This is a genomic window from Silvibacterium bohemicum (assembly GCF_001006305.1).
Taxonomy (GTDB): domain Bacteria; phylum Acidobacteriota; class Terriglobia; order Terriglobales; family Acidobacteriaceae; genus Silvibacterium; species Silvibacterium bohemicum.
The window spans coordinates 558,210-615,880 of the sequence record NZ_LBHJ01000012.1 but is presented as its reverse complement, the minus strand read 5'-3'; the positions used below and the strand labels follow the sequence as shown (position 1 = coordinate 615,880).

Genomic DNA, 57,671 nt, shown 5'->3' with positions numbered 1-57,671 from the left:
TTGCTTATTAATGCACTATCGAAGGCTGGTAATGCACGATGGTGCTGCCAATCCTGACCGCGATAGTATTCGGCCTTTAAAATCAGCCGCTTGAGAGTGCCGATTGTCACGTACAGCGTTGCCGCTTCTCGAGAGCGGGGCGCATCTGCTTTATTCGTAATTATTTGGCATCCCTTTGAGCCGATCAAAATCTAAAACTCGTAGTATTCGAGAAGGCACTCCGCAACGATGAATCTCCCTAAAGCTCTAACGTTTGGAACGGCTACCCTGTTGTTGCTGGCGGGATGGTGCCGCAGTGCTCTAGCCCAGGCCAACCCGGATAATTCGGCGCAGAACTCGTACGCCGGCAGCGTGCAGGCAGTAGCCGCCACCCCCGAAGTCAAACAGCTTTCTCTGGACGACGCCATTCGGCTGGGCATCGAGAACAATCTGGCGCTCACCCTCGCCAAGCAGAACCAGAAGATTGCCGAGGCCCAGAAGCTGCAGCTGGCAAATGCTCTTCTGCCCAATCTGTCCCTGCATGCGGATCACGGCGTTCACCAGATCGACCTGTCCAGTTACGGCTTCAGCCCGGGGATTCTGCCCTCTTTCGGAATAACGCCAGCGCAAGTGGCAGCCTTCCCCACAATTGTTACGGTGAACTCGACCGACGCCCAGGTGAATATGTCGCAAGCGATCTTCACCTGGTCGGGTATCGATGTGTGGAAGGCAGCCAAGGCAAATGAAAAAGCCGCCTATTACAACACCCAATCGTCCCGCGGGCTGGTGGTTCTGAACGTGGGAACAGCCTACCTGAAAGCGCTGGCGGCATCTTCGCAGGTGGATTATGCCCAGGCTCTGCTGAAAACGGACGAGACGCTGCTATATCAGGCGCACGAGGAGCATGTGGCGGGTACAGCGGCCAACCTCGATGAGTTGCGCGCGCGAGTCCAGTATCAGACACAGCAGCAGACACTCATCTCGGCTGAAAACAGCTTCGAGAAGTCCAAGATCGCGCTCCTTCGGCAGATCGGGATCGCACCCGAGCAAAAGATTCAGCTAACCGATGCGACTCCTTACGCCGATCTTGCCTCCCTGACTATCGAAGACGCGCGCAAGGAAGCTTACGGAAGCCGCCAGGACTTCCAGAGCCTGAAGCAGCAGATCCGGTCGGCGCAGCTGGAGCGGCAGGCGGTGAAGCACGAGCGCTTTCCCAGCATCAACTTCGACGGAAACTATGGTGTAACCGGCGTGACCGGCCAGATCTATCACGGCCTCTTCACTGCTGAAGGAACGATCAGCATTCCGATCTTCGATGAAGCGAAGTTTCGCGGAGACAAAGATGTCGCGGTCGCGCAGGTAGACGAGATACGCTCGCAGCTCAACGACCTGACCAACAAAATCGACCAGCAGCTGCGCGACAGTCTGCTCGACTTGCAGACCGCGGCGGAGCTGGTGCGCGTGGCGCGGAGCAATGTGGACCTAGCAACGACCGCGCTGGGACAGACGACCGACCGCTTCCAGGCTGGCGTAGACGACAACCTGCCCGTAGTACAAGCGCAATCCACACTGGCGCAGGCTCAGACGCAGTACGTCAATACTGTCTTCCAATTCAATCAGGCTAAGTTGGGATTGGCGCGCAACCTGGGAATTATCGACACGCAGTACAAGAACTACATCCCCGGCAATTCTCCGGCTCCGCAGCCTCAGGGCGGCAAGTAGGCCACGCTTCCGGGCCCCATCAGGCCCGGTCTTAAAGACCAGGCCTGGAAGTCTCAACCTACAGGGTCTTCTTCACTGCGCGTGTTGCCGGACGGGTGCGCGGCTTTGCAGACTTCGATTGCGATGAGCCGTTGGTGGTCTCGATCACTCCGCGCGTCCAGAACTGGCCTTGCGCGTCGACTTCGATGCCGTGCACTTCGCGCTCGAATCCAGGAAAGCGCTTGCCGAACTCTTCGAGCGCCAGCAGCAGCTTAATGGTCGGGCTCTCCGCATCACCCAGCCGCTCGCCGGGCATACGAATCGGAATGCCCGGAGGATAAGGCACCAGCATTACTGCCGGAATTCTGCCCGCCATCTCCGTGATCTTCACCTTTTCGGTACCGTTGCGAATCAGCTTCTGGTATGTCTGCGCGGGCGTCAGCACTGGATTCGGCTCGGTGTCGCATGCGGCGTGCAGCAGACCGGGCAGGTTCAAGTCCTTCATGCTGGCATGCATCTCGTCGCTCAACTGTTTCAGCGTCAGGCTGCCGTAGCGGTCGGGATACTTTGCGGCCAGAGCCGGCAGGGCTTCGGTCAACATCGCTTCCTGATCGTAAAGGCGCTTGAACTCGAACAATGTTTCGAGCAGGCTGCCCCACTTGCCTTTACTGGTGCCGACAGAGAACAAGGTAAGGATGGTGTAGTCGCCGGTGCGCGCGATCTCGACGCGGCGAGCATCGAGAAAGGCGGTGAGGATCGATGCCGGGATGCCCCAATCCTCCGTCTGGCCGCCAGGCTTCATGCCGGGCATCAGGATGGTGACTTTGGTCGGATCCAGCAGCACGTAGTCGTCGGTGACATCTTCGGCTGCGAAGCCGTGCCATTCTTCTCCCGGCTTCAGCGTCCAGCATTGCGCGGACTGCGACAGAAGGGTATCGGGTGCGTCTTCAAAGCGGAAAGTTTCGCCGCTAGCGGCATCCTGCACGTTATCGGGCTGGAACATGCCGAAGAACCACCAGTCGCCTTCTTCCGACTTGAGTCGGTGAGCCACCGAAGCCATTGTCTTGCGGAAGGTGATGGCGTCCTGAATGGTCTCGGTCATCAGCGTCGAACCGGCAGGCTCGTCCATCATCGCCGTCGCCACGTCGATCGACGCGATCATGGGATAGAACGGCGAGGTGGTGCCGTGCATCATGAACGACTCGTTGAACTGGTCGAATTCCAGAGGAGCGCGCTGGCTCAGCTTCACATGGATCATCGACGCCATGGAGAAGGCGGCCAGCATCTTATGCGTGGACTGCGTAGCGAAGATGAGCGGGCGGTTCGGCATCTCCTCGGGTACGTCCATGGCGAAGCGGCCGCGATAGAGGGGATGGAACTTGGCGTAGGCGTACCAGGCTTCGTCGAAGTGCACGCGGGGCACAGTTTTGGCTAGTTCTTCTACGACTGAATCCACGTTGTAGCAGAAGCCGTCGTAGGTGGAATTGGTCACGACCGCATAGCTGGGCTCTTTCGACACGGCTCGGGCTGCGAACGGACTCTTCTCGATCAGCGCCTTGATGTGCTCGGGTTTGAAGCGGTCGAGCGGCACCAGGCCGATCATGCCGTAGCCGTTACGCGTGGGCTTGAAGTACACGGGCCGCGCGCCGGTGACGGTGAGCGAGTGACAGATGGACTTGTGACAGTTTAGATCGGCCACCACCATCTCGTCCTGCCCGATGACACCGTGTCCGACAATCTGGTTCGATGTCGACGAGCCGCCGAGGACGTAGAAGGTCCAATCGGCGCCAAAGATGCGAGCGGCGTTCCGCTCCGACTCAGCTGGCGGTCCAACGTGATCGAGCCATGAGCCCAGCTCGGCGGTGGAGATGCCAAGATCCGAACGCATCAGGTTTTCGCCGAAGTAGTTGTGGAAGGCCATGCCTACCGGATGCTTCAGGAATGCGACGCCGCCCATGTGTCCCGGCGCGTCCCAGGAGTAGGCGCCCTGGTCGGTGTACTTTACCAGCTCGCGGAAGTATGGCGGCAGTAGCTGCTCGTGATAGCGCTCGACGGCGAAATCGACGCGGTTGGCAATGAAGGCCGGCGTATCGCCGAAGAGGTGGATGTATTCATGCACCTGCTTGACCACTTCAAGAGGTAGCTCGCTTACCAGCGTGCGGTCGGCAATGAGGAAGATGGGCAGCTTTTTATTGCGGCGCCTGACGGCGCGGATGATGCGCAACGCGGCGCGCTCGTCGAACTGATTGTTTTCAGCCAGATCCCAATCGAGCAGAACTGCGCTCTGCGACGGATCGGATTTCACCAAAGACAGTCCGTCTTCCGGCGTGACCGTACGCACGACGCGGTAGCCTTCTTCCTGAATGGCGACGACGAGCCGCTCCATCGCACGATCGGCGACAGAGTCCGTTCCACCTACTTCGCTGGCGATAAGCAAGACCCAGCGGCCCTGATGCATTCCCAACCTCACTTCTCCCGTGGATCTATTCTTTGCTGGTTTTGAGCAAAATCCCTTCAAAATACTACAGGCAATTGGTGAATATCCCGTAAGTCCGGAGGGTCTATTTTTCTCCGGTCCGCGTTTGACCTCGCGCACTCCGGGGCGTTGAGTGCGGCGACGATTCCACCCTCTGCGTCCGATTGTTTACACTCAATGTCGAGGATGTCCTTCGCTACAAACGTTCCCGGGAATGGATCTGTCAGGAATAGGTCCGCCACTTCGCATACGCTCGGGCGGTACCGCCTTCCCGCAGTTGCGGTTACCGGCCTGATCTTCGGGGTCATCGGCTGCCATCGAGCTGCTCCGGCCGGATCACTGGCGATGGTCAATGGCGCGGCAATCAGCGCGGCGCAGGTAGATGAATACGACCGGCTGCATCCGCAGGCTTTTTCCGGAGAGACGGGAGAACAGCGCCGCCTGGACGTGCTCGGACAGGTGATCAACGACGAGATTCTGGAGCAGCGGGCGAGACGATTCAACCTCGAAGCCACCGATGAAGATGCCTCGGAAAAGCTGACCGAGATGAAAGCCTCCTACACGCAGGAGGAGTTCGACCAGCAGCTGCGGGCCGCGAATCTCACGCTCGCCGACATGCGAGCACAGGTGCGGCGGGAGCTGACGATCGACCGGCTGCTGAACAAGGACGTCTTTTCGCGGATCAACATCACCGACGCCGATCTTTCCACCTACTACACAAGCCATCAGGAGGAGTTCAACCTCTCCGAGACGCGCTATCATCTGGCACGCATCGTAGTGAGCGCGCTACCAGGCTCCTCGCCGAGCATGGCAACGGCAGGCCAGCAGGCAAGCCGGGAAAACGCACTGCGGACCATTCAGATGGTTCACCTTCGCCTGCAAGAGGGTGAGGACTTCAGCTCATTGGCGAACAGCCTGGCGAAGATCAAGACGGCCGCGATCGATGGCGACGCCGATGTCGATTTCACGCAGTCTCAGCTTGATTCCGACCCTCTGCTGCGGGATAGTGTCTCCAAGTTGCTGGCCGGGCAATCGACCGATGTCCTGCAGAGTCCGGATGGAAACCAGTTTGCAATCTATAAGTTGCTGTTCCGCGAACCTGCAGGCATCTATAGCTTCGGCGACCCACGGGTGCAGCAGTTCATCCGCGAAAAGCTGCGCGCGCAACGGGCAGAACTGCTGAAGACAGCCTATGTGGATATGCTGCGCTATCAATCGAACATCGAAAACTACTACGCCGAAGGCTTGCTGCGCTAACCGTACAATAGGAGAGCAGTACTAGCTCCCCGACTTCAGTTTTTTCCAACGTAGTCAAACTCGACGGCTCTCCCGCCGGCCGATTGAACGATCCGACCTTCACTATTGCGAACGGTATAGAAGCGACGAATGCCCGACCAGCCCCCGAGTAAGGCCGCAGCTGCATTTCTCTCTCGCGATTTTCGCCGCTACCAGGCGGCCAGAGTCATGGTCATTATTGGATCGGAAGCGCAGGCGCTGGCCGTGGCCTGGCAGGTTTACCAGATCACGCACAAGGCCATCGATCTTGGCTACACCGGCTTGGCACTGTTTCTGCCCGGACTGCTTTTCATCCTGCCTTCAGGGCACGTTGCTGATCGCTTCGACCGGCGGCTAGTGATTCTGATTTGTTATGGCCTGCAGGTCTTCTGCACGCTGGCGTTGTTTTTCTTCGCCTGGCACGGGCTACGCAGCGTGGTCCCTATCTACGCGGTGCTTTTTCTTATAGGCACGGGCCGATCTTTCAGCGGACCAGCCAGCTCTGCGCTCATTCCGCACCTGGTGCCCAAAGAGCACTTCGTCAACGCGGTGACATGGGGCGCAACCTTCTTCCAGATTGCCAATGTCAGCGGGCCTGCAATCGGCGGTCTGCTCTTCACTCTGCCGTTACTGCACGGCTTCGCCCATCGCTTTGCGGGAGCGCCGCTGGTTTATATCTTCACGCTGCTTTGCCTGCTGTGGTTCATCGCGCTGATGAGTTCGCTCTCTGTGCGTCCCGGACGCATGGAACATCGCGCCGCATCGATGGAGGTGATTCTCGCCGGCTTTCACTACGTAGCGCGGACGCCCATCCTGCTCGGCTCCATCTCGCTGGATCTTTTTGCCGTGCTGCTGGGTGGAGCAGTGTCGCTGATGCCGATTTTTGCGCAAGACATTTTGCATGCGGGGCCGCGTGGTCTGGGGCTGCTACGCGGGGCTCCGGCCATCGGAGCGCTGGTAGTTTCGGTTTCGTTGACATGGTGGCCGATACGACGCCGGGCCGGCGCGCTGATGCTGTGCTGCGTCGGCATCTTCGGCGCATTTACCGTTCTCTTCGGCGTTTCAAAGAGCCTGCCGCTCTCTCTGTTCGCGCTGTTCATGGTGGGCGCGTCAGACATGGTCAGCGTGGTGATTCGCTCTTCCCTGCTGCAACTGGGCACGCCGCCGGAGATGCGCGGCCGGGTGAGCGCGGTGAATTCGCTGTTCCTGGGCGCATCCAACGAACTGGGCGAGTTCGAGAGCGGCCTCACCGCACAATGGTGGGGAGCGGTGCGCGCGGTAGTTATCGGCGGTATCGGATCGATGGCAGTCACCGGATTATGGAGCGTGCTCTTTCCTTCGCTGCGCCAGGCAAACGAGCTTACGGCTGAGGCCCTGCTGAATGTCGAGATTGGACAGTCGGCACAGGAAGTGGGACACCGCTGAGACGCATCAGAATATGAAGCGCCGAATAAGCGATTCGCGAACGAACAGCGCGCGGAACGAACCTCAGCGCGGATGAAGAAAGGATTTCTGCGATGAAGAACCTGAAGATAATCGGACTGGTCACCCTGCTTTTGCTGGTGGTCTTTGGACTTCGCATCTACTTCATCTGGCGGGAGCGCAATGCGCCTGTGGCGCAGAAGCCGCAGCGTGTGGAGCGTCAGTTGACCGCGGACGATGTAGTGCTGCCGCGCAAGCTTTATATCGACGATCTCAAGTCGGCGAAGGCGCTGATCGGCAAGACGGTATGGGTGCAGTCCGGATTTACGCTCGACTACTATCCTTACGTTGCCCATCACGTGGAGTTCGCGCATCCGGCCGGCGTACTGCCCAGCGTCGAACCTCTTCAAATCGAAGACATCCTCACGGAGAAGGCTCCGGCCAATCTGGCTACGCGCGTTCCTCTCGGCGACAAGCAGGTATTCGCGATCTTTAAGAAGCGCGATGACAACAAGGAATTCGCGACTGCCATCGGCTCTATCCAGGGCGATGACTCGAAGTACTACTGCGACGACATCTTCTACTACGATGATCCGCACCAGATGTATAAGCACTGGGCGGCAGATGTGTGGCAGAGCATCGATCAGCATCAGGCCAAGGCGGGCATGAGCGAATTGCAGGCGGCGATGTCGCTGGGCATGATTCAGCAGTCCGACTCTTCGGACATTGGCAATCGCACCGTTCATTACGACGCCGGAGGCAAGAAGTGGGCGGTGGCCTTCGAGAAAGATAAGGCAACGAACGTCACAGCAGAGTAAGCTCTACTCCTACCTGTTGGATTACGAAGGACCAGTCATTGCGCTGCGGCTGCCGAAAGATACGCACGGTGGGATACCACGGGCTGTCGCTGCACTGAAGCTGCCATCGCCAATCGGGCGCGAAAGGCAAGAGCAGCCAAGTAGGAACACCCAAGGCTGCGGCAAGATGCGCGGTGGAGTTATCGATGGTGATAACTAGATCCATGGCCGCAACCTGTGCGGCAAAAAAATCCATGTCAGCAAGTTGATCGACGGTTCGGTCGATGTGAAGAGGTGCGCCGGCGGCTTGCTGCTCAAGCGAATCGTGGTCCCCATATTGCAGACTTATCCAGCGGAGATCGGGCAGCTCCAGCAGCGGAGCCAGCGAGGATAGGCCGATAGAACGCTTTTGGCCTGTCTGTTTATTTCTGGTGTGCCATGCCAAGCCAACTAGCGGACGGCCATCAGCGTAGCTAGTGTGAAATCGCTGGCGCTCCGCGGGATCCGCGACTAAGTAGGGCGACTTAGTCGCTGCAAAGGCAGAGTGAGTGGTGCGCAAAATTCCCGGCAGGCTGCCGCTGGGCAGATGAGCAGCAATGTCGAGATCGGTATCAGTCACAGGATCGTAGCCGGATATCACTTTGACCTCGGGAAATGACCGCGCAAAGAGCGGCTTGAGGCGCGGGTCGCAGTCGAGAACGATGTGATTGCCGGTGCGGACAACATCGGGAACAAGTCCCGCAAACATGATCTCGTCACCTATGCCCTGCTCACCCCATAACAGGAGACGGCCAGATGGAAGCCGCTCGCCCTTCCAGAGCGGCAGCGGATAGGATCGCATCGGAGTTTCATAGTCGGCGGTTCGCCAACGCTTTTCGAAGTTACGCCAGCCGGCTGCCAAATTTCCTTGCAGTAAAAGTGCCATCGACTCGGCGACGCTGGCTTCGGCCAGGCCGGGGTTCAGAGACAGCGCACGGCGATAACACGCCAGGCTTCTCTCTACATCACCCTGGGCTTGCAATACATTGCCGAGATTGACATAGACCTCGGCCAAGTCAGGATTAAGCGCCAGTGCGCGCCGGTAACTCTCAGATGCTTCCCCCAACTTGTCCTGCGCCTGCAGGACATTGCCGAGATTGGAGTGGTAAGAGACGGCTGCGGGGTGAATCGCGATCGCCTTGCGGATGAGGTCGACGGCTTCGTCGTGTTGTCCCGATTGATAGCCGGCCATGCCCAAAAGATGCAACGCGTCGGCATGATGCGGATCGATAGCGAGAACCTGCCGATACATTTGACCGGCTTCAGCCAGCAAGCCCGCCTGATGATGCTGAAGTGCCTGGGACACCATTGCCTGAACAACTGCGGACGAAGGAATAAATGGGTCCGGCATCTGTTTATTTTATGGCAGCCGGAGAACTGGAGCCAATGCGATCGCGACGCGATACTCGTCAAAAATGCTACTCAACGAATTACGCGCTTATTGGATGAGGGTTTAACGACAAACCTTGAGCGCCCAACTAAGCTTTTCCCCAATGAGGTGATTTCCATGAAACGATTTTTAGCAAGCGCTTTTATCTTGGCGGCAAGCTTTTGTACCGCGGGCCTGCAGGCGCAAACCCGTGAATTGCGCGTCGCAGTCCCATTCAATTTTGTCGTCGGCAGCAAACAACTTCCCCCCGGCAACTATCGGCTCACTCCCGAACCAGACGACGTCATTGTTATTCAAGATCGTGACCGGCCGCTCGGGGTTTTGGTCAAGCTCGGCATCGGTAATGGCCACCAATTCGATGGGCCATCGCGGCTGGTCTTCCACAAGTACGGTGAATACTATTTTTTAAGCGAAATTCGTTCCCCCTCGATCGCCATGAACGGACAAATACCCCGTTCGAAGCTGGAGAAGCAGGTAAAAGCGCAGACGCAACAGGCAGCGCTAGAGCAGGAGACGGTTCTAATTGCAGGTAATTGACAAGGGCTTTTGAGGGACGGTCCCTGGCGCGCTCTTCCCGTCCCTCAATTCCAGGAAGTCTCATTCTGCCGATTTGCCAAAAGTTGAATGCCCTCCGGTTATCGTTTCGCGCAGGAGTTCAACGCTCACCCAGGGCCGGCCGTATTCTCGTCAAAACCACTCCTAGCGACGAGCGCTAATACTCGGACGATCGCAGCTGCCGTCACCGGTCGCCGTTATCTTCGCAAGAAGACCCTCCATCTACGGACTAGACTCAAACGAATCGCGGCAATTCAGTAAATACCCTTCGCCGAATACTTCGCGTCACGACGATTATTCTGTGAGCTCTTTTAGAGCCGCGAAAAATATCCAGCAATCTCCTCTTCGAACGACAGCATCTAAGCCCACATGCGGAAGCTGTCGGTGAGCGGATTTGTGCGTTCACAATGATGACCGTGTAGTACATAGCTTTTCAGTACATATACAGGGCAATCCAATGTGATTGGCCCCCGCATCCTTTTTGGAGGCAGTCTTATGAAGTTCCGGATGTATCCCCCATCTTCTCCGCGTAGCCGGAGAGGAATCGCCTTTCTTTCTTCAGTCGTCGTCCTCTTTTCCATCTCTCTTCTGTTTTCTCTTCCCGCGAATGCGCAGGCGGTCTTCGGATCGATTATCGGTACGGTGAATGACCCGACCGGCGCGGTCATTCCAAATGCAACGGTCACGGTGACAGACACAACCAAAGACGTTTCGCAGACCGTGACCAGCAATGCCAGTGGAAATTTCGAAGCCACGCGGCTCATTCCCGATACGTATGTCGTCAAAGCCGAGGCTTCGGGATTCGCTCCCGCACAGTCGCCGAACGTGAGCATTCTGGCGAGCCAGACGCAACAGATCAATCTGCGCCTGACGCCGGGATCTGCTGCGCAGACGGTAACCGTCACCGACGCAGCGCCGCCCCTCAAAACCGATAGCGCCGATGTATCGCAGACATTGGACTCACAGCAGGTGAGCACCATTCCCAATATCAACCGGAATGCCAGCCAGCTCACCCTGCTTAGCCCTGGTATTCAACGATCGAGCTTCAGCATCAATCCCACAGAGAATCCCCAGGGAACGGTGGCCGTAGAAGCGAATGGAAGCAACTATGGAACTCTGGGCTGGGAGCTGGATGGCACCGATAACCGCGAACCGGTTGACGGCATCATCGTCGTAAACCCAACGCTCGATTCCGTTAGCCAGATCACGACCATTACGCAGGATTATCCGGCAGAGTTCGGTGGCGCCGTAGGTGGATTCGTGGTGGCTGAAACGAAGTCGGGAGGAAATCAGTTTCATGGCGACCTCTTCGACTTCCGCCGCAGCGGCGAATTCGAGGCCCGCGATCCATTCACGCAATATCCCGGAGTTCCTTTTCCCGGCCAGCTGTATAACCAGTTCGGCGGATCGTTCGGCGGCCCCATCAAGAAAGACCGGGCCTTCTTCTTTCTCGACTATCAAGGCACGCGGCAGCGTGTCGGCCAGACGCTTCAGCAGAATGTTCCCACCGCGTTGGTGCGCAGTACATGCCTGAGCGGAGCCGGTCCCTGCAATCTGAGCCAGTACGCTACAACAGTATTCGATCCGGCCACCGGAACCACTTATCCGGCAGCGGCCGTTCCAGCTTCGGTTCTCACCGCGCAGGGCATTGCTCTGCTGAACGCGCTGCCCGCGCCGAATTCAGGTGCGGCCGGCTCGACGGTTAACAATTACGTCGCCTCCGGAAACGGCAACAACGACGGAGACCAGGCCGATGCGCGCTTTGACGCGCAGGCTACGCCCAACATTCACGCCTTCGGCCGTTACGATTACGCGAACTATCGGCTCTTTGGCGCTGCGGTCTTCGGCGCTGCCGGAGGGAGCGGCTTCGGAGTGGGAAACACCACCGGCAATGATCAGGTCCAGAACCAGAGCGCATCCGTTGGCTTCGATTGGGCTGTGCGTCCTAACTTGCTAACCGATTTCCGCTTCGGTTTCCTGGATTACCACGTCGACGAAAACAAGCTCGACTATGGCGCCGCGCCGGCAGCGGCGATTGGACTACCCAATCTGAATCAGGGAACGCTCAGCACCTCAGGCTCACCTACATACAACCTCGAGGATGGCAGCATCAGCAACTTCGGCACACAGGGTTGCAACTGCCCCCTGCTGGAGAGCGAACAGGTCTTTCAAGTCGCTGATAACTGGACGATGATTCATGGCAATCATTCCGTCCGTTTCGGTGCAGACCTTCGCTATGCCTTGAACCTCCGCAACGCTAGCGACTTCGATCGCGCCGGCGAGCTCAGCTTCGGATACGGCAGCACGACCGTTCCGGGGTCGGCTGCACCGACGGGTTCGGGCCTGGCGTCTGTATTGCTGGGCTTTGTCGATACCTTCCAGCGCTATGACGTTTATAGCCAGACTGCCGGCAATCGTCAGAAGCGCGGTGCGTTTTATGCAGAAGATCGCTGGAGGGTGACCCCGACTTTCACCCTGAATTATGGCGTTCGCTGGGATATTGTCTTTCCCGAGACGGTTAATAGTCCCGGGCAAGGTGGATTTACCGATCTTCCGGCGGGCATAATTCGTGTAGCTGGTGTCGGTGGTTTCGGCACCAATGGCGGCGCCAACGTGGACCTCACCAACCTCGGTGGACACCTGGGCTTTGCCTGGCAGGCGCGACCGGGAACGATCTTCCGCGGAGCAGCGGCACAGGTCTTCGACGACGAAGGGTTTTTCGGAACCATCTTCGGCAGCGCGATGACTCACAATCTACCGGTTTACATCGACGAGGATGCGACCAAAGGCAACGCGAATGGACAGTATCAGTATTCCTTCGGAACGCTGCCGGCCAGTCCCGCCGCACCCTTTATCCCAGCCAACGGAATCATTCCCATCCAGAATGGCTTTAACGCGCCGTGGCGGCCTAACACGCTGCTTCTTCCCAAAGTCGACCAGTGGAATTTGAGCCTCCAACAGCAGATCACCGGGGACATGACCTTCACCATTGCATATGTAGGGAATGTCGCCGAACGCATCTATCCGGGCGAGACTTACGGGTTCAGCGCGAACGAACCGCGGCTCCCGTCGACTCCTGCAGATCTGACTGCGGTCGATCCCAACATCCCGACACCTTGCACGCCTGGCTCCCCGAGCGGATGCAGCCGCGATCAACGCAGACCTTATTTCGATCGCTTCACCAGCTTATACAACGGAGCAGTTGTCAACTGCTGCAGCCAGGACATTACTTCCTTGTTCCCCGCAGCGCGTGCCAACTACAGTGCACTGCAGGCAACCGTTCAGCAGCGCTTCGCGCACGGCTTCAGCATTCTCGCCAATTACACGTGGTCGCGCGCGCTCAACTATAACTCCACTTACTTCGCGCAAAATCCTCGCGTGGAGTACGGACCGAACGACACGAATCGCAATCAACTCTTCACCATCACTGGGCTGTGGCAGTTGCCGGTAGGAAAAGGAAAGATGCTGCTGGGCGATGCGAACCGCACAGTCAACGAACTGCTGGGCGGCTGGCAGCTTGCGGCGAATTCTACATGGGAGGGCGGACTTCCCTTTACACCCACGTATGGCGAGTGCGGCAGCGATCAGGACATCGACAGCAACTTCGCCAGCCCCGGCACTTCCAGCGATTGCCGGCCTGACAAGACGGGTGGAACGCTGCCTCTGAACGTCGGCAGCCTCGACCCTGTGACGCATGCGATCCGGTATTTCTCTCCTGTGGCGCCGCTTGCCACGGCCGGATCATCCTCAGGTGCGTTTGCCCGGCCCGCTTTCGGGACCATTGGCAATGTAGGACGCAATTGGCTTCGCGGTCCTTCTGACTTCTTTGCGGATGCTTCGGTCTTCAAGGACATTCCCATCCGAGAGCAGGTGAGGGCGCAGATTCAGTTCCAGGCGTTCAACGTCTTCAACCATGTGCCGCTTGGAGTTCCAAGCGCTTCCAATGCCCGCTGCATCGACTGCAGCACTGGCGATTCGGGCCTAATCACCGGAGTCGACAGCGCAGTATCGGGCGCTGGTTTGCCATATATGCGAACCCTCCAGTTCGGAGCTCGGCTGGAGTTCTAATCTCGCGTCGCGTGCTCGTCATTCTGAGCGAAGCGAAGAATCTCGGCGATGTTCGTTGATCACCGTCGTTGAGATTCTTCCTTCGCCCGGTCGTGAGACTGACGGGACATTACAAAAATTAGTAGACCGCTCGAATTCTCATAAAGGGCTGCGTGGATCGATGAGATCGCCGCAGCCTTTTTCTGACATTTTCACGCCTTTCGCTCTAATCGCAGTGATGAGGCCGCTTCGAAGCTGTTCCACGCAACGATTGTTTAGACCTCCAGCCACTCCAAACGCCGCGGCTTCCATCCAAGAACCTGCTTTGTCTTCGCATTCGAAGCTCCGCTCAATTTGGTCGCGTAATACACCACATCTTCTCCCGCAATCGCCGTCGCTTCCGCTTCGCTCATATGCGCGGGCTCAGGAGCTCCTACAAACTTCGCGAACGCCGGCAGCCACACAGCCTGCGGAGATGGGTCGTCATCCACCAGGTTGTACACGCCGGGCTCCGCCGTGAGTGCGGCCACTGTTCCAACTGCAGCGTCGTCAATATGGACAAACGACGACACTCCCTGCCCTTTGCCAACCACGGGATTCTGCTGCTTCATCACCATATTCGCCGCTGCCGCACCGGGGTGATACCACGTTTTTGGACCATAAAAAAATCCATAGCGCAGCCCTACGCCCTCAATTGCATTCGAGCTGAAAAGGCGTGCTTCCAGTTCCGCATAAGTCCGGGCACTGGCCGCTACACCCGGGCTTGCATTGACATCCAGCGAAGACGACTCATCCGCAAGCGTTCCTTCCGCCGCCTTCAAAAAGAATCCGCTCGACTGTTGTAAATATCGCCGCACGCCGCACGCGATCGCGGCACGAAACAGATTTCCTCCGCCTTCGATTCTTAGCTTCCTGTCGCCTGCCGCATACTTCGGCATATCGCTTAGTTCCTTGGGCAGCGATGTCAGCTCGTCGATGACCACCTCTGCCTTCGACCGGCGAAGTGCCGCCTCAACTGCTGCGGCATCGAACGCATCGACGATTACGGCCTCGGCTCCCCGGCGCTCCAGAGTCTTCGCCCGCTCCACGCTGGTTGTCATCCCCACCACCAAGTGTCCCTGCTTCTGCAACTCTGCGATCAGCGGTTCGCCAATCGCTCCGCTCGCTCCAGCCACAAATACACGCATCACCCGCTCCTCCCTCAAATGCCTCAGAACCAGATCGTCGCCATGAGCATGACGAATTCACTCCGTTTGCCCACAACACAGAAGTATGCCTCAATGCCTGAGGCTATGGGACTTGTTTCCTCCAACCGAGAGCCATCTTTTCCATGTTTTTTAATTCACGGAAGCAGCCCTGAAGGGAACCATCAGGAGCTCAGCTTTGCGAGCCAGCGGCCATCAAAGCCAGTCCATAGGCCACCGAGGTGAAGGCTTCTCCGCTTTGCACCCGATCTTCTCCAAATCGCTGAGTGAAAAGGCTTCGCACCGCCGGAACAAGCGAAGTCCCCCCAGTCAGGAAGACGCGGTCGACCTGCGCGGGAGAAATCTCCGTTTTTTGCAGGAGATCCTCCAGACTTCCTTCCATGCGCGCAAGTTCAGGTGCAATCCATTGTTCAAATTGGGTGCGAGTCACATGCGCACGAAGATGGAGCATATCGGTATCGAGAACGAACTCCGCCTCTTCCTGGTGAGACAGATCCACCTTCACATGCTGGACTGCCTGATGCAGCCGATAGCCCAAATCATGCTCGACAATCGTGATCAGCGCGGCAATCTTCTCCGGCTCCGGAGCACGCTTTTCCGCAGAGCGAAGCATATCCATGGTTGCGCGTGTCCGCAGGAACGACAGGGTGTGCCAGCGCTCAAGATTGGTGTAAACCCATGCAGGCAATACCGGCATAATCTTTCCCGAAGAACGCGTGATCGATTCCGAGCCCAATGCGGGAGAGATGAGCCTGCGCACGATCCTTGCGTCGAATGCATCACCGGCAATCCCCATGCCGCTGTTTCCAAGGACCTGCAACCCTTGGGAAGTTCGCGCAGTAGGTCCGACGCGAAGAAGAGAAAAATCCGTCGTTCCTCCACCGAAGTCGCCGATTAGAACCAGCTCGTCCTGAGTGACCGTGGATTCGTAGGCATAGGCCGCGGCGACCGGCTCCATGGCGAAAGTCACATGCGTGAAACCCGCTTGCAGAAAAGCCTGCCGCAGACGATCCACAGCGAACGCATTGTCGTCTTCCGAATCGGCTCCGACGAACATCACCGGACGTCCGACGACAGCCTGCTTTACTTCAAAGCCAAGCCACTCGCTTGCGCGCAAACGAAGATCGCCCAGGATGCGCGCGACCAGGTCCTGAAAACGATATTGCCTGCCGAAGATCTCGGTGCCGGCGAGGTTGCGGGCGGACAGATAGCTTTTCAGGGATTGGATCAACCGCCCCTGCACTTCATCGCTGAAACTGTCGTGGTCGAGATATCTCTCAATGCCTTCCGCGCCTGTCCAGACCGAGACCGGCTTGCGCGCAAGATGCATCTGCCTCTGGAGATAGAGCAACGAGCGGGAGGAGAAGGTTTCTCCGCCCGCCCGCAAAAACGGCACCATGCGCACGCGGCCTTTGTGAGCCAATGCGACCGAGCTGTTCGTGGTACCGAAGTCAATGCCGATGATGTTTTCTGACGGAGTCTCCACTGACTCTTATTTTCGCAATGATTGGGCCGCCGCGCATGGGCAGCCCGATCATCTAGAAAGAGAACTTCGCTGCAAGCTGTACGAGGCGCGGAGCGGCGGCGCTTTCAATCTGGCCGAAGCTGGGATCTTCAGTCTGTCCATCCACTGCGGAGGGGCCGTAGAACTGAGCATGATTGAATACGTTGAATGCCTCCATACGGAATTCCAGTGATTTTGCGTCGGGCAGGCGGAAGCCTTTTTGGAGCGTCATGTCGAAGTTCTCAATCCCCGGACCATAGAAAACCCGGCGCTTCGCATTTCCAAGCTGACCGAGATTTTCCTCGGGAAACAAGGCAGTATTGAAGGCCGGACGGCCATTGCGGCCGTTCGTGTTGATCTTGAGTGCCCCCGGCAGGTGCGGGGGAGTATCGAGCAGAAAGTTATTCGCGCCGTTTCCGAGCGTGCCGAGCAGCGAGTTATCCGAATTATCGAAGAGCGTTACAGGAAAGCCCGTAGTGAATCGGGTCGTGCCGGAGAGACTCCATTCTTCTGTCAGGCGATTGCTCTTATGCAGAAGCTCGGCAAAGGGAAGCGCCAGCGTATAGCTCCCGACGAAGGCATGTTTCATATCCCAAGCCGAGATAGCGCGGCTCTGGCGCGGATCGATGGGATTAAGCTGTTCTCCGAGATTCGATCCCTGGTCGATCGACTTCGCGTAGGTATAGCTCAACAGAAACTGCGATCTGTGGTGCTGGTAGCGAAGAGTCGTTTCGAGAGCGTTGTAGCTGGAGTTGGCGATGGAGCTATCGGAGGTGTTCTCTCCGTAGTTTTCGCTGGTCGAGGTGATCTGAGTGCCTATGTTCTGGCCTGTTCGCGTTCCAAAAACGGTCTGTCCGCTGCTGTTTATGTAGTTAGCGTCTTCACCGAAGGGAGCACAGCCCGGGAGACTCAGACATAGTGCAGGATTACCAGGATTGGCTGAGACCAAAGCGAGAATGCGATGTCCTTGATTGCCCACATAGCTTACGGTCAACAAGGTCTCTCGCGTAATCTGCCGCTGAATCGAAAGCATGTAGTTGCTGGTATAGGTCGGACGGTTGTTGTGATCGAAAAACGGGTCGGCAGCCAAGGGAACGAAGTTGGCCCAATTGACTGCAGTATCCGGTTTGGACGCGGAGACGCGGTGTGAGGGAAAGGGGAACGGAAAACGCTGTCCGTTGTTCACTCCGCTAGCTGCTGTAATGAACGGTTGGGCCAACAACGGCGGTCCCGGGCTGAGGTAGTTAAAACCGAAGGGAGGAACAGCGTACATGATGCCCGCCGAAAGGCCCTGAAATGCAGTGTAGAAAAGGCCGTAGCTGGCCCGAATACTGCTTTGTCCATTGCTTCCGAAAATCCTGCTCCAGAATCCCTGTTCAAACCGGGGCGAATAAGCAACGCCGACCCTCGGCGCGAAGTTCCTGTAGTCGATAGGAGCGAGCGTCTTTGGCACGCCTGGGTCACCGGCAACGACCAGTCCCGGAGGAGCTCCCGGATAGAGAGTTGACTGTGCTCCCGGAATATAGGTTTGCAGCTGGTTGAATTTTTCCCACCAGGGTGCGATGACATCCCAGCGCAGACCCGCATTGATTGTCAGATCGTTTCGCGCGCGCCAACTGTCCTGCCCATACAGGCCGAAGTATCGATTTCTTAGATAGAACGGCTGGCCGGAAGACTGGGTGAAGTTGCTCGGAGTGCCCAACAGAAAGTTGGCATACGAGTTGCCTGTTTCAGTGCTGCTGTCGATGTTGAAGGTCCCGTTGAAGGTGGCGTTCGGATGATTGTTCACCTGATCCGCGTGGTATTGGCCACCGAACTTCAGCGTATGGGAGCCCATTGATCGGGAGACGCCGTCACTCACGTACCAGGTATTGTTTACCTGCGTCAGGTTTGTGATCGGCACGCCCATGGTAAATGTCGGGAAGGTGATGTTCTCCACACCTTCAAATTGCGGCGCCTGCACGAAGATTCCATCATTGGATGGCGAGGCAAACCCTTGTGACGCCAGGCTCACTCCGAGCCCACCCTTCGGCTGACCGATGATGTTTGCATTGCGGAGAAAGCCGAGATGAAATTCATTCACGGTATTTGCGCCAAGAATCTTTGTATCTCCCAAGGAGAAGAGCTGGGCTCGTCCGATCGTCAGTGCGTCGAAGCCGGGAACGCTCGCGCCGGCAACCGATCCCGGATAGGGATTGTCCAGCAGGTAGTCGTCTAAGAAGTAATAACCGGATAACTGACCTAGCCAACTGTTGTAATCGACGCGCCCCGATCCCTTATCGTCACGCACCGTCTGCGAGAAGGCGGAAGTGGAGAACTGGCTTGCGCTCACATTGGGAGCAGGAATGTATTGCAGCAGGTTCTTCGCGGGCGCGGACCATGCGCCCTGCGGGATAACGCCATTCGGAAAAACAGAAGAATATGCTTCTCCCGAAGTAACGGCGTAGCCCAGCTCCTGCGTCAGCAAGGAGGCAATGTAGGGACCGCTTACGTTGCCCGCAAGCATGTTTGCCCCCGTGCTGGGATCGAGAAAATTGCCACTGCGCTGCGCGAGAGTGGGTACTGAGATGTTCCCTGTCGAGACGCCTTGGGTCGTTCGCGTTCCCTGGTAGTCGCCGAAGAAGAAGATTTTGTCCCGCTTGATGGGACCGCCGATCGCTCCGCCGAACTGATTCTGCTTGAAGGCGGAGCGGGTGGGATCGAAGTAGCCCCGCGCATCCAGATTCGTGTTGCGGAAGAACTCGAATGCTCTGCCATGAAGTTGATTGGTTCCCGATTTGCTGACGACGGTCACGATGCCGCCGTTGTAGTTGCCGTACTCCGGATCGAAATTCGTCGTTAAAACTCGAAACTGCTCGATGGAATCAAGGTCGGGAATGATCGAAGTACCGCCATTCATGTGCTCCTGCACATCGATCCCATCCACAAGAAAGCCATTCGCCGATTCGCGTTGGCCGTTGATGGAAAGATTGCCGGGGTTCAGGTCTCCCGAGGGATCGATGCTGCCGGTCACGCCTGCCATGATGACCGAGGTGGGCAACAGGGTCGAGACGGGAGCTACTCCTGGTTGAATCGCAAGGAGATCCGTATAGCTGCGTCCGTTCAACGGAAGCGCAGTCATCTGGTCTCCCGAGACAACCTCACCCAGATTCGTCGCCGCGGTCTCGACCTGCACGGTGTTCTCGCTCGTGACTGTTACAGAATCGGTGCGCGAGCCAATTGCAAGGCCGACGTCCACTCGAATCGCCGAGGCCGCGTCTACTGTCAGATTTGTTTTGCGCTGCGGCGTGAAGCCATTGGCTTCAATAGTGAGATCGTAGTGGCCGACCGGAAGATTGGGGAAAGAGTAGAGGCCTTGCTTGTCAGAGAGCGCCTGATAGGTCGTTTGCTGCGCAGTGTTGACCAGCTTCAGCGTCGCTCCCGGAACCAGAGCGCCGCTTTGATCCGCAACCACGCCGGAGATACTGCCTCCAGTTGCGGCCCACAAGGGCGCTGACATCAAAAGAAAAAATCCGATCGCGAGCCAAAGGAGGCCTGGTCGAGTGGCGGCAACGGGGGAAATCGAAGTCGGTCGGAACAAGTGCGCCTCACAATCCTGAAATGGCGGGAAGGGGCACAAAAGCTCAAAGGCTGATGAGCGATCGCTTTCCGTTTCCACGCGGAGAAGTGTCACAAATTCGCCTTAGGTAGGTCTCCTGATTTACAGGCGGAGTCGGCGTTGCCAGACTCCTGACTTTCCGCCTTCCCCGATCGAAGACCGAGTGGCTACTGGAAAGTCATTTTCCTGATCACAGTGGCGGGACCATGCCGGACTCACACCGGCTTCCCTTTTATGCCCTCGCGGGCACCCAAGATGCTATTACTCTAACGCAAATTACCACATCGCCAACTTCGAAGTGTCTCGACGATGTCATTTCGATTTTTTTCTGTTGGGCAAATTGCGTTCGATTTTGCGAGGCATAAACAGCGCGATCCGGCGTGAGCGGAAGAGAGGGTCCGTTCATGCTCGAACCAAGATTCGTAGCAAATAACTCGAGAAGCGTTCTCACGATGTTCGCCTGCACTCGCGCTCGCGATGCTCCTCGTGGATAAGATCCGAGATCGAGTTTGCGATGGCGTTCGAGGAAACGAAGATGTCTCATCATGCGAACGTATATGGCACGCCGCGCCCACTCTCGATCTCTAGCCGGGAGTGCTGACTTTCACCCGAAATCCACAAGCAATGGGCTTGCGCTATCGATCGGCGCAAGATATGGTGGCCTTATTCCATGGTTTTCTCCAAAGGAGAATCAATAGGGAATCCGGTGAAACTCCGGAACTGCCCCGCAGCGGTAAGCAGGTACGAAAGCACACGATGACACTGAAGCGACAACGCTTTGGGAAGTCCGGCGAGTAGGGTTGAGCCTGCAGAGTCCGAAGACCTGCCCAGGAAAATTCGCACGCGCCTCCGAGGGGAGGCGAGGTGGCAACGTGTCGCTCTTCGCCATCAGCGAAGGCATACTGTTGTTTCTTCGCAACGCTTCCGAGGCCAAGGAGATTCATCCATGGCCGCTACCATAAATACCAACGTACAGACCACGCTCGCCGATATCAACCCCGGCTTTCCGGTGCGGGAAGAGATGCCGGTGATGCACGTCAAAAAGCGCAATGGCGTTCTAGAGCCCGTGGATGTCAACAAGATCGTCCGCGCGGTCCAACGTTCGTCGTATGGACTCACTCACGTAGATGCCATTCGTGTCGCGTCGAAGACCATCGGCGGTCTCTATGACGGCGCCACCACCCGCGAGTTGGATACGATTTCGATCGACACTGCGGCCTCGCTTATCGCCGAGGAGCCGCAATATTCCCGGCTTGCGGCACGCCTGCTGCTGGCCACCATCGTCAAGGAAGTTTCCGCCCTCAATCTCTATTCGTTTTCCCAGTCTGTCGCCCATGGCCATCAGGAAGGCGTGGTCGCGAAAGCCACCGCGGAGTTCGTCCAAACCCATGCTCGCAAGCTCAATCACGCGATTGATGACAGCTACTCCGACCGCTTCGAGTACTTCGGTCTGCGGACTGTTTACGATCGCTATCTGCTTCGTGACCCAATCTCAAGGAGCGTGATCGAGACGCCTCAGCAGTTTTTTCTGCGGGTCGCCTGTGGACTTGCTGGCACACCGCATGAGGCAATCGAGTTTTATCGGCTGATCGCCTCGCTCGACTATATGCCTTCATCGCCAACCCTCTTCAACTCCGGCACGAAGCATGCGCAGATGTCATCGTGCTATCTGCACGACTCTCCGAATGACTCACTTGAAAGCATTTATGACACGTATAAGAACGTCGCGATGCTCTCGAAGTTTTCCGGAGGCATCGGGCTTGCGTTTCATCGCGTACGCAGCGAAGGATCTCTTATCCGCGCGACAAACGGCTTGAGCAACGGCATCGTTCCGTGGCTTCGCACTCTCGATAGCTCCGTGGCTGCTGTCAATCAAGGCGGTAAGCGCAAGGGCGCATGTTGCGTTTATCTTGAGCCCTGGCACGCGGATATCGAATCCTTCCTGGAACTGCGCGATAACACCGGAGACGGCGCGCGACGCACCTACAATCTCAACCTCGCCAACTGGATCCCTGACCTCTTCATGCAGCGCGTCGAAGCGGATGGTCTATGGTCGCTCTTCGATCCGAAGGATGTTCCGCAGCTCCCCGACCTGTATGGCGATGCCTTCACCCAGGCATACGAAAAGGCTGAGGCCGAGAAGCTTTATCACCGCCAGATCAAGGCCCGCGACATTTATGCGCGCATGATGCGTTCTCTCGCAGAGACGGGCAATGGCTGGATGACCTTTAAAGACGCCACCAACCTGAAGTGCAACCAGACGGGCAAGCCTGGAAATATCGTTCATCTTTCGAACCTTTGCACCGAAATCACGGAAGTCACTTCCGCGACGCAAACGGCGGTCTGCAACCTGGGCTCGATTAACTTGGGCCGCCATGTCACTGTCGACGCCGACGGCAAACCCGCATTCGATTTCGAAAAACTCGCCGCGACGGTTCGCACTGCAGTCCCGATGCTGGACCGCGTCATCGATATCAATTATTACCCGATTGGGCAGGCCGCCAGCTCCAATGCTCAATGGAGACCCATAGGCCTTGGCTTGATGGGCCTGCAGGACGTCTTCTTTCAACTGCGTCTTCCTTTTGATTCGGCTGAAGCCATGGCGCTTTCCACAAAGATTCAGGAAGAGATCTATTTCCACGCGCTCTCCGCCTCTATCACCCTCGCTGAACAGAGTGGTGCTCACCCAACTTTTGGCGACACACGCCTGGCGGCCGGCCAATTGCAATTCGACCTATGGAATGTTCAACCTTCCGACGAAGCACGTTGGGACGAGCTGCGTCAGCGCATCAAGAAGTTTGGTATCCGCAATTCCCTTCTCATCGCGATCGCGCCGACCGCAACCATTGCCTCTATCGTCGGCTGTTATGAGTGCATCGAGCCACAGATCTCCAACCTCTTCAAGCGCGAGACGCTTTCCGGCGAGTTCCTGCAGGTGAACCGCTATCTCATCGACGAGTTGCAAGCGCGCGATCTCTGGAACGAAGAGATGCGCATGCGCCTCAAGCTCTCCGAAGGCTCGGTACAAAATATCGACGGTCTTCCAGACGATCTCAAGCTTCTCTATCGCACCGTGTGGGAGATTCCGATGCGGGCGCTCATCGACATGGCGGCTTCGCGCAACGCCTATGTCGATCAATCGCAGTCGCTCAATCTCTTCGCCGAATCTCCCAACATCGGGAAGCTTTCGAGCATGTATATGTACGCATGGAAAAGGGGTCTGAAGACTACCTATTACCTGCGTTCGCGCCCCGCAACAAAGATCGCGAAGACAACCGTGCAAAGCACCGCGGCTCGCGCCAGCCAGGCTGCTTCGCATGTACCGGCAAGTGTATCGGCAGAGGCGGCCGTCTCCTGTTCGCTTGAGAATCCGGAATCATGCGAAGCCTGCCAATAGCGTTATCCCTCACGAAAGAGAGCGAGTCATCATGTCCAGCGCACCCGCAGTTCGCCCCACTTCTCACTCCTCGGTCGCGGCGCCCACGCATATTCTTGACCCGGGTCTGTGCCTGACGCTTCGCCCCATGCGTTTTCCAGTTTTCTACGACATGTTTCGGGACGGCATCAAGAATACCTGGACCGTCGAAGAGGTCGATTTTCAAACCGACCTGGTCGATCTGAAGCAGCGCATCACGCCGGCCGAGGTGCATGTCATTCAGCGTCTTGTCGCCTTCTTCGCCACGGGCGACAGCATCGTGTCCAACAACCTTGTGCTCAATCTTTATAAGCACATCAATTCGCCCGAGGCTCGTCTTTACCTATCGCGGCAACTCTTCGAAGAAGCCGTACATGTGCAGTTCTATCTCACCCTGCTCGACAACTATGTACCCGATCCTGACCAGCGCGCCGCGGCGTTCGCCGCAGTCGAGAATATTCCGTCTATCAGTAAGAAGGCCGATTTCTGCATGAAGTGGATGGATTCTATTCAGCAGTTAGAGGCACTCGAGACGCGAGAGCATCGCCGTCAGTTTTTGCTTAATCTCATCTGCTTTGCGGCCTGCATCGAAGGCCTCTTCTTTTTTGCGGCATTTGCCTACGTCTACTTCTTTCGCTCGAAGGGCCTGCTCCACGGCCTCGCCGCTGGTACCAACTGGGTCTTCCGCGATGAAAGCTGCCATCTCGAATTTGCGTTCGAGGTTGTGAACATAGTCCGCGCACAAGAGCCCGATCTTTGGGATGTTGAGCTTGAGAAGAACATCGTTACGATGCTGCACGAAGCGGTCGATGCTGAGGCCCAGTTTGCCGAAGATCTGCTGGCCGGTGGCGTCGCCGGACTTTCCCTGCGCGATATGCGTCAATATCTGGGCTACGTAGCTGACACCCGACTCAAGCGCCTTGGCATCGCGCCGGCTTTTAATGCCAAGAATCCATTCAGCTTCATGGATCTGCAAGACGTCCAGGAGCTGACGAATTTCTTTGAGCGCCGCGTTTCTGCGTATCAAAGTGCTGTCGTTGGCGAAGTTGGTTTTGGAGAAGATTTCTGAGTTCAGAAATGCCGCGTAAGGCAATCGGCCGCTGAACCACGGATGAAAGAGTCAGTTCGTTCGCCTGCAGCGCGGTTAAAAGCTGCGAGTCTGACTCCTACATTCCGTGGATCGAGCATTTTCCTTGAAAGCGCATGGCTGCTGCTTACGATGCCTCAGCGGCTCTCACGGTCCCTACGGCGCCTTGCACACTTTTGGCAATCAGCTCTGGATGGAGTTGCGGTGCGCGCAGGTCGGGCATTGTCTGTTGACGCCAGATACGGATTGTCTCCAAGACCTCGAGGCGAGAGAATTTCGTGAGCTTGCTCAGCGACTCTCCTGCCTTCGCATTCATCGGGCGCACAATCGTTGCTTCGTTGATTCCGGGCCGGATGCGCAGGAAAACGCCTTTCTGGCGCCTCGACTTAGGATAAGGCGGGGTCGAAGCCATTCGAAGCTCACCATTCGGTTTGATATGCGGCACTGCGTAGACGGCACAGTTTCCGTCCTTCAGCAGTTCGCGAACTATGTCTTTGACTAACTCCGATTGATTGAAATTGAACTCAATACCATGGACATTAGGCATGGAAGCACCTCCTATTCACCTAACTACTGATCCTACCGTTGAGCAGCTAAAGTATTTGTAAATGACCGACGCGGTACTAACAGTCGCGAAAATAGTAGCCGACATATGCATGCGTGATCAGATATCTCGGGTCCGAAGGATTAGTTTCAAGTTTTTTACGCAGACTGCGAATGAGAACCCGCAGGTGCTGACGGTTGGACTTAGTCTCCTGCCCCCAGAGAGAGACGATAAGCGCGGAATGGGAGATGGGAATGCCAGGCTGCTGCATCAACTCTTTGAGCGCGCGAAATTCCGTTGGAGATAACGAGAGCTTGGCTCCCGACTTCTCGACGCGATGCCTGGCGGTGTCGAGGACAATTTCTCTCACCACAAGGCGTTCCCCTGCATCAGTTGTTGCCAATGCACGAAAACTTCGTATCGCCGATCGCAACTGTGCCGCAAATACAGGCTCCGAGAAAGGCCGCACGATGTAATCGTCAGCGCCTGCGTCCAATGCTGCTATTTTGTCATTCAGAGAATTGCTAACGCCCACCACCAGAATGGGGAGGCGAGAATGGAATTTGCGAAGCTCTTTGCAGACCATGCTGACTTTAAGTATGGACGCACTATAGTCTAGGAGAATCGCGTCGTAATCGTCCTCATATAAAGACGCTAATGCATTTTCGTATCCGCTTATCCCCCTTGCATCGAAGCCCCACGGCAACAGAACCTGCTGAAGTTGAGAACACGCCGACGCCGCCTCGGCAATGACAAAAACCCTTTTCTGATTGCCCCTCATTTGTCTCAGCCCGCAACTGCCCTGTGCAGTCCGCCTCCGATACACGGAGGCGAACCACGGGTGAACTAGCTTGCTCGATAGAGCGACCTGTCGAATAAGTCTCGACAGGCCGGCTTAGGGTTTGGTTTGAGAACAGCGTTAGAACTCGAAGCGGAGTGCGACCTGACCGGTGCGGTTGCCGGCGCTTTCCGCAGTCTGTGCCGTGGTGAGCGCACCAAAAGAGGCCGGATTGCTAATGTCCGTCACTGGAGGTGCGAAGTTTGTGTGATTCAAGACGTTAGTGAACGTCGCCTCAAAGCGAAGGTGCGTTCCTTCAGTAATGGGAATCGTTTTGGCCAGACCAGCATTGACCGCGATCGTACCGGGACCTTCGAGACTGCCCACGCTCGCATCGCCAACTCTACCCGCGCCCGTGGGCGGCGGTGCAAAGGCATTGATGTTGAAGTAGTTTGCATTGGTGCGGTGAGCGGGCATGGGGTTACCGACGCGATCAGGACGAACTACAGCCACATCCGCCGCGGAGGGGTTAGTGTTGGTTTGGTCATTGCTCACGCTCATCGTAGGAGTCAGGAAGGGCCCCGTCTCGAGCAATGTGATCGTGTTGATATTCCAGCCGCCGAGGAAGCCGTTCATAATGGAGGAGGAATTCGACCAACGACGCCCCCGTCCATACGGCAGTTCATAGGTTCCAGTCAGCAGAAAGCGATTGCGCCGTGTTCCAACCACATTGCCGCGATTCTTGTTGATCGCAAAGCGGTCTTCGTCGGCGAGTCCGTAACGAGTCTCGCCTTGAAACGCTGTTGGCGCGTCGCCTTGCGCATCGCTGAGGTCGTGGGCCCAGGTATAGTTGGCCTGGTACGAAAGACCATTTCCCATTCTGTGAGTCGCCTGAAGTTCGAGCGCCTGATAGTTTTGGTGGCCCAAATTTTCCGTTGAGAAAATCGTTCCCCAGTTTGGAAAGGGGATCGGGTTGGGGTTGGCCTGCGGAGCGGGAACTGTCGTCGGCAGCTGCTGATTCAGATTGACCGTGACGGGCAGACGGTAGGAGTTCAAACCGACGTAGCTTACCCTAACCGCTGTGTTCGTGGTAACCGCCTGCTCCACAGTGACGTTCCACTGTGCAGACTGCGCATCGCGAAAGCGCGGATCGGTAGCCTGCTCGATCTCGCCACCTCCCACTGGGGCCTGTCCGATAGCACTGGCGGGAGCAACCTGGGGGAACTGGAATGTGGGCAGGTTCCCGCTCTTATTTGTATAGGTGAATACAGATGCCTGAGGATTGCTCTCGTTGTTGTTTTGCAGTTGGCCGAGAGCGGTCACCGTAAAGATGCCGAATCCGGCGCGGAGCACAGTCTTATCATTGCTGAATGGGCGCCAGGCGATGCTAAGGCGCGGATCAAGATTCCGCATATAGGTCTGCCGCAATCCCTTCGGCAGGCCCTCTTGTGTATTCGATACAACAGAAGTGCAAGGTATCGAGGTCGAAGGAGCATATCCCGCATCGGCGGGAGCTGAGAATCCCGGAGGCGCTGCATTGCAGGCATTGAATGACTGCAGGAAGGCCAGCACCGGACCGCCCAATTTTTGATACAGCGTGTCGTTGACGATTACCGCGTTCGTCTTGGGATCGAAGTTAGCCTGAATTCCGTTCACATCCTGAAAGGGTGGAAGCAGTTCCCAGCGAAGGCCGGCGCTCACGGTCAGGCGATCGCTCACCCGCCATTCGTCCTGTCCATAGAAACCGGTTTGAATGCCGCCCGCATCATCTTTGGGGCCGGTTACCGCAAAGTATGTGGTATTTGGAAGGCCAAGCAGGAGATCGCCGAACGAGCTGCCGGTGAATACATTCTGATTGAAAGAGAAGAGCCCGTAGTCGTCAGAGGGGGTTTCGATCTCAGGTACCTGGAAACGGACCCAGCGTTCATCGAATCCGGCGCGTATCGTGTGTCTGCCACGGCTATATGTAACGTTGTCGGCGAGCTGATTGGTGCTGGACTGCGTAGGCCCAACGTGATCCCTGCCGATCGGCGTGAAGTTCGTGCCATCGGAAAAGAAGATGCTGGGGAAACCACCGTCGGTCGGATGATGAGAGACGTTCACACCCTGGAGACCCAATTGGGCAATGGCGGCTGCGCCCTCAATTGGAAAATCCGGAGAGAGGATGGTGTGCGTGAAACCGAAACGAAACTCATTCAGCCATTGATTATTGATGTCGTAGTTGTGAGAGATTAGAAAGCTACGATCGTGCTCCGTATCCACGTCGTTGGGAAGCAGAGGGTTCACGACATTGACGAGAAGATTCTTCCAATTGAAACGAGCATAGACTTGCTGCTTCGACGTAATGACCCGATCGATTCGCCCATCAACGCCATTGGTGTTGGAAGGAGTAGAGACCAGGGTCTGGTAATTCAGGCCACCGCCAAGATTGGCGGCATTCGGCAATGGATAGTAGTCATTCAACAGCGTCTGTGACGACTGGCTGAGCGGGCTGGTGATCTGATAGTTGGGGTATGCCTGCCCTGTGAACGGATTGGTAAGACCGTTGGGAACCGTCGAGGCGAGACCGCTCAGATTTCCGGTCCTCTCAAGAGCAGTCGGAACCGTGTATTGCTCTGCTGCCGAAGTCCTTCTGCGATTGCCTTCGTAGTCGAAGAAGAAGAAGGTCTTGTCGTGCCCGTTATAAAGATGAGGAATGAGGACTGGTCCGCCAACGCTGCCACCGAAGGTATTGAATCTCTCCGGCGATTTTTCCGCGAAGTTATAAACGTTCGCATTCAAGGCGTCGTTCTGGAGATACTCAAACAGGCTTCCATGAAACTGGTTTGTGCCGGCCTTAGTCGTGAATGTCACGTCGGCTATCTGGGAAAACTCGGCGTTGTTATTGAAGGCCGTGACTTTGAGTTCGGCAATGCCCTCAGATGAGGGATAGGGATTCGAGCCCGCAGCATTCACCGTGAGCGCAACGCCGCTCTGAAAGACGTTCACAGAGGAGATGCCGTCAACGGAGAATCCGATCTGATTCGATGTTGCGCCACCGATGGCGAAATTACCCTGGCTGTCCTGCTGCACATCGGCTGAAGTTGCAAGTGCCGCCAGCGGACTGGTTGTGGATGCGCGAAAATTCAATGGGAGCTGTCCAATGTCCGTCCCACTCTTTGAATCCCCGATGGATGCATTTTCGGTGTTGATTTCTGCGGCAGACGAAGTGACTTCCACCGTGGTCTGTTGCGCAGCAACCGTCATCGAGAGCGTGAACCGAAGATCCTGCCGGGCCGTCAGGGTAATGCCATTGAGGACGGAGTCTGCAAAGCCCTCGTGCTGGCCGCGAAGACTGTATTTCCCTGCCTTGATATTTTCCAGGATGAAGCTTCCCGTGCCGTCTGTCTTCGTCACCTGGTCGGTATTTTCATCGACGCTATGTAACGTGACCTGCGCATCAGGAATTGCGGCACCGGATGCATCCTGAACCGTGCCGCGAATGCCTCCAAACGTAGACTGGCCAAAGCACGTGCTTGCGCACAGGAGCACTGCAAGGATCGCAATCGCAATTCCAGCAATGCGAAGCTGAGGTTTCTCAATGCAGGATCTTTGCTCGCGAGATTTTTGATCCTCAAGAAGCCACTGCCGCGTCTGTTGCGCCCGCAAGAGGGCGAGTGCGTGGCTGTGAAATTCCTCTGCTGAAGTTCTAACAACATTCATGTCTTTCTCCTGACCGGCGTTCATGCCGGCTAGGTCCATATAAATTCGCAACCCACAAGGGAGGCATAAATGCCGGCGCCCGCTGCAGATTTGTTACGGATTCCATACGGTTTTCTTATGAGATTCCTTCTTAAATAATTAAGAGAGGAAGATACGCGTTGCTCCGTATACGCATCCGCTCGACGTTGTTGGTTCTTGCTGCTTCGGCCTTCTTCATTGGCTTTGGCATGGTTGCGAACCATCACCTAAACCTTGCGGCCACTATTTCGGTATATCTTTTCGTCACCCTGGCGATAGCCCACAATGCAGGATTTGCGGAAGCAAGCATCGTGTCGGTGGTGGCCACACTCTGCCTTGAGTATTACTTCGCTCCACCGTTGATGAGTTTTCGTGTGGACCGCCCTGAAAACTGGACCGCTCTGGGCACTTTTGAGGGCGTATCACTCATAGTGAGCCGCCTCTCCCATCGCGCGCGCCGGCATCAACTGATGCTGGAAAGGCAAAGCACCGAGCAAAAGGCACTTGGTGAGCTCTGTCGCGACCTGCTGCTCCTCGATTGGAAGCAATCTCCAGAAAAGCAGCTCTGTGCTCTGATCAAGGCCACTTTTCCTCTCCATGGTGTCGCTTTGTGGAATGCATACGAAGATACGTTCTCGAGCTCTGGCGAAACCCCTGGCGCGGAAGACGCGACCAAGGCCGTTTATTTTAGCGAGCGCAATTATGACGATGTCTCGAATCGAACTTCGTTCCGTGTTTTGTTCTTTGGGACTCGCGCCGTTGGTGCGTTGATGCTGCATGGACACTCGATCGATTCTTTAAGCATTAACTCGATTGCCTCGATTACCGCTATGGCGATCGAACGAACGAGATCCCTGGGAGTTGAGCTGAATGTGGAAGCGGAGCGGCAATCGGAACAGCTGCGCTCCGCATTGCTGGATGGGCTCGCTCATGCATTCAAGACGCCACTCGCCACCATCACAATTGCCAGTTCCGGATTGCTGGCCGCCCAAGAGCTGAATGCTCGACAGACCAGGCTTGTGAATCTCATCGAGCGGGAAGCTACTCGCCTGAGTCAGCTCACAACGCGGCTGCTGCGCACATCGCAACTGGATCCAGCCCAGGTCGTAGTTCGCGAGAAAGTCGTCGAATTGCGGCCTCTCATCCAGGGAGTGCTGGATGAGTGTGCAACTCAACTCAAGGCCCGCCGCGTCGATATCTCCATTACGCCAGAGGCCAACACGGTTCGATGTGATCCCCAATTGCTCAATCTGGCGCTCGTCCAAATCCTGGACAATGCCGCCAAGTATGGGATTCAGGATTCGCTCGTCCGCATTTCTGCCGACCGTTCCGGCTTACAGGCTATTTTGCGGATTCACAATCAGGGCTCCTACATCCCCCTCTCGGAGCGGAATAAGGTGTTCACGCGTTTCTATCGAAGCCCATCTGTGGAGCATCGAGCCCCCGGAACCGGCCTAGGTTTATCAGTCGCAAAAAAAGCGATAGAAGCGCATGGCGGAAAAATCTCTATCGAAAGCGATGTGCTGGGCGGGACAACTTTTGTCGTCGCGATCCCGGCTTACACGGAGGAACATGCATGACAACTTTGGGGTCAGTACTGATAGTTGAAGACGATGTCGCGTTGCGTGAGAGCCTGCGAGAGACGCTCGAAGGGGTGGGATTTCGTACAAGCGAGGCAGCCTGCGGCGAAGACGCCTTTCTTGCGCTGAATCAGAGTGAGTGCGAGACGATCCTGCTCGATGTAAACATGCCGGGTATCGGCGGCATGGAAACATGCCGCCGCATACGCCTGACGCATCCACTCGTCCCAATTCTCATGCTTACAGTGCGAGATGAGGAAAGGGATAAGGTTGAGGCTCTAGATGCCGGAGCAGACGACTATATCACCAAGCCTTTCCAGTTTCTCGAACTGAGCGCGCGTCTTCGCTCGGCGATCCGGCGCTTCAGGGCAAGCACTGACTCCCCAGATCGAACTATCACTATTGGCGAAGTGACCCTCGATCCATCTGCGCGTCGCGTCGCAAAAAGAGGGAAAGACATTCGCATGACGCCGACGGAATTTGAACTGCTGCATACTCTCATGCAGCACGCAGGACGCCCATTAATGCATCACCGATTGCTGGCCCTTGTCTGGGGCGCCGAATACGCCGGCGAACGCGAATACCTGCGAACCTATGTCAGCCAATTGCGGCGGAAGCTGGAAGATGATCCCGCTCATCCGACATACCTGCTCACGGATAGTTATGTCGGCTACCGTTTCCGCGATCCCTAGCGCACCAAGGAAAGCACAAGGATAAGCCTCTTATGCTTCCTTTGTGTCATCTTGATGAACCACCTGCTTTACTTAGCATTGTCGGTATTGAACCCGCGTGGAGTTAATTCGCGAACTCATTCCGAGCACGATAACTATTACCGACGAAGACGGCTCGACAGCATGTTCAACGAATCTTGACTCCACGCAAAGAGACGTAGGCTTTACAGGAAAACACGATGAAGTATAACGAAGCGAAAAAGAACGCAACCATCTTCGGCTCCAATGCTCGCGCCGAGGACGGGTTCAGGGGGTATCGTCCAGAGTATTCCATGCAGCAGGCAGTCCTCGTTCCGTTAGGAACTATTGCGGCTATCTTCTTCAGCTGCCTGGTTGTGTCGCTGACACGCTGTTAAAGCCGGCCGGTATTCCCGGCCGCCATGCTTACTCGTCGCGCATTACTCCAGCGCACGCTGCATGATCAGGAGACGCAGCCATTCTCCGAACTTAATTCCCGCCTCCGCGAGTAAACCAACCTGTTGAAAGCCGAGCGATGCGTGGAGAGCCACAGAGGAGACGTTAACTCCGCAGATGCAGGCCACCATGGAGTGGCAGCCCAACGCCTGGCATTGTGCAATCAGCTCCGCTAGCAGCACCTTGCCGACTCCGTGCCCGATACAATCCGGGCGCACATAGATCGAGTCCTCGACCGTGAAACGATATCCTTCGCGCGGGCGAAATTGCGACGCATAGCAAAAGCCCACAATATAACCCTCGAGCTCTGCAACTAAAAACGGCAGACCGTGATCCAGAACGGCCTGTCGTCTTCTCAACATTTCTGCCGCGTCCGGAGCCACGAGTTCAAATGTCGCTGTAGTCGTAGCGACGAAGTTCGCATAGATAGCGGTGATATCAGGGATGTCTGCCGAGGCAGAAGGACGCACCAGGCATTTCGACACGCGAGGAGCGACGCTCCGGTCGCCAATGGTGTCGAGTTCAGATCCTAGAGGGGAAGGATCCGAAGTCGTCTCGCAGTGGATTGGGTTGCATGTGCCCACTTTGTTTAAGGCGGGGCAGGCCCTCACCTATTTCTCTAGTAGACACGCAAACATATAAAGAAAGAGTAAGGTCGGAAAACACTACTCCGTCGCAGCTGCACAACGTGAAGGATGCGGACCGAGCGCGGCGGGGACGAGCAGTCCTGCCGTATAAGCCGCCGATTCCGCTTCTGCCATTCACCCCCTCGATAAATTTGAGCTAGATCGGCCCTAAGCGTGAGACAAATCCCCACCTTATGGGTGATGCACGACTTCCGGGATTCCGCGAAGATGGCTCGCGCCTGTTTTGAAAATTTTTGGGCACATGTATGAAATGATTCCGCTCCGACTGCCTTACGACCGTAGCGATAGCAAACGTCCGCTCAATCCCCCTCGGAGCGGCTCTTCGCGCCGGCCATGTACCGGCGTGGTTTTGTAGGCGTTGTCAGCGGCAGCTGTGTGCCTTCCCCTCGAACTTCCGTGCTCGCGGTTCCCAGCTTTTGGGAGACCGTGGCCCGGTGACATATTGAACGACTTTTTGGAGACCACATGAAGTTCCGTATCCCATTCCTCACCCTATGCTTGTTGCTGATCGCGGAAGTTCTCCTTGGCACGGTTCGATTGCAGGCACAGGCCACCACCGCGTCGATTCACGGCACCGTCACCGATTCCACAGGCGCAGTCCTACCAAATGCGTCGGTGGCAGTCGTCAATACGAGCACAAGTATTGCGAGCGCGCAGAAGACCGACAGCAAAGGCTATTTTATTTTCCCCGATCTCCATATTGGCGGCCCTTACACGGTGACCATCAGTAAAGATGGATTTCAGAAGTTCGTCGCGACGGGCATCATGCTGGACTTGAGCTCTGCTCGGGAGATCGAAGCCAAGCTGCAGGTCGGCACATCCTCGCAAACGATTCAGGTCAACTCCGCGGCGATTCAGGTGGAAACCGCCGATATACAGCTGAAAAATGTGGTTGGAGCCGCCGAACTCGAAGAGTTGCCGACCCTCGGCCGCGATGCTGTGCAGCTGCAGAAGACCGCACCGGGCGTCGTAGAAGCGAACGACCGTGAGGGCACTTTCTCGACAAATGGAAGCCAGACGCAAGAGAATTCCTATCTGCTGGACGGTACGGACATCAACGATATTCTTCTGAATCAGCCCGGCATTACAGTGAATCCCGATGCGCTGGCGGAAATCAACATCATCTCCAGCACTCTTGATCCACAGTTCAGCCGCAACTCCGGCGCCATCGTCGACGAGGCCTTGAAAAGTGGCACAAATCAACTTCATGGAAGCGGCTTCGAATTCTATCGGGACACGTTTCTAAATAATGGCAACTACTTCTCGGCCACCCGGCCAGTCTTTCATCAGAATGTTTTCGGAGGAACGCTGGGTGGAGCAATTCGCCGGGACCGTGCATTCTTCTTTCTGGCCTATCAAGGCCTGAGAAATCGCACAGCGCAAACACAACTCACGCAGGTATTCAGCAGCGCCCAGAGAGGCGGAAACTTTTCTGCCGATGGCGGCTTGTCGAGCAATCCAATTCCATTTCCTACCGGACTACAAGGGCCGGCAGGATTTTGCGCGGCAGGAACGCCATGGAACAAATGCTTTCCGAACGGACAAATTCCCACCTCGAACTTCAATTCAATCTCGACGAGCCTGCTCAACAAGTATGTTCCCCAACCTAACTTCGTAAGCGGCGGCATTAACTACTACAACTTCAATGCTCCGAACACCGCCGGCGACGATCAAGGCATTATCCGCATCGACGATCAACTGACGTCGAAAGATGCTCTTTGGGCTTCGACTATTTTCGATTCGAACCCCAGCACAAATACTTTGCCATTGCCTTCAACTGAATCGACAGGTACGGGAGCCAATCTGCCTGGCTTCGCGGCGGACAACTCATCGCACATCAAGATCTTCAACGCATCGTGGACACACATTTTCAACAGCACCACATTGAACGAACTGCGCGCCGGATACTTCCGCTACAACTTTGCGGAACTGGAGCCAGCAGCCTCTACGCTCGCTGCGCCTTCCTCGTTCGGATTCAATATCGCTCCGCAGGATGCAGCTGCCGCCACGCTTCCCTTCATTAACGTGAATGGATATTTCGCGCTGGGTTTCAGCACCAACGGACCGCAGCCCCGCAAGGACGAGAATTACAACTACTTCGACAATTTCAGCAAGGTGGCCGGAAGTCACAGCTTGAAATTCGGAGCTAATGTAGAGCGCTTCGTTTTCAGCAATCCATACTATTCCAACAACAGCGGGGCATTCAGCTTCGTTGGATCCAGCACCTACAGCTCCGGCGATCCTGCAGCGGATTTTCTGCTCGGCGTCCCAGCTACCTACAATCAGGGATCGGGATACTTTGTCGATGTGAGAGCTTGGCAATATTATGCGTACGCACAGGACCATTGGCGGGTTTCCGACACGCTGACGTTGGCCTACGGCATCGGGTATGACGTAGAGACCCCGTTCGAGAATCTTCAATATGGAGGCGTCGGTGTAACCTGCTGGCTGCCCAACAACGCCCAGTCCAAAGTATTTCCAGGCGCTCCTCCGGGATTGCTGTACCCGGGCGACCCGGGATGCAACAGGAATGGCAGCCCGACAACACACTGGAACCATTTTTCGCCGCGCGCCGGATTTGCATGGTCTCCCAATAGCGGATTGGGCGCACTCACCGGCGCCCCAAGCCAACATTCGCTCGTCGTTCGCGGGGGCTTCGGGGTTTATTGGAACCGGCCGCAAAGTGAGGGAATGCAGGAGAATTCGAACGATGCTCCATTTTCTCTGAATAGCCTGGGAGCAGCAGGACTGGGAGGCAGTCCCAGCTTTGCAAACCCGTTTCACGACATCGCCGGGACACCAGGCGCGTCCTATCCAGCGAACCCATTCCCCTACACGGTCCCGGCGCCTGGCGCGAACGTAAACTTCTCTTCGCTCTATCCGCTGGAGATGGACAATCTGACCGCTGCCTTCGATGTTCCTTACACTTATAACTTCAACCTCAATGTGCAGCGATCGTTGCCTAGCAACATGGTGCTCACCGTCGGCTATGTCGGCTCCCTTGGCAGGAAGCTGATGCGCGCTGGCGAGGGCAACCGGACAACTGTGGCGGGGCATGACGCCTGCTTGAGCGGAACGGGAACCGGCGCGCCGATTGTGCTCGGCGGCAACACATTCTCATGCGTGCAGCTGGCCAATGCGCAATCGCTCTACTTTCCCGGCGATAAGACACAGCCGGCGGTGGTTCCAGGATCGCAGGTCCCTGGACTCTTCCCCAATGGTCTCCCTTATTACCTGTCCATTGGCGGCATGTTCACCAACGGCTCGTCCAGCTATGACTCGCTGCAGATCTCTCTCGCGAAGACTCCCACACATGGGCTGTACTTTGCTCTTGCGTATACCTACAGCCACGCGCTGGATAACGCCTCCAGCCTGGAAGATTCCGTGGCCAACGGCTACGGCACTAATTACGTTCCCGGCTTCGAACATCTGAGCTATGGTGATTCGGCCTACGATGCGCGTCAACGCTTTGTAGCGCTTTATAACTACGAAATACCGATGCTGCACAATTTCTCTGGAAATACATACGCACGCTCGGTATTGGGGGGATGGCACTTCTCCGGCATTACTGCGCTGCAGAAGGGATTCCCCGTCACAATCTATGACGCAGGAGTGTATAACTCGCTCTACTGCGACCAATTCAGCTTCGTCAATTGCCCGGACGTTCCCAACACGTCGACATTTCGCATCAAAACGGAGAATCCCCGGCACGCTGGCAACTATTGGTTCAACCCAGCTACGTTTTCACAGGAGCCGATTGGCACCTTCGGGAATGTAAAGCGCAACTTCTTCCACGGCCCAGGCTTCAACTACTCTAATTTTGAGATCTACAAAAATGTGCCGGTGGGTGGAGCAGATAGTCCGCGCTATATTCAGCTGCGGCTGGAAGCATACAACGCGTTTAATCACGCCAACTTTGCAAATCCCAACGGCAACTTTGGCGCGGGATCGCCGGTCTTCGGATCAATCAACTCGGTCGACCAGCCTGTCAACACTAGCGGCGATCCGCAACCAGGGCGAGCTATTCAACTCGGTGGAAAATTCTATTTCTAGCGAGTCGCTGACTCGGGAGATTCAGGGGTAGAAATCGATGACTACCTGGCTGCAGGAAAAGAACATCGTAGAGCATACCCTTTCTCAGAAACTGTGAACGGATCGATGCGCGCGTGGTCCGAACAGACTCCGCGCGCATTTGCTCTGCGGCCGCTAGCGCGAGGTTGTCACATCCATATGCCCCGATGGATAGACACCACGCAACGCCAGCACCGAAAAGTTACTGAACGTATTGCCGCCGATCAGCTTACCAAGCAGAGAATCGGCCGACGTATAGAACGTGACTGACGAGGTGCCAAAGCTGATGTTCGGCAGAAGCGTCTGCTGGAGCATTTTCGAATCGCCGCGCGGAGCGTACCACCAGTTGGCTAAAAATGGCTCGGCGGAGTTCGGCGGCGGCGCGGCCTCAGGGCCATAGATGAAGTATGGGGTCAGATCCCAGGCTCCGGCCGCAACATACAGGTTGCCGTTACCATTCGGTGGAGCTGTGTATTCGTAGGTGAGCTGCGAGTCAAAGCGTGCGGGAAGACCTGCAGCCAGGAAGGCTTCAATAAGATAAGGATTATCGCTCACATAGACGAGTGTGTAGTTGTTGATGTCTCCGGTTCCATCCGGAGGAACGATGTTGATGCCGATCTGTGAAATCGTAGTGGGCTGCGGATTGCGGCTGTTTACCTTGACCGAAGCGCAGTTGGTTGCGCGGATCACGATGTTCGCGGCGCCGCTCTCGGCTCCGGCGACTGCGAAACCTTTCGGTACCAGCGGTGCCGCAGCTGCCAGCGAAATGGGCCCCTCGCCCGCAAACTCCGAGCAGTTGGTGAAGTCGACAGTGAAGTCAGTGCGTGTCTGGGCTGAAGCGGTCATGGTGAAGGCGGCGAAAACGATAAGAAGCTTGGAAGATGCGCGATGAACGGCTAAACGCGAAAAGCCTTTCAACTTCGTAGCGGATGGTAGAGATTGAGAGCTGAATATCTTGGTCATTCGAATGTCTCCTATACTTGAGCGCACGGACGATGTGCTCCTGGGCGCGGCTGGACTTGCGTTGTGGGGGAGAGTCAGGTGACGCTCTCATTCGCTGCTTGGAATGTTGCTTCGGGAACGACGCTTTGCGAGAACACGTTCGCAGGAGCGACAGGCGTAGTTCGACATCGGCACCCACGCAACAAGGCTCGCGATGAAGACAACGGTAAGAATGACGGCCAGCATTTTTTCAGACATGAACAACTCCTGATGTGAGCCTTCGTTTGGACAGGTCATCGGGACCTGATCTGCTTCTCCACGATGCCGGTGGTTTGGTCGGGTTCTCATGGGTGGCGGATCCATGCAACGATCTGCTGCCAAAACCCCATGCTGGCCACCGGGAGCATAGTGAGCATGGCGACGATGATGATGGCGGAAGCAATCGCCGTGTCGCGATGAATGCGCCGCAGCGACCAGAGATCGTAAGCGATTACCAGCAGCGGCAGAACGGCATAAACACCAATGGTCCCGGGCATGCGGAGATCAGGGGGAAAAGGCCAGCGGTTGATGGCCGGTCCCATGATGGCCATGGTGCCCAGGATCATGAGGCGTTTGTGCGATGCGGCCTTGCGGCGAGCGAGCAAGGCCCATACGGTGAGCCCCGCGAAGATGGCCAGCTCTTCGAGGTCGCCCACCAGAATCAATTCCGCCGGTATGCCCGTGCCGTTGCGGCGTATTGAGTCAAACAATGTGAGCACTCCGAAAGTGACCATGAGCGGAAGCAGAATGACACCTAGCATGCCGAGCGTCATGTGCAGTTTTACTTTGCGCGCGGCCACCAGAGACGTCTGCATGAGCAGGAGAAATATCCAGCCGACAAAGAGCGCTCCGTGAATATGAACCAACCTGTTCGGCAGCTTGGCTAATACCATCCCCGGAAGAAAATAGCTCTGCGCGAAGCCGATGACGACCACGGCAAGAATGAGCAGCGCCATCACGGGAAAAAAGATGTCATCGGCGCGGATCTTCCGCCACGACGTTACTAGAGTGGCCATCGCGAGACTCCTTTCTCGATGGAAACGGCATTGTCGATTACAGACGTTTGAAGCGATCCGCAAAATCGTGCAGTCATCGCGCCCGCTCTCCGAAGCGATAAATGAGACCTGAGCTGATACGCAGATTGTTTTGGAGGTCGTTCACGCGATTGCTCGACTGGGTCATCAGGTAATCGGCTTCCACTACCCGCAGCGACCAATGACCGTTGAACTTTCGATCGAGGCCTCCGCCGACATTCATGGCGAAGACTATGGCTGGATCGGTGGCTGCCGGTGTCGCTCCCTCCACCAGACTGCCGCTCGCGTGTTCGGCGCCGACCAGCAGTTGGCCAAAAGGATTCCATCGTGCGCGCGGCATCGGACGAATACGAAAACCGGCAGTGAAGACCGACAGTGTCAGGTCGTAATTGCCAGAGCTAATGCCGGAGGCATGAACGACCGTCGTATCAAAAACGAAGGCGTAGTACGCTGAGCCGAGAGGCTGAGCGATAGAGCCGCTTCCGCCGTTGAGCGAGAAGCATCCGCATCCTCCGGGCGGTGCATTGGAACGGGCGTATGTGTATTCGCCTGCGACTTCGGTTTGGTTCTGCGAGGCAATCGCAGCAGGTTGAGTTTGCGCCAGAGCGGGAGCTGCGATCAGCGCGATCAGGAACGAAATAGTAATAGATAGTTTCATGGCTTCTCGCTTACCTCACTGTGATCTGAACGGTCGTGTTGTGTTGAACGGAGCCGCTCGTTCCGGTCACCGTGATGGTGTAGGTGTTCGAACCGCTCTGCGACTGCGGCATAGCGAAGCCCGCGCCACATCCGGTGATCGTCGCCATCATGCCGAGCAGGAAGAGCAGACATCCCGCACCGGTGAAGAAGGCGCGCGTCACCTTTGCGTTCCAGCGACGGCGTGCACGCCATCCGGGGATGAGCAACAGCACAGCAGCAAAGACCGGTGCGGTGAGCGGCCATCTCGAGGATTCTCGACTGCTCGCAGTTTGCTGAGCTGCTGTCTGTACGGTCATCATGGATTGCGCGCCGGCAGCCCCCGGCGTGATCGATGCTGGAGAGAACGTTGCCGTAGCGCCGGGTGGCAAACCGCTGGCCGTCAGTGAGATCGCATTTGTGAAGCTGCCGCCCGTCGATGTCACATTCACGGGATACATCGCGGAGCTCCCTGAAGCGACGGTCTGCGTTGGAGGAGTGACGTCGACTACGAAATCTGCGGCCGCGGCTGCGGCAGTTCCCGTCCCAGTGATGGTGCTACTTTGCGGAGAGCCGGCCGCGTCGTCGGCTACAGAGATCGCAGCGGTAAAGCTCGCTGCAGAATCTGGAGAGAACGTGGCGGAGATAGCGCAGCTCGCACCTACCGCCAGCGTCGCGCCGCACGTATTCGCGCTGATGGCGAACTCCGATGCGTTGGATCCAGTGATCGTGATGCCGGAGATGTTGAGCGTAGCCGTGCCGCTGTTGGTCAGCGTCGCGATCTGCGCTGCGGTTGTGGTTCCCATTGTCGCCGAATAGGTCAGCGATGCCGGAGTCAGTGTGGCGATCGGTGCGCCCGGTGTAGTGGCGGCAGGGCTGGTCCCGCTGAGTGTCGCTGTTGCCGGACTATATTGATCGTTGCTTGCCACCGAGACTGCTGCATTGAATGTCTGACCGGCAGCTGTTGGAGTGAAGACGACGCTCAGGTTGCAGCTTGCATTGACGGCCAGCGTTGCTCCGCATCCGTTGGTGAGTGCAAACGACGTCGCACTCGCACCGCCGAGTGTGATGGAGGAGATAGTCGCTGCCGCGCTGCCGCTGTTCGAGACGATGAGGGTTTGTGCGGCGCTTGACGATCCGAAGGCTGTTGTGGGGAAGGTATTCGTCGCAGGCGAGAGGCGAACCGAGGGTTGACCAGCGCCAGCCACACCCGTGCCTTCGATAGTCACAGTGGAGGTGCTCGTGGTTGCGTTGTCCGTCACGGTGATAGTGGCGGTGGCCGCTCCAACGGCGTTGGGAGTGAAGGTGACCTCAATGGCGCAGGCGATGTTTGAAGGTAAGGTAGTTCCAGCGCAGGTGTTGGTCTGCGAGAATTGCGCAGCGTTCGGCCCGCTGATGGCAATCGAGGAAATGGTCAGGGCCGTATTGTTGTTGTTTTGAAGAGTAATCTGCTGTGCGCGGGTGGTGGTGTTGACGGCGACGTTGCCGAAGTTCAGAGGGTTAGGCGTAAGCGTAGGCGCGCCCGTCGGGGTGGCGCCGCTGCCGGTCAGGGTAAGTGCGAGATATATGCCAAACGTACTCGGCTGGGTGATGTAATAGGTGTCACCCGTGCCGGAGCTATCGTTCATGGCGCCGAGATAGGTTGGGGTAAAAGTTATACTCATGTTGCAGTAGCCGCCGGCGGGGAGTGGTGTATTGGGGGTGGGAGTAGTTCCAATGCACTCATTGGGGTTCGAAGCAAGCGCGGTCTCATCATGTGACGCGGTAATTCCCCAGTCGCTGGTGACTGCGTTGCCTGCGTTCATCAACATACCGGTGTAGGTCTCGGGAGTTCCTAATGGGACATTCCCGAAGTCATAGAGGAAGGCCTGTCCCTCGGCGCGGGATACTCCAAAAATCTGCTTTCCCGTGTTATCGCCGACCACCAGATTTCCTTGGCCATCGCTCGTTACCGCTGAAGCGTTAACCAGCGCAGCTGAGGGATAGGGAGTGGTGGTTCCGTCAGGATGCACGATGGTGATTCCGGAGCCGGCGGGTCCAGTGACAAACGCCGTACCGCCGGGGTCGACCGCGATCGAGGAAGGCTGTGTAAGTCCTGTCGCCACCAGCGTTGGATTCCCTGCCTGGTTGTAGCGGCGAAGATTGCCGCCTGCCGTCTCCGTGCTGTAGAGATTGCCGAAGCCATCAAACGCAAGCGACGCGGGCAGCGAAATGTTCTGCGCCAGCGGAAGCTGATTTCCAAGAGTGTCGATGAGGTAGATAGCCGCCTGCCCACCAGCCGACTGGCCGGCGATATAAAGGTTGTCGCCGCCATCCATGGCGAAAGCGCTGAGGGATGTCAGTGCAGTTTGCGCACTCAGATCGAACGCTACGGACTGATTGCCCTGTGCGTCGACGCGAAGAATGCGCGCGGACCCACTGTCCAATACGAAGACCGCTCCTAAGCCGTCTACGGCAAGCTGCGTGGGAGCATTCAAGCCCGTGAACGGAACCGCCGCCGATGCGCTGCTGGATACTTTCAGAACCTGGTTCGCAACCGTATCGGAAACATACACGTTGCCGTTTCCATCCGTAGCAACGCCTCCGACGCTCGACACGCCAAGCGCCCCTGGAGTGACAGTGCCGGGTGTGACGGCAAATTCGGTGTTCACACCGATGCCGTAGACCAGGCTGGTCAGCGTCGCGCCGCCTGTCGTGGTGATTGTCGCTGAGGTCGACCAGTATCCCGGGAGGTTTGGCTGGCTGAAGAAATAGGCCTGCAGAAGAAATGGGACGCTAGTTATGCTATTGGTAAGGCCCGTTTCCGGAGGGAAGTTCGGCAGCCCGAGTAGAGCACCGTTCGCCACAGTCACCGAGGTAAACGATTGTTGATAGGGAGCCTGGAAGTCCAGATCTACGAAGCTCTGATATTGGAGGGCGATGGTATAGGCAGGATCCACTGTCACATTCGCTGCATAGACGGCGCCGGCATCCGCGCTGGTTCCCGGCGTAAATACGTCGATAGCATTGCCGACGGGAATGTAGATGCGCCCACGGCTGTCTGTGGCTGGTGTTGAGGGCGAAGCATAAGTCCCAGTTGGCGTGAGCTCAGTAAGATGACCCTGCGGATCGAGCACGAAAATTCCAGAGGACGCAATATAGAGGTCCCCCTTCGCATCGAAGAACAGTCCGCCCATGTTGGGAAGTCCTGTGAAAATCTCGGTGACGTTCCCTACGGTGTCGCGCCGGTACAGGTGTCCTTGGTCGACGATGTTATCTCCCTGGGCGTAATACACAATCCCTGCCGGATCGACTGCGACACTGGTGAGATCAGGGATGCCGGGTGAAAATGAGGTCTGCGTCTGCGCTGCCAAGTTGTAGATCACGATGGTGCCTGCGCTCAGATCCACCACATAGAGCGATTGATAAGCGGGATCGAAAGCCAGCGACACCGCAGAGGTGAGCCCGGTGATCGGCAGCACGCTCTGCGCCCCGGCCGCGGTGATTTCCACCACGCGCGCGTTGCCGTTATCCGCGATGAAGATGTTGTCCTGCTTGTCGAGGATTACGTTAAGAGGGGTGTTAAGACCCGTCGTCGGAATGACCGTCGTGTTCCCCATAGGATCGATGCGGAAGAGTTTGTTCTGAAACTGGTCAGGAACAATGAGGTCGTCTTTGGAGTTGATCGCAACGTTGTCGTATTGGCTGGGCCCTGTTATCTGCAGCCTATGCTCAGAGCCGTAGAGGCTGAGCGCCCGGTCGGCCACGGTGAAGTTCGACGTCTGTAGAGCAACCGCCGCATACGTGCCGTCTCCGCTGTAGGAGTAATCGAAGGTGTGCGCACCGGGCGCGAAAAACTTGAGCCCGACCCGCGCCACGCCGTTCACCAGCGGCGCGGTCGACTGAGTACCACTGTCGGTATCCCAGGTGATTGACCCGCTGGGTACAGGAGCGGAGGCTGAGCTTACTGTAACCGTGGCGGTTACTTCATCAGTGAAGGTCGGCGTGGTGGGACCGAGAATCGCGGCGACGGTTGCCGTGCCCGTTTGAGCCTGGGCAGACGATGCCATGGCGGCCATGATCAGCACGGCCAGAAACCACAGCCCCATCGGTACGCGATCCCGCCGAGGACTCACTCTAGGGATTGATCGGCTCATCGAGAAAATTTCAGTGCGTGGGTCTTTCATGTCGGGTTTTCCTTCCAGGGAACGAATTACAAGTTGGGCCCAGCGGGCGACGGGCATCGCCGGGGCGGCTTGCGGGATGGTCTTCCGCATTTGTGGGAATGGCGGTTGCATCAAAGGCTCTCCTTCGTTTCTTCAAAGCGGATTTCTTCCAATGACTTGCTGCAGATCCTTAACGGGCCGGCCGCTGAGGCGTGAAGATGTAGGCCGTGTTGCAGAAGCGCGCGGTAGATGGCGTCTGTGTCGGCGCCGTCGAGGCCCATCACTTCGATCCACGGTGCGCCGCAGTTCGAACAGACCGATGTGCATAAGGTTGATTCGGGCTCCGCGCAATTGCCTTCGCTGGCCGTGCATGATGCAGGCTCCGGCGTGGCGGCGCGCGTGAGCGAGAAGGTGAGCTTGCGCTGCTCGATCTCAATCGAGATACGGCGGGTTCGCTTCATCGCGATCCTCCGGGATTGACGCAGATCGCAGCTGCCTTCTTCGCAACAATTTCTTGCTGTTCAGTTTCGCTACTGAATCTTTGGCTACATGCGGGCATAATGGCTCCAGGCCTGCAGAGCTTTTTCGGCCTGCACGTAAAATGGCGCAAAGCCGCTGTGCTGTCTTTAAGCCGTCTCATTCGTTCTCAGGGGTTCTCAGGGCCGATCATGTTGAAGGAAATGAGCAGCTTGCAGTTTGGAGAATTCACGCTGGACAGGCGTCTGCGTGAGCTTCGCCGCGGAGGAGAAGTTCTCTCCATCCCCGGAAAAGCCTTCGATCTGCTCTCCTATATGGTGTCTAACGCCGGAAGACCGCTCCCGAAGACCGAGCTGCTCGACGCAGTCTGGCCGGAGACCACGGTTGAGGAATCCAACCTCAGCCAGAATGTCTTTCTGCTTCGCAAAGTATTGGGCTCCGCAGGCGACGGTCCGATCAAGACGCTGGCCGGCCGTGGATATCAGTTTGCCGCGGAGGTCACAGAAGTCGAGGCCGCCCCGAAGTCGCAGCCTCCATCGCCCGCTCAGTCTTTTTCTTCGCTGACCGTGGAAGCAACCGAAACCCGCATGATCGTCCACGATCAGGTCGAAGAACGAAGCCCCTGGACCACGCGGAGGCGAGTCTGGACGTCAGCGGTCATCCTGCTGGTGGCAGTCGGAATCGCCGGTGGGGTAGGACGCCAGCGCTGGATGAATCGTTCGGGTGAAGTGCCGGTCCCAGAAACGATAGTCCCGCTGAAGGGCTCAACTGAGGCTCCCGTCCGCCAGGCAGTGGCCGTGCTGGGTTTTCGCGATTTGAGCAATCACCCGGAGGACGCGTGGCTTTCGACTGCGGTCGCTGAGATGCTGGCCAGCGAAATGAGCGCCGGGGACAAACTGCGAGTCCTCCCCAGCGAAGAGATCGCCCGCGCGCAGTCGGATCTGGCGATCAAGGACAGCCCGATCGACTCCGAGTCAAAGCGGGCGAGCTTGCGGCAGGCTACGGGCGCAGACACGTTGATCCAGGGTTCTTATGTAGTAGTCGGAGAGGGACAAGCTCAGCAGCTTCGCCTCATGGTTAAAGCAGTGGATGCCCGTTCGGGCAAACAACTGGCCTCTCTCTCTGAAACGGGCCGGATGGGGGAACTCTTCGTGCTGGTGGATCAGGCCGGTGGGGAACTTCGGAAGAACTTCTCTCAAAGTGGCTCGCGCGCGGAGGGTGAGCAGGCGCTGTCAGGCATGTCACACAATACGGAAGCCCTGCGCCTCTATGCGGAAGGCCTCGAAAGAGAGCGAGCCTTCGACGCCCACGGTGCCCATAGTTTCTTCGAGCGAGCAATCGAAGCCGACCCCCAATTCGCCATGGCGCATCTTGGGCTGGCGGATGTCTGGTCCGATCTCGGCTTCATGGAGCGAGCGAGCAGGGAGGCGGCGGAAGCTTATAAACTCGCAACCGGGTTGCCCCGGGCGGAGCGTCTTGCCGTCGAAGCTGACTACAAGCATTTTTCCCAAGATGACGAGGGCGCCATCGCTCTCTACAAGTCGCTTTCCACTTTTTATCCGGACGACGAGAAGTGGGGCCTGAAATTGGCATCGCTGCAAAGCGCGGCCGGGAGGCAAAAGGATGCCCTGGATACGCTCGAGCGGCTCCATAAACTACAGCTGACGCCAGCCGAGACCGTCGAACTCGATGGGATCGAGGGTGCTGCTTACGCGTATATCGACGACCCTCAGGCCAATGACAAGGCGCGTGCGCGATTGAAAGAAGCTATCGCGACCGCTGACCGGCAGGGCGGCCTCTTTATTCATGGACGGGCACTCCGGTGGGAGTGCTTCGCTCTCTCGCATATCGGCCCAGTGCCCCCCGCGCAGGCGGCCTGCAATCAATTGAAGAGGACCTTTCAAGCTATCGGCGATCTCCAGGGGGTAGAATCCGCCACCAATAACTTAGGAGTGTTGGCGCAGCAGGTTGGCGACTGGAAGCAAGCAGAAGCAGACTATGAGGATGCCCGCCGCCTGGACCACCAGGTCGGCAATCTGGAAGCAGAGGTCGATACAATCCAGAATCTGGCGCATCTGGATCTGTCGCAGGGCGAACTGGCAAAGGCAATACGGGAATCGATCGAACTCAGTCACATTACCGGAACCAGCGACGATTACCACACGGCCTACGAAGGACACCACTATGCCTCAGCCGCTCTGCTGCTCTCCGGACGGCTCAGTGAGGCAAAGGTGGAGGCCCTCAAGGCCCAGGAATCAGTGGACAAAGAGAACCCGCAGGACTTTAAGATTTATCAACAAGCCCGCTCCAGAGATGACCGCGCCTGGGTCGCGTACCGGGCCGGCGATGTTAGCGACGCGCGGGCTCTATTTCAACAAGCCCTGGCCATTGTCGAGCCAACGCATGATGATGTGGGCGAAGCCATCTTCGTTTCCGATGAAGCGTGGGTCGCTCTCGGACGGGAAAATCCTGGGAACGAGTTCATGGAGAAGCTGCGCCATGCGGCCGCGGTGCTATCGAAGCTTCAGGATGAATCGGACGAGACGATCGATGCAGAAGTAATATTGGCTCGGCTTGATGTGCAGGAAGGCGCGCGAGACGAAGGCGCGCAAGCAATGGCGAAAGCCAGGATGCTGGACAGCAAAGGCGACTCGCTGGATGTGCATATTGATGTCTTGTTGGGCGATGCAGACGTGCAGCAATCCCTCGGCCACACCGCGGAAGCGAAACGGATACTACAAGACGAAATCACTGTGGCGAAGGGGCATGGCTTCGCGTACTCCAATCTAGCTGGAGAGATCATGTTAGCTAAGCTTGATGCGAAGATTGCGCCTTCCCCTCAAAATTCAAGCCACTTGCAATCCTTGATCCAGGAAGCCAAGAGGGCCGGATTCGGCGGCTTAATCCAGCAAGGCCGCTAAACCGATAGACGTCTCACTGTTCTGCTGAATGAAACTACGCGGTAATACGAAAGTATCGATCGATACCTTGGTCCAATAGATTCGTCTCCCAGCTTCAGGCTAAATAGTCTCATGGAAGATGCCGGTCGTTTCCGGCTGCAAAGCAGAACGATGGGACAACAGGAGATCGAAATGCCAAGCAAGCAGACGGTGATCGTAACGGGGGCGTCGCAAGGCATCGGCGCAGCCACCGCGCGAGCATTTTTGGATCGCGGCTACAATGTGGTTGGAAACTCGCGCAGCTTTTCCACCACATCACTCACTCCGTCAACCAATCTCGCACTGGTCGAAGGTGACATCGGGCATCAGGCAACAGCGGAGAAGATTGCGCAGGCCGCGATCGGTAAGTTCGGCTCGATCGACCATGTTATCTGCAACGCCGGGATCTTCACCGTGAAGCCTTTCACGGATTACACGGCGGAAGAATTTCACGCGCTTGTATCCACGAACCTCGACGGATTTATCTTCATTACACAACTGGCGGTAAAGCAAATACTGTCGCAAGGCACCGGCGGAAGTGTGACCTCCATCACATCATCCCTGGTCGACAACCCCATCGCGGGTGTTACCGCGTCTCTCCCCATGATTACCAAGGGAGGACTCAACGCGGTGATTCGGAATCTCGCGAGCGAATATGCGACGCGTAATATCCGTTTCAACGCAGTCTCCCCCGGCGTTGTTAACACTCCCCTTCACACCAATACGCCGAAAGACTTCATGAAGACTCTTTCCGCCATGGGAACGGTCGCGGAGTCGAAAGACATTGCCGACGCGGTCGTTTACCTCACCGAAGCTCATTTCGTTACGGGGGAGGTGCTGCACGTGGACAGTGGTGCGCACCTGGGCCGATGGTAGCCGGTAAAGATCTACAGCCGGACGGCCCCGAACGCCGGCTGCAGGACCTCGGCATTCAGCTCCCTGCAGCTCCGACGCCTTTCGGCACATACGTTGAGGCGTTACAGACCGGCAAGCTTCTCTTCCTGAGCGGCATGCTTCCGGTCGTCGATCATAAGCCTAAATATTTAGGACGGCTTGGAAAAGAACTTGATGTCGAAGCGGGACGGGATGCCGTTTACACTGCGGCCCTTGGTGCTCTCGCTACGGCGAAGCAGTATCTCGGTTCACTCGATAGGATCACCCGCGTCGTCCGGCTGGGAGTGTTCATGGCCACGCACGGGGATTTCCTCGATCAGCCCAAAGTCGCGGACGCAGTGTCAGACCTCTTTCGCGATATTTTCGGAATCGAGAAAGCATCTGTTCGACTCGTTATCGGCGTCGCGAGTCTGCCTCTCGGAATGCCGGTGGAGCTCGAAGTTATTTTCGAGGTTGCAGATTAGCTTTCACCGGCAGAGGCTAAATTTTTTTGCCGGCGGCAATCGTGCTCTTGCCATTGGTCATGCATTGACCTCTCCTGCGAGCGAGCGCGCTCCCGCTGTCACGCCGTCTTGATTTCATTCAACGTTTGAACTTCTTCCCAGCCGAGCCCAACTGCATGTTCCGGCAGAGTGCATTCCGCCGCACACCCTCGGCCATACGCGCCGGAGCCAGCCTTAAGCGGGCGCGGTACAACCTGGATTTAACGGCGGCTTCGGATATCTCTAACTCATGAGCGATCTGCTTGATTGTGCGATGCTGCATCATCTGCATCTCGACGATCTGCCGCAGGCACGGTTGAAGTTTCCCAACCAATCGAAGCACACGATCGCAACGCTGGCGATGAACACAGATGTGCTCTGGGCTCGGGCTATCATCTTCGAATTCGAGACTGGAGACGATCCCCTCTATTTCATTCGGGAAGTCGAAGGAAACCTCGCGATGATTGCGCCGTTTACGCAGGATCATCAGCGCGGAATTGATCGCAATCCTGGTGAACCACGACCGGAAGCTCGACCTTCCCTCGAAAGTGTGAAGCGCCTTGTACGCGCGCAGGAACGCATCCTGCATGGCATCTTCGGCGTCTTCGCGATTCTTGGTAATGGTAAATACCTTTCGATAAATTCGCGGCGAACAGATCTCCCTGATTTCGGTAAACGCGGCAGATGATCCCGACTGTGCAGCCGTGACGAGGCGTTCAAGCCGCAGGGATTCGTCGTTCCGGGAGGCGATGTTGATCTCCGCTACTTCATCAGCAAGATTCATGGCTGACTCCTCGAGTGCCCACACCTGAATCTAAGATCTTTCGACCGGCTTGCGATGTTGTTTTAGAGAAGCCGTAAGAGACGAAAAAAATCACACCAAACGCAACTGCGCCAATCGAGGCGAATAGACTACGTCTCGCGGGCGACAACGGCTTCCGTCTATATAAAGTTATTCCCTCATAGATCATAGTGCTGCCTTCTGTGAAGAGGATCGATTTTGTCACTTTTGCAAAACCAGCAATCCGTTACTCTGCGATTAAGCCAGAAGACCTGAAGGTGATCCATTGGACAAACGTATCGATCGATACCTTTGTATCAGCCAGTACAAACCGCAGAGTCAATAGAGAACAAGGGTAGTTTGGACGCGCAAAGAAAATGCTGGCGTCCTATTCTGCGCTCCACTTAGCTCTCACTTATCCTTGGGATCTCGCTGAAGCAAGACTGAGCAGGTCCAGCGTGATATCTGAACGCAGCTGTCAATGCGGTGTGCCTCTCCAAGGGCCATCAGTCAACAGAAGGGGCGCTTTCTTGGGTCGCAGCGAGCGGACCCACAGCCCACGCTCCAATCTCCTGTGCGGCGCTGGCTTCAACCGTGAAGTTCACGCCGGCTCGCCGCTCGATATCGGAAGCCAAGCCCAAGAGCGAAGCGCACAACCGCATCTCGGTATACTTCTGCAGGTCTTCCTTATCTCTTGATTTTTCTTCCTCGACTAACACCTCAGCGCGAAGTTCCTCGATACGCCCATCGCGCGATAAAAGTTGATCAGCTGCTTCTCTTTCGATCGCATCCGCTAATCGATGAAGCACACTCGAGGCTCGCTCCTCGACCTCCTGGCCGAGCATACGCCCTGACTCGGCTGTCGCCAGGCCTCTGTGCTGCAGAAGTCCGGTCTTCAACAGCAAGAACGCGCGCAACTCCGGCAAGAGCGTTCGGATGTTCCGGTTCACTAAACCTTCGTGAAACTTTTTCGGGAAGGATTCGAAAGCGTACATGTCAGCAAGATCGCGCAGCTTGTCGAAGTCCCGGTTGATCCTCGAACTTTCTGCAGCCAACCGTTGATTCACTTCTTGAGCCGTCCCAACCGGCATCACCTTGAAGTTCGCGATGCTGCGCAGCATCTGCAGGAGCAAACCGCGGACAGATTCACTGGATGTCTGCGCCCAGAGATGATCAAACACGATCCACATTCCCACAACGCCCAAGACGATCCCCAAAACCGTATCGCGAGTAGGCACAAGCGAGGTGTTAATCGTGAACTTATTGAGATTCACCAGATTGTAGGCCAGAACTATCTGAAAGCCGGCGAATGCTATCCGCGGGCCGGAGGTCGCTACCCAGGACCCAATCCAGACGACCGACGCAAATAGAAGAGCATACTGCGGGAGAGTGTTGAGCTGAGGAAGAATGAATACTTCGGCTCCCAATCCAATAACACCTGCACCCAGAATGAAGCCCACAAATCGAAGGTTCTGCCTATACCGGCTCGCTCCAGTCAGTCGACGAGCAGTAAGGGTGCACGTTAAGATCGTCGGCCCGGCAAGCCCCATCCAGCCCGTACTCATATAGAACACATAGCAAAGGAAGGCAGAGAGCGTTCCGCGTACCGCAAATTTGATGTGCTCTTCACTTGAGACAACGCCAGCAACAGGCCCGGCCGCCGACGTAGCTGCTGCTACTAAAGGTAAGCTCCAGTGGATACGAAGACTCTCATTGCAACAGCTCTGGGTGATTAAATCGGTGGTGCGTTCAATCTCAGTCAGTAACGGATTGGACGCGTAGCTCCCAAAAGGAAGGTCAATCCACTCCGGAGATTCTTTCCGCGCGAGACTGGAACAAATTAAACCTAGATTTCGCGCGATCGCCCGACACCGTTCCTGGTCCTCAACAGATAACTTGGGAGCAGATTCAGCGAGATTCGACGCCAGCTCTATCAGTTGTCTCGTGAGAGCGATCACGGTCGCGAGTAAGTCGCGAAAGCTCGCTTCATAGTTGGACTTCGCAAGGTGCTCCCGTAAATCGTCCACACCTCTAGAAGCAGAGCGACCGAGCTGAATCGATAACACCGGGGAAGGAAATTCTGCCGCGGCGGCCTGGTTTAAAAGTGTTCTCACCAGACTCAAGCGACGAGAGATTCCATCGAGGACGACGTCCGGCAGATTCTTCTTCGAGAACACACTCTCAATTACGACAGAGAGTACACATCCTATAAGAATCGAGAGCAAGATGTAGAGCGTGAGTTCCACGCGTCCTTCAGCAGGGACCGGATAATCCCACAACTCGATCCCTATCGCAATCACTGCGCTGGCAGTGAGAGATGGACTCGTAAAGTTCAATTTGCTGATGACATAAAAGGCCGCGAAAAGGCTCACCACAACCCACATCACATGGAGAAAGGGCGAGCCGGCCGTTAACATCCCGCCTACGATAACTTCGGCAGTTGCGATTGAACAGGTCAGGCCGATCTGAAAGGCAGTCTTCCGTGTAGCTTTCAGACTCTCTCTCGAAATCAATATCGGGAAACCGGCGCCCAATATCGCACCGGGAAGTCGAAAGACCATAGCAATCAGCATCACGCTCGTGCAGGCGAGAACCATTCTCCCCACCAGAGCCGGCCTGCCGGGATACGATGCCAGTTCGGCGCCCAACATTTCGATAAGATCCCGAATCGGCGATTTCGACCGGCGATGGGTTGTCATGGTCGACCTCAACGATCTCTGTGGCCAGGCCGCATCACGACAACTGCGACCTGGCCCACGCGAAATATGCCGGGTGGCGGGTCAATGATCCTGACACGTACCGGGTATCGTGACGCCAGACGCACCCAGTTCAGCGTCCGCTGTGCATCCGGCAGTCCCTCCGAAAGCTTACCCACCACATCCGGATCTGGGGTGACACCAAAGCTCGCGCTCTCGACAATGCCGTGATATTTCCTGCTTGAATCGGACATGAGGAACACGTCAACAGGCGTTCCAGGTTGGGTGTGGGAAATTTGAGACTCCCTAAAGTTGGCAAGCACCCACCAGATCCGGTTGTCGATAAGGGTGAACAGCTGCTTGCCGACATTTACGTATTGCCCCTCCGATGTGGTGAGGTTAGTAACGCGGGCATCGAATGGCGCGACCACGCTGCATTGCTCGTAGTTATATTGGGCGAGCCGAACCGCTGCAGCCCTTTGCTCGCGCTGCGCAAGCAAAGGCGCGAGAACCAGAACCGAATGTGCGGACTCTTTAACTTCGGCCCGACTCTGCGAAATCTGAGCGACGGCTTGCTGCTTTTGAGCAGATGCAGAAAGCAAACTCGCCTTTGCCAGCTGCAATTGAGACTTCGCCTGATCCACTGCTGCCGTCTTTGCATCGGCTGTCGTACGAGCTTTATGCACGTCGTCCTCTGTAACGAAGCCCTTATCAAGGAGAGGCTGGACACGATGAAAATTGCCGATGGCATAATTTTCGTCCGCCTGCGCCTGCTTGAGTGCTGCTTCGGATCGCGCAATCGCCGCTTCCGCGATCTCAATTTCATCGGCGGCCCTGGTCTCATTTGCCAGGGCGCTTTGCTCACCTGCGTTCGCCACATCAACGCTGTTGACCTGAGAGGAGATTCGACGGGATTCATTCTCGATCTCGCCTTCGAGCTCCATTTGAGCAGCGAGTGCGTTCTGCAAAGCGTACAGATAGGGTCGGTCGTCAATTTTATACAGCAGGTCGCCTTTTTTTACGAAATCATTGTCGTGAATGGGCAGTTGCACGACCGGGCCTTCAACAACAGGCGCTATACCAATGAAGTTGGCTGTCACTTCAGCGTCATCAGTTCGCGGATACAGCGCTACTCCGCGGAGTACCAATCCCGCAGAGACGAGTGCGGCGACGACGATGCACGCGCTGACGATCGATCCTTTGCTTCGAAATCTTTGTGGAATTGAAATTTGCAAAGCAATTTCCTCGTTACTCGAAGAAGACCATCCAAAGTGTGCAGCTAAAGAAACATAGAAGCGCGGTGTAGACGATCGATAGAGGCCAAAGCTGATCTGCGAGCTTCTTAGCCGTGATCAGCAGATGAGCCAAGAACGTCAATCCAATCGCGATGCCGAAACATGCAAGCCATGACGGGAAATATGATCCCAGGATGTTGAATGTCGGTGGCCCGGAGCACCCGGAGATTGTCGTCACAAACAGGCTTGTTACAAAGCTTTTCCACATTCGACGACGGTTGCTCGAGACATCAGTTGATCGGCAACTAGAGATCATGGCTGCTTGCCTTTCGGATGATTTGTGATTAAGTCGCCTGTCCGGAAGTCAAGATCGGTGAAAGCCTGAAGCACCTGAGTGCGGGCGGTAACGTCGATGGCCCGCGCTTGTGCCAAGGCATTTTCCGCGGCCAGCACATCAAGGAAGTTGCGCACGCCGTCTTTATACGACTCCAGCGCCGCCGCGTACGATTCCGACGAGGCGACCAACAAAGCTGCAGCCGCCTGCCTTTGCTCCAGTGCTGTCGTTGCGTCTGCGTAGTCATTCCAGACTTCGTTCGTAATCTCGTCTTGACGATCGCGAACTTCCTCGGTCGCTACTTTCTCTTCTGCCTTCGCCTGCCTGATACTGTTTTCGCGGCGGAGCCCATCGAAAACCGTCCATTTCAGACCGAGCGTTGCATCATAGGTTGGAGTGTGTGCATAGGTGCCAGGAAAACCGTATTGCTCTCCGAAGCCGCGGATCCAACCTTTCGAACCTTCAAATGTCAGCGATGGGTAATAGGATGTGCGCGCATGTTTTACTTCAGCCTGCGCCGCACTCACACGGGCTTGGTCGGCCTGCAGATCGGGTCGGTCTTTGAACGCAGTGCTTATGGCGTCCTCGACCGATAGATCCAGCCTGTCTGGAATTCTTAGCTGATCGAGTGGTTCTACCTTCAACGGCTTCACCGGATTCGTGGTGATAGTCCTGGCAAGATTTCCCACTTCAATCTGCTCTGCACCGATCGCGCTCTGCAAATCATAGACTGCTTTTGCAGTCGCAGCCTTTGCCTCCAGCACTTCCGGAACCGTAGCGAGCCCGTTATTACGTCGCTGTTGCGCGGCATCCTCTGTCACCTTCGCGTCGTGAAGGGAGACGGCAGCGGCCTCCCGCAATCCTCTCGCCTTGAGCAGGTTGAAATAGGCTTGACTGACTTGCCGGATAAGGATCAGATGTTCATTGTTGAACGACAGATTTGCCGCAACGAGTCGTGCCTGAGTCGCAGTAATCTCCGTTCGTCTTCCACCGAAGTCCACAAGCGTGTAAGCCAGGCGGACCTCCGCATCAAAGATGCCCCAGTCCTGCAAAACAAATGTCTGATTGAAGAGTTGTGGGTTGAGATAGGTTCTTCCAGACGTCAGGGCAATGATTGTCGGATACAGTTCGCTTTTCGCGATTCCCACCGATGCGGCATTCACTTTAGCTCGATTCCAGGCTGCTTGCGTCGTGGGACTGTTCGATTCTGCAATGTCGATCAGCTCCCCTAAGCCGTAAACGTGCTCGCCATCGATCGACGCTTCATGAGGGCTGACGACGGACGTGAAGTGCTCCAATGAATGGTGGTCTGGCAGCCAAGGCACATCCGGCGTGGCCGGCGCCCTTTGACCCCATGCTCCAATCTGGAGGAAATATGTCATCGCCACGCCAGCTACAAGTAGCCTTGAGGCCGCTGCCCGCGACAGCGCTCGCTCTGCCTGATGACGAAATCTCATATCGACAACTTCCCATCACCGGTTCACTGCGGGACTTATACAAATCATGGAGTAATTCAGCTCGAACACGTATTTGCAATTAGGCCAGATAGGGTGACGAGCAAACTATTAGACGTTAGTATCGGTCGATACCTAGGTATAGGGTGGCGAAAACCAGTTTGCATTAGGCTTCACGGCCCAATATGCTCGCATGGCGGTGCAACATCTTCATGCGCTGCAGCCATACGGCGTAAAACTTATTGGACCGTGGCCTTCATCGATGCCGAGATGCCTTTCGATACCAAAGTACAATGGATTTCCTCTTGCTCATCTGGTGTGATCCTCCAAGTGAGCAGCGGCGATTTATGGTCTCCCGCGTTCACGGAACCCCCTTGGGATCGATCGGAAATGGACAAAACCACAACAGGCCTGAAGGGAGAATCTAAATTTCTCTGGCGCAGATCCGGCATACGGTACAAACCGTGGAATAAGGCGCTACTGATTAGTTCTTCCCTTCTCGGAGGAGCCGGCGCATTTGCGCAATACAACGCGCCCGCCACGCCGGCGCCGTACAACCCGATTGCTTTAGCCGAAGTAACAGGATCGCCGCGGACGGCCGTTCAGTCCGGACAGAATAACGATCACACCCTCTCGCAGAATCCGTACCTGGGAGGAGTTCCTCAAGGCCAACTCAGCGCGACGCCAGTGGAACTTTCCCTCGACAGCGCTGTGGCCCTTGGACTGAAACAGAATCTGGCTGGAGTCCTGGCCTCGGACGCCGTCACAGACGCCCGTGGACAGCGCTGGCAGGCGCTGAGCGAATTGCTCCCCCATGTAATCACCGACACAGGGTTCGGAGCTCATCAGGTCAATGTGAAGGCCGCCTTCGGCCTGACCATTCCTCGAGAGCCTCCGATCATTGGCCCATTCGGCTACTTCGACTCACGAGCTTATCTCACGCAATCCGTTTTTGATTGGACATCCATCGAGCGGTCTCGATCTTCACAGGCGCGGCTCAAGTCGGCGGAGTTCAGCTCCAAAGATGCCCGCGAGATTATTGTGCTTGTCATTGTCTCCAACTATTTGCTGGTGATTGCCGATCAATCTGAAGTGGAGTCGGCCACATCGCAACGAGACACCGCTAAGGCGCTTTTTCAGCAGGCATCCGATCAGAAGAGCGCAGGCCTTGCTTCGGCCGTAGACGTTCTGCGCTCCCAGGTTCAACTGCAGTCACGCGAACAGAAACTGATTGTCGCGCAAAATAATTTAGCAAAACAGAAATTGGTTCTGGCACGAGCTATCGGCCTTCCTCTCGGGCAAAAGTTCGAGATCACCACGCAGATCCCCTTCCAGGAACTGACGCCTTCGAGTCTCGATGAGGCGATTCAAAGCGCCTACAAGGCTCGCCCCGATTTCCAGAGCCAGGCGAACCAGGTCGGGTCCGCTGAGCTCGAGAGAAAGGCCGTTTCTGCCGAGCGTTATCCATCGTTAGGCGTGGAAACCGATTACGGTCTCTCTGGGGTTAATCCAGGCTCATCGCACGGCACTGTCGATGCGGCGGCCACGCTCCGCATCCCTGTTTTTCAAGGCGGAAGAGTGCACGGAGATATTCTCCGAGCCGACGCTTCGTTAACTAGAGAAAAGCAAAGACTTGAGGATTTGCAAGCCAGCATCGATCAGGAGGTTCGCGACTCCTATCTCGATCTAGATGCGGCCGCGCAGGAAGTGGCTGTTGAGAAGAGTGCGGTAACGCTCGCCACTCAGAACCTGGAGCAATCTCGTGATCGATTTACTGCGGGAGTTACGGACAACATTGAAGTCGTTCAAGCGCAAGATGCTCTGGCAATTACTACTGACGCCTATATAGCTAGTCTCTACAGTTACAACCTTTCAAAAATAGCTCTAGCGAGATCGACCGGCGTCGCGGAGTCGCGCTTTGCTGAATACGTGGAGGGAAAGTGAGTCCGGCCGAGCAAAACCCAGCAACGAATCCACTGCAGGCAACTTCGCCGGAGAAAGACGCAGCCGCAGGCAACGCCGGCCCGGCTAAGCCGTCGATCTCCGCGTATCCGAAGAGGCGCTCCCACAAGCGTTGGATATTTCTTGTCTCGATCATCGCCCTGGTCGTCGCTGGTGCATTCCTCTGGCATTATCTTTCTGGTTTCGAATCCACCGACGATGCGCAGGTGGACGTTCATCTTTATCCTGTCAGCGCTCGCATTTCCGGATATATCCAGAAGGTCAATGTTGAAGACAATCAATGGGTCGATGAAGGCGCCACTCTCGTCGAGATCGATCCGAAAGACTATGAAGTGGCCTTGGCAAGAGCCCAGGCAGCGTTCGACACTTCAGAAGCTACAGCCAATAGTTCGAATATCGACGTGCCGATTTCTTCCGTCGATACCGCAAGCCTATTGAAGTCCACGTCCTCGGATATTAAGAATGCGGAAGCAGCGATCCACGCGGCAGAAAAGCGAGTCGCCGCCGACCACGCCCGGATACTGGAAGCGCAAGCAGAAAATGTAAAGGCGCAGGATGACGTCACCCGCTATCACTTGCTCCTCGCGAAGGAAGAGGTGCCGAAGCA

Annotated in this window: 37 protein-coding genes and 2 riboswitches (1 of these 39 only partly in view); of the genes, 17 read left to right on the top strand and 20 right to left on the bottom strand. The window is 56.4% G+C overall.

What is annotated here, in order from left to right; genetic code table 11:
- Window positions 1–228 precede the first annotated feature (228 nt).
- Window positions 229–1,701, top strand: a complete 1,473-nt coding sequence (locus XX99_RS18840; RefSeq protein WP_082125714.1) for a TolC family protein — start codon at window positions 229–231, stop codon at window positions 1,699–1,701.
- Window positions 1,702–1,759: 58 nt separating this feature from the next.
- Here the strand turns inward: XX99_RS18840 and XX99_RS18835 are convergent, their stop codons facing one another.
- A complete protein-coding gene (locus XX99_RS18835; protein ID WP_082125713.1) occupies window positions 1,760–4,138 on the bottom strand; it encodes an Orn/Lys/Arg family decarboxylase in 2,379 nt (792 codons plus the stop codon).
- Window positions 4,139–4,342: 204 nt separating this feature from the next.
- Between XX99_RS18835 and XX99_RS18825 the strand changes: the two genes are divergently transcribed.
- The 3 genes from XX99_RS18825 to XX99_RS18815 all read left to right on the top strand — a co-directional run bounded on the left by XX99_RS18825 (window position 4,343) and on the right by XX99_RS18815 (window position 7,671).
- Complete coding sequence (locus XX99_RS18825; RefSeq protein WP_184085091.1) at window positions 4,343–5,413, top strand: SurA N-terminal domain-containing protein; 1,071 nt, start codon at window positions 4,343–4,345, stop codon at window positions 5,411–5,413.
- A 129-nt stretch (window positions 5,414–5,542) separates the two neighbouring features.
- Window positions 5,543–6,856 (top strand): MFS transporter, encoded by a 1,314-nt coding sequence (locus tag XX99_RS18820; RefSeq protein WP_050060907.1) that lies wholly within the window; start codon window positions 5,543–5,545, stop codon window positions 6,854–6,856.
- Window positions 6,857–6,948: 92 nt separating this feature from the next.
- Window positions 6,949–7,671 (top strand): hypothetical protein, encoded by a 723-nt coding sequence (locus tag XX99_RS18815; protein ID WP_050060906.1) that lies wholly within the window; start codon window positions 6,949–6,951, stop codon window positions 7,669–7,671.
- Here XX99_RS18815 and XX99_RS18810 read toward each other — a convergent pair.
- Window positions 7,658–8,941: a tetratricopeptide repeat protein gene (locus XX99_RS18810; RefSeq protein ID WP_050060905.1), complete on the bottom strand. Its 1,284-nt coding sequence runs from the start codon at window positions 8,939–8,941 to the stop codon at window positions 7,658–7,660. The genes XX99_RS18815 and XX99_RS18810 overlap by 14 nt on opposite strands.
- On the opposite strand from XX99_RS18810, the gene XX99_RS27795 reads away from it, so the two are divergent.
- Together XX99_RS27795 and XX99_RS18800 are read left to right on the top strand one after the other, a co-directional pair.
- Window positions 8,906–9,616: a hypothetical protein gene (locus tag XX99_RS27795; RefSeq protein WP_184085119.1), complete on the top strand. Its 711-nt coding sequence runs from the start codon at window positions 8,906–8,908 to the stop codon at window positions 9,614–9,616. The two genes, XX99_RS18810 and XX99_RS27795, sit on opposite strands and share 36 nt — an antisense overlap.
- Window positions 9,617–10,129: 513 nt before the next feature.
- The gene (locus XX99_RS18800; RefSeq protein WP_082125709.1) at window positions 10,130–13,702 is read left to right on the top strand and encodes a TonB-dependent receptor; all 3,573 of its coding nucleotides are present in this window, start codon (window positions 10,130–10,132) and stop codon (window positions 13,700–13,702) included.
- A 254-nt stretch (window positions 13,703–13,956) separates the two neighbouring features.
- Here XX99_RS18800 and XX99_RS18795 read toward each other — a convergent pair whose 3' ends face one another.
- The 3 genes from XX99_RS18795 to XX99_RS18785 form a co-directional block, all read right to left on the bottom strand.
- Window positions 13,957–14,868 carry an NAD-dependent epimerase/dehydratase family protein gene (locus XX99_RS18795; RefSeq protein ID WP_050060903.1) on the bottom strand — a complete coding sequence of 304 codons (912 nt, stop codon included), beginning with the start codon at window positions 14,866–14,868 and terminating at the stop codon, window positions 13,957–13,959.
- A 190-nt stretch (window positions 14,869–15,058) separates the two neighbouring features.
- On the bottom strand, window positions 15,059–16,372 hold the full coding sequence (locus XX99_RS18790) for an Hsp70 family protein (RefSeq protein WP_231581487.1): 1,314 nt from the start codon (window positions 16,370–16,372) through the stop codon (window positions 15,059–15,061).
- 52 nt (window positions 16,373–16,424) lie between these two features.
- Window positions 16,425–19,889, bottom strand: coding sequence for an outer membrane beta-barrel protein (locus XX99_RS18785; protein ID WP_082125708.1), 3,465 nt, complete (start codon window positions 19,887–19,889; stop codon window positions 16,425–16,427).
- Between the two features lie 169 nt (window positions 19,890–20,058).
- Window positions 20,059–20,257, bottom strand: a riboswitch (cobalamin riboswitch).
- A gap of 385 nt (window positions 20,258–20,642) precedes the next feature.
- Window positions 20,643–20,833, top strand: a riboswitch (cobalamin riboswitch).
- A 101-nt stretch (window positions 20,834–20,934) separates the two neighbouring features.
- Between XX99_RS18785 and XX99_RS18780 the strand changes: the two genes are divergently transcribed.
- Window positions 20,935–23,385 carry a ribonucleoside-diphosphate reductase subunit alpha gene (locus XX99_RS18780; RefSeq protein WP_050060902.1) on the top strand — a complete coding sequence of 817 codons (2,451 nt, stop codon included), beginning with the start codon at window positions 20,935–20,937 and terminating at the stop codon, window positions 23,383–23,385.
- Between the two features lie 31 nt (window positions 23,386–23,416).
- A complete protein-coding gene (locus tag XX99_RS18775) occupies window positions 23,417–24,472 on the top strand; it encodes a ribonucleotide-diphosphate reductase subunit beta (RefSeq protein WP_050060901.1) in 1,056 nt (351 codons plus the stop codon).
- A gap of 145 nt (window positions 24,473–24,617) precedes the next feature.
- On the opposite strand, the gene XX99_RS18770 is transcribed toward XX99_RS18775, so the two are convergent.
- The 3 genes from XX99_RS18770 to XX99_RS18760 form a co-directional block, all read right to left on the bottom strand.
- Entirely contained in the window at window positions 24,618–25,037 is a 420-nt protein-coding gene (locus tag XX99_RS18770; protein ID WP_184085087.1) for a CRISPR-associated protein Cas5, read from the bottom strand.
- Between the two features lie 76 nt (window positions 25,038–25,113).
- Window positions 25,114–25,815 carry a response regulator transcription factor gene (locus tag XX99_RS18765; RefSeq protein WP_050060900.1) on the bottom strand — a complete coding sequence of 234 codons (702 nt, stop codon included), beginning with the start codon at window positions 25,813–25,815 and terminating at the stop codon, window positions 25,114–25,116.
- A 138-nt stretch (window positions 25,816–25,953) separates the two neighbouring features.
- A complete protein-coding gene (locus XX99_RS18760) occupies window positions 25,954–29,514 on the bottom strand; it encodes a carboxypeptidase-like regulatory domain-containing protein (protein WP_231581486.1) in 3,561 nt (1,186 codons plus the stop codon).
- Between the two features lie 158 nt (window positions 29,515–29,672).
- Between XX99_RS18760 and XX99_RS18755 the strand changes: the two genes are divergently transcribed.
- The 3 genes from XX99_RS18755 to XX99_RS27790 all read left to right on the top strand — a co-directional run bounded on the left by XX99_RS18755 (window position 29,673) and on the right by XX99_RS27790 (window position 32,199).
- Window positions 29,673–31,112, top strand: a complete 1,440-nt coding sequence (locus XX99_RS18755) for a sensor histidine kinase (RefSeq protein ID WP_156186072.1) — start codon at window positions 29,673–29,675, stop codon at window positions 31,110–31,112.
- Complete coding sequence (locus tag XX99_RS18750; protein ID WP_050060898.1) at window positions 31,109–31,804, top strand: response regulator transcription factor; 696 nt, start codon at window positions 31,109–31,111, stop codon at window positions 31,802–31,804. Before XX99_RS18755 ends, XX99_RS18750 begins: the two co-directional genes overlap by 4 nt.
- A gap of 218 nt (window positions 31,805–32,022) precedes the next feature.
- Window positions 32,023–32,199 (top strand): hypothetical protein, encoded by a 177-nt coding sequence (locus XX99_RS27790; RefSeq protein WP_184085083.1) that lies wholly within the window; start codon window positions 32,023–32,025, stop codon window positions 32,197–32,199.
- A 42-nt stretch (window positions 32,200–32,241) separates the two neighbouring features.
- Here the strand turns inward: XX99_RS27790 and XX99_RS18745 are convergent, their stop codons facing one another.
- A complete protein-coding gene (locus XX99_RS18745; RefSeq protein WP_082125707.1) occupies window positions 32,242–32,727 on the bottom strand; it encodes a GNAT family N-acetyltransferase in 486 nt (161 codons plus the stop codon).
- A 642-nt stretch (window positions 32,728–33,369) separates the two neighbouring features.
- Here XX99_RS18745 and XX99_RS18740 point away from each other — a divergent pair.
- On the top strand, window positions 33,370–36,957 hold the full coding sequence (locus XX99_RS18740; RefSeq protein WP_050060897.1) for a carboxypeptidase-like regulatory domain-containing protein: 3,588 nt from the start codon (window positions 33,370–33,372) through the stop codon (window positions 36,955–36,957).
- A 153-nt stretch (window positions 36,958–37,110) separates the two neighbouring features.
- On the opposite strand, the gene XX99_RS18735 is transcribed toward XX99_RS18740, so the two are convergent.
- The 6 genes from XX99_RS18735 to XX99_RS18710 form a co-directional block, all read right to left on the bottom strand.
- Window positions 37,111–37,938, bottom strand: coding sequence for a hypothetical protein (locus tag XX99_RS18735; protein WP_050060896.1), 828 nt, complete (start codon window positions 37,936–37,938; stop codon window positions 37,111–37,113).
- Window positions 37,939–38,025: 87 nt separating this feature from the next.
- Window positions 38,026–38,175: a hypothetical protein gene (locus XX99_RS18730; protein ID WP_156186071.1), complete on the bottom strand. Its 150-nt coding sequence runs from the start codon at window positions 38,173–38,175 to the stop codon at window positions 38,026–38,028.
- 86 nt (window positions 38,176–38,261) lie between these two features.
- Window positions 38,262–38,972: a hypothetical protein gene (locus tag XX99_RS18725; RefSeq protein WP_050060894.1), complete on the bottom strand. Its 711-nt coding sequence runs from the start codon at window positions 38,970–38,972 to the stop codon at window positions 38,262–38,264.
- A 73-nt stretch (window positions 38,973–39,045) separates the two neighbouring features.
- The gene (locus XX99_RS18720; RefSeq protein ID WP_050060893.1) at window positions 39,046–39,648 is read right to left on the bottom strand and encodes an outer membrane protein; all 603 of its coding nucleotides are present in this window, start codon (window positions 39,646–39,648) and stop codon (window positions 39,046–39,048) included.
- A gap of 10 nt (window positions 39,649–39,658) precedes the next feature.
- Window positions 39,659–43,753, bottom strand: a complete 4,095-nt coding sequence (locus XX99_RS18715) for a choice-of-anchor D domain-containing protein (protein ID WP_050060892.1) — start codon at window positions 43,751–43,753, stop codon at window positions 39,659–39,661.
- Between the two features lie 188 nt (window positions 43,754–43,941).
- Window positions 43,942–44,271, bottom strand: a complete 330-nt coding sequence (locus tag XX99_RS18710; RefSeq protein ID WP_050060891.1) for a hypothetical protein — start codon at window positions 44,269–44,271, stop codon at window positions 43,942–43,944.
- A gap of 219 nt (window positions 44,272–44,490) precedes the next feature.
- On the opposite strand from XX99_RS18710, the gene XX99_RS18705 reads away from it, so the two are divergent.
- The 3 genes from XX99_RS18705 to XX99_RS18695 all read left to right on the top strand — a co-directional run bounded on the left by XX99_RS18705 (window position 44,491) and on the right by XX99_RS18695 (window position 48,584).
- Window positions 44,491–47,208, top strand: a complete 2,718-nt coding sequence (locus tag XX99_RS18705; protein WP_184085080.1) for a winged helix-turn-helix domain-containing protein — start codon at window positions 44,491–44,493, stop codon at window positions 47,206–47,208.
- A 171-nt stretch (window positions 47,209–47,379) separates the two neighbouring features.
- Window positions 47,380–48,102, top strand: a complete 723-nt coding sequence (locus tag XX99_RS18700) for an SDR family NAD(P)-dependent oxidoreductase (RefSeq protein WP_050061158.1) — start codon at window positions 47,380–47,382, stop codon at window positions 48,100–48,102.
- Window positions 48,096–48,584 carry a RidA family protein gene (locus XX99_RS18695; RefSeq protein ID WP_050060889.1) on the top strand — a complete coding sequence of 163 codons (489 nt, stop codon included), beginning with the start codon at window positions 48,096–48,098 and terminating at the stop codon, window positions 48,582–48,584. The genes XX99_RS18700 and XX99_RS18695 overlap by 7 nt, the downstream gene beginning before the upstream one ends.
- Window positions 48,585–48,702: 118 nt before the next feature.
- Here XX99_RS18695 and XX99_RS18690 read toward each other — a convergent pair whose 3' ends face one another.
- The 5 genes from XX99_RS18690 to XX99_RS18670 form a co-directional block, all read right to left on the bottom strand.
- On the bottom strand, window positions 48,703–49,386 hold the full coding sequence (locus XX99_RS18690) for an RNA polymerase sigma factor (protein ID WP_050060888.1): 684 nt from the start codon (window positions 49,384–49,386) through the stop codon (window positions 48,703–48,705).
- Between the two features lie 503 nt (window positions 49,387–49,889).
- Window positions 49,890–52,082: an FUSC family protein gene (locus tag XX99_RS18685; RefSeq protein ID WP_050060887.1), complete on the bottom strand. Its 2,193-nt coding sequence runs from the start codon at window positions 52,080–52,082 to the stop codon at window positions 49,890–49,892.
- Between the two features lie 8 nt (window positions 52,083–52,090).
- Entirely contained in the window at window positions 52,091–53,314 is a 1,224-nt protein-coding gene (locus XX99_RS18680) for an HlyD family efflux transporter periplasmic adaptor subunit (RefSeq protein WP_050060886.1), read from the bottom strand.
- 13 nt (window positions 53,315–53,327) lie between these two features.
- Window positions 53,328–53,582: a YtcA family lipoprotein gene (locus tag XX99_RS18675; protein ID WP_050060885.1), complete on the bottom strand. Its 255-nt coding sequence runs from the start codon at window positions 53,580–53,582 to the stop codon at window positions 53,328–53,330.
- A 44-nt stretch (window positions 53,583–53,626) separates the two neighbouring features.
- Window positions 53,627–55,030 carry a TolC family protein gene (locus XX99_RS18670; RefSeq protein ID WP_184085074.1) on the bottom strand — a complete coding sequence of 468 codons (1,404 nt, stop codon included), beginning with the start codon at window positions 55,028–55,030 and terminating at the stop codon, window positions 53,627–53,629.
- Between the two features lie 60 nt (window positions 55,031–55,090).
- On the opposite strand from XX99_RS18670, the gene XX99_RS18665 reads away from it, so the two are divergent.
- Complete coding sequence (locus XX99_RS18665) at window positions 55,091–57,046, top strand: TolC family protein (RefSeq protein ID WP_082125703.1); 1,956 nt, start codon at window positions 55,091–55,093, stop codon at window positions 57,044–57,046.
- A protein-coding gene (locus tag XX99_RS18660; protein WP_184085071.1) for an HlyD family secretion protein crosses the window boundary here: on the top strand, window positions 57,043–57,671 show its 5' portion. It continues 646 nt past the right edge of the window; 629 of the gene's 1,275 nt are visible here — the first part of the coding sequence; it begins with the start codon at window positions 57,043–57,045; its stop codon lies beyond the right edge, outside the window. The genes XX99_RS18665 and XX99_RS18660 overlap by 4 nt, the downstream gene beginning before the upstream one ends.

Bases quoted from the DNA above. Each gene is read 5' to 3' on its own strand.
- XX99_RS27790 (WP_184085083.1), top strand. From the start codon at position 32,023: ATGAAGTATAACGAAGCGAAAAAGAACGCAACCATCTTCGGCTCCAAT.
- XX99_RS18675 (WP_050060885.1), bottom strand. From the start codon at position 53,582: ATGTGGAAAAGCTTTGTAACAAGCCTGTTTGTGACGACAATCTCCGGG.
- XX99_RS18665 (WP_082125703.1), top strand. From the start codon at position 55,091: ATGACGAAATCTCATATCGACAACTTCCCATCACCGGTTCACTGCGGG.
- XX99_RS18690 (WP_050060888.1), bottom strand. From the start codon at position 49,386: ATGAATCTTGCTGATGAAGTAGCGGAGATCAACATCGCCTCCCGGAAC.
- XX99_RS18800 (WP_082125709.1), top strand. From the start codon at position 10,130: ATGAAGTTCCGGATGTATCCCCCATCTTCTCCGCGTAGCCGGAGAGGA.
- XX99_RS27795 (WP_184085119.1), top strand. From the start codon at position 8,906: ATGATGCGGATCGATAGCGAGAACCTGCCGATACATTTGACCGGCTTC.
- XX99_RS18670 (WP_184085074.1), bottom strand. From the start codon at position 55,030: ATGACATATTTCCTCCAGATTGGAGCATGGGGTCAAAGGGCGCCGGCC.
- XX99_RS18835 (WP_082125713.1), bottom strand. From the start codon at position 4,138: ATGCATCAGGGCCGCTGGGTCTTGCTTATCGCCAGCGAAGTAGGTGGA.
- XX99_RS18780 (WP_050060902.1), top strand. From the start codon at position 20,935: ATGGCCGCTACCATAAATACCAACGTACAGACCACGCTCGCCGATATC.
- XX99_RS18840 (WP_082125714.1), top strand. From the start codon at position 229: ATGAATCTCCCTAAAGCTCTAACGTTTGGAACGGCTACCCTGTTGTTG.
- XX99_RS18695 (WP_050060889.1), top strand. From the start codon at position 48,096: ATGGTAGCCGGTAAAGATCTACAGCCGGACGGCCCCGAACGCCGGCTG.
- XX99_RS18700 (WP_050061158.1), top strand. From the start codon at position 47,380: ATGCCAAGCAAGCAGACGGTGATCGTAACGGGGGCGTCGCAAGGCATC.
- XX99_RS18770 (WP_184085087.1), bottom strand. From the start codon at position 25,037: ATGCCTAATGTCCATGGTATTGAGTTCAATTTCAATCAATCGGAGTTA.
- XX99_RS18715 (WP_050060892.1), bottom strand. From the start codon at position 43,753: ATGGGGCTGTGGTTTCTGGCCGTGCTGATCATGGCCGCCATGGCATCG.
- XX99_RS18795 (WP_050060903.1), bottom strand. From the start codon at position 14,868: ATGCGTGTATTTGTGGCTGGAGCGAGCGGAGCGATTGGCGAACCGCTG.
- XX99_RS18810 (WP_050060905.1), bottom strand. From the start codon at position 8,941: ATGTATCGGCAGGTTCTCGCTATCGATCCGCATCATGCCGACGCGTTG.
- XX99_RS18725 (WP_050060894.1), bottom strand. From the start codon at position 38,972: ATGGCCACTCTAGTAACGTCGTGGCGGAAGATCCGCGCCGATGACATC.
- XX99_RS18820 (WP_050060907.1), top strand. From the start codon at position 5,543: ATGCCCGACCAGCCCCCGAGTAAGGCCGCAGCTGCATTTCTCTCTCGC.
- XX99_RS18730 (WP_156186071.1), bottom strand. From the start codon at position 38,175: ATGTCTGAAAAAATGCTGGCCGTCATTCTTACCGTTGTCTTCATCGCG.
- XX99_RS18760 (WP_231581486.1), bottom strand. From the start codon at position 29,514: ATGAATGTTGTTAGAACTTCAGCAGAGGAATTTCACAGCCACGCACTC.
- XX99_RS18750 (WP_050060898.1), top strand. From the start codon at position 31,109: ATGACAACTTTGGGGTCAGTACTGATAGTTGAAGACGATGTCGCGTTG.
- XX99_RS18785 (WP_082125708.1), bottom strand. From the start codon at position 19,889: ATGTCAGCGCCCTTGTGGGCCGCAACTGGAGGCAGTATCTCCGGCGTG.
- XX99_RS18825 (WP_184085091.1), top strand. From the start codon at position 4,343: ATGTCCTTCGCTACAAACGTTCCCGGGAATGGATCTGTCAGGAATAGG.
- XX99_RS18720 (WP_050060893.1), bottom strand. From the start codon at position 39,648: ATGAAACTATCTATTACTATTTCGTTCCTGATCGCGCTGATCGCAGCT.
- XX99_RS18705 (WP_184085080.1), top strand. From the start codon at position 44,491: ATGAGCAGCTTGCAGTTTGGAGAATTCACGCTGGACAGGCGTCTGCGT.
- XX99_RS18710 (WP_050060891.1), bottom strand. From the start codon at position 44,271: ATGAAGCGAACCCGCCGTATCTCGATTGAGATCGAGCAGCGCAAGCTC.
- XX99_RS18740 (WP_050060897.1), top strand. From the start codon at position 33,370: ATGAAGTTCCGTATCCCATTCCTCACCCTATGCTTGTTGCTGATCGCG.
- XX99_RS18735 (WP_050060896.1), bottom strand. From the start codon at position 37,938: ATGACCAAGATATTCAGCTCTCAATCTCTACCATCCGCTACGAAGTTG.
- XX99_RS18685 (WP_050060887.1), bottom strand. From the start codon at position 52,082: ATGACAACCCATCGCCGGTCGAAATCGCCGATTCGGGATCTTATCGAA.
- XX99_RS18815 (WP_050060906.1), top strand. From the start codon at position 6,949: ATGAAGAACCTGAAGATAATCGGACTGGTCACCCTGCTTTTGCTGGTG.
- XX99_RS18765 (WP_050060900.1), bottom strand. From the start codon at position 25,815: ATGAGGGGCAATCAGAAAAGGGTTTTTGTCATTGCCGAGGCGGCGTCG.
- XX99_RS18775 (WP_050060901.1), top strand. From the start codon at position 23,417: ATGTCCAGCGCACCCGCAGTTCGCCCCACTTCTCACTCCTCGGTCGCG.